Here is a 57,671-nt window from a genome sequence, read left to right on the forward strand (position 1 = left end):
TAGCCAAACAGTGATGGAAAAGAGCGGCAATAGCGAAGTGTCGAAAAGATAAGTGCGCGAATGCTACCCAAAAATGTGATTAAGTTCAAGGTTGAACCTAACTTTGAGTAATATATCTGTTAATTTTTATTCGATTAGTAGATATGAAAAAGGCTGCTTTAATAAGCAGCCTTTGATTCTATTTACTTGCGATTATCTATCAGTAATCACTAGTAGTTTGGCTTAGTCATCGCCGCGCCAGCCTTGTTCGACGCTGCCTGACTGCCTGCACCTTTCGATACAAAACGTTCAGTGCGGAACGGAGCTGCAATCACTTCAATCTCTTTGATCTCTTGAGGACCAGGAGCTTTAGTCATTGGTGAACTGGCTTGCTTCTTAGCAACTGCTGCCTTTGGTGCCGCTTTAGGAGCTTCTGCTTTTACGACAGGTGCTTCTTCAACTTTTGCACTTTCAGCTTTAGGAGCTTCAACTGCTTTTGTTGGTTCAACCACAGCAGTTTCAACAACTGGTGCTTCAACTACGACTTCTTCTGCTTTCACAGTTTCAACCGGAGCTTCAACTTTTTGTGCTTCAACAACTGGTGCTTCTGCAACTACAGCAGGAGTCTCAGTTACTTGAGCTTCAACAGCAGCATCTTCACGGCGGATGATAACTTTACCCATTGCAAGTTCAGGACATGCGAAACCGCCTGCCATTACTACTGTGCTTTGTGGTGCCGTCTCGAGAGCAACATTCTGATCTTGAACAGATGTTTGAGCTTCAGCTGCTACTTGAACTTCAGTCACTTCAGGTTTTGCCTGCTTGTGGTGAGGTTTTGGAATGAAGCGAGGCATCACTTTACCCATAGCCATCTCAGGAGAAGCTACACCACCTTTACGTAGGCGGAATGGGTTAGGGCGACGATCACGACCGCGACGACGACGCTGACCACTTGCACGTAGGTGACGTGGAGAACGACGGTTACGACGTTGTTTCGGCTCTTCCTGTTCAGTTTGCTCTGCATTCGCTTGAGTTGCTTCTACTTGTTCCGCAACTTTTTGCTCTTGAGCTACTGACTGTTCTTTTGAAACAGATAGTTCTTTAGCAACAACTTGCTCTTTTGAAGCGTTATCTTCAGCTTGAGCTTGTTGGTCTTTAACGCGAACTTGCTTGTTCAGTTTACGACGCTGACGACGCTCTTTAATCTTAGCTGCTTTCGCTTCAGGCTTAGCCTTAGGCGCTTCCGGTTTTCCAGCTTGTGCTTCTGCCGCTAGCTGTAGACCTTCTTCTGCTAATTTAGATGGAGCTTGCTCTTCGCGTTGCTTCTGCTCATCACGTGGCTTGTTGCGACGGTCTTGCTTTGGCTTACGAGGCTGACGAGTTTGCTGTGGAGCTGTTTCTTTTTGCTCTTCAGGCTTCTCATCACGAGCTGGCTTACGACGGCGTTTGTTGTCGCGGTTTTCGTTACGATTATCACCACGTTCGCCACGTTGGTTACGACGACGGTTATCGTTACGATCACGGCGTTGACGGTTGCCGTTGTTGCGATTGTTCTTAGGTTTTTCTTCTTCTTTCTTCTCTTCTTCTTTCTTCTCTTCTTGAGTTGAAGAGCCGAATAAGAAGCTACCGATAGCTTTGAAGAAACGACCAATTAGACCTGGTTCTTGAGTCGCTGCTGGCTCAGCTTTCTTCTCTTCTACAGCTTTAGGTGCTGGAGCAGGAGTTGGTGCTGATTGAGCAGGAGCTGCAAAGCCTTTCAGAGCAGGTTCTTCGATCTTCTTAGGACGAATAGTCTGTTCAGCTGGCTCTTTGCTTTCCGCTTCTTTTAGAGCTTCTAGCTTGTTCGGCAGCAAGTAAGACAGTAGATCGAACTCTTCACCTTCACGAACACGGATAACCTCAAAATGCGGCGTTTCCATGTCTGAGTTAGGAACAACAGTGATCTTAACTTCTTGGTTCTTCTCGATGTGGTTTACTGAGCGACGTTTTTCGTTCAGAAGGTAAGAAGCGATTGGCACAGGCACAACTGCAAGTACTTGCGCTGTGTTGTCTTTCAGAGCTTCTTCTTCGATCAAACGTAGAACAGACAGTGCTAGAGATTCGTTATCACGAACAACACCAGTACCTGTACAACGAGGACAAATGTGGTGGCTTGCTTCTGCTAGTGATGGGCTCAAACGTTGACGAGACATCTCTAGAAGACCAAAGCGAGAAATACGACCAATCTGAACACGTGCGCGATCTAAACGAACGGCATCACGTAGACGGCTTTCTACTTCACGTTGGTGGCGAACCGGAGTCATATCGATGAAGTCGATTACAACAAGACCACCTAGGTCACGTAGACGTAATTGACGTGCAATTTCATCGGCAGCTTCTAGGTTAGTATTAAGTGCTGTTTCTTCAATATCGCCGCCCTTTGTTGCACGAGCAGAGTTGATATCGATAGAAGTCAGTGCTTCTGTTGGGTCGATTACGATAGAACCACCAGATGGAAGGCGAACTTCACGTTGGAAAGCAGATTCGATCTGGCTTTCAATCTGGTAATGGCTGAATAGTGGTACTTCACCATCGTATTTCTTAACGCGATTCATGAAATCTGGGCGTATTAATTGAATGTGCGCTTGTGCACGTTCAAAAATAGTATTGCTGTCGATTAGAATCTCGCCAATATCACGACGTAGGTAGTCACGAATCGCACGAACGATAACGTTACTCTCTTGGTGAATTAGGAAAGGAGCCGCATTTGAATCAGAAGCTTGCTTGATAGCGCCCCAGTGATTCAATAGAACATTCAGGTCCCACTCTAGCTCTTCTGCACTTTTACCAACACCCGCTGTACGCACGATTAGGCCCATACCTTGAGGAAGCTCAAGAGTGCTTAATGCTGCTTTCAGTTGAGTGCGTTCATCACCTTCGATACGACGAGAAATACCGCCAGCACGAGGGTTATTAGGCATAAGAACTAAGTAACTACCAGCCAAAGAGATGAAAGTTGTCAGTGCAGCACCTTTGCTACCACGTTCTTCTTTCTCTACTTGCACGATTACTTCTTGGCCTTCTTTTAGCACTTCTTTAATGCTAGGACGGCCTTGGTATGTATAACCTTCAGGGAAGTATTCGCGGGCAATTTCTTTAAGAGGGAGGAAACCGTGACGTTCTGCTCCGTAATCAACGAATGCCGCTTCTAGGCTTGGTTCAATACGGGTAATACGTCCTTTGTAGATATTCGCTTTCTTTGACTCGTGACCTGGACTTTCGATATCTAGATCGAACAGTCGCTGGCCATCAACCAAAGCGACACGCAACTCTTCTTTTTGAGTTGCGTTAATTAACATTCTTTTCATTTAGAAATTCTCATTGTCTTTTCTTATTTTCATCATTGTTCTTATCGCTTTATTTCGTTTCTCATGGTGCCAGATCCCATGGCTTTATCGGTGCAGCCTCCCGGCTGGAGAGGGATGCTCTGGGGCACGTCAGTCATCATAGGGAGTTAGCCTATGATCCGCGATGTGGCGGTGAATACTCAACATGAGCGTACGTGAGTAGAGCGATAAGGAACTCAGTTGACCGTGTCTTACGCCGATTGCAGCACTGTCTAATCTGAGTTATCTACTCATTTACTTGCTTATGAATGGTTAGCTGTTTAAATAATAGTCAAACCACTAATAGCAGCTGTGAACTATAGCAGCGGTCGGTAAACACAGCAATCTGCTTTGTCGGAATGCTGTAAAAAAAACAGTTTTTGTTTGGGTTTTGATAGCTCTAACTCACTGTCTATAAATAATTTATCAATTGATATTTTAATTTGCAGGAATCTTGGTGCTTTTTTGTTCGAAGAATCAAAGAAATATAGAACTTCATTGAGCATTTGAGGATAGATCGGCAGGGATTATGAATAAATAAGTTCGGAATAGAGCTAAGAAAATCTCAATTATCAAAAGTGACAGTGATACAATAGCCCAATGAGCGAAATTAGAACCCAAGTCCAATTCGTCGACATTGACGAAGATATGGCTGGTCAGCGTATTGATAACTTCTTACGCAACCAATTAAAAAACATCCCGAAAAGCATGATTTACCGAATCGTGCGTAAAGGCGAAGTCCGCGTTAACAAAAAACGTATCAAGGCTGAGTACAAACTAAAAGCTGGCGATTTAGTTCGTATCCCTCCGGTTACTATTGAAGAGAAAACAGAAGAGAACGTGCCAAGCACGAAACTCAACAAGGTCTCAGAATTAGAACAGTGCATCATTTATGAAGATGATCACATGCTGATTCTAAACAAACCTTCGGGTACTGCCGTTCATGGTGGCAGTGGGCTGAAGTTTGGCGCAATCGAAGCATTGCGTGCACTTCGTCCTGATGCTCGTTTTCTAGAGTTAGTGCATCGTATCGATAGAGATACATCTGGTATTCTGCTTGTTGCTAAGAAGCGCTCGGCGCTAAGACACCTTCAAGCACAGTTCCGTGAAAAAACGGTTCAAAAATATTACTTCGCTCTAGTCATGGGCGAATGGAAGAACAGCTGTAAGGTTGTTAACGCTCCATTATTGAAAAATGAAGTGAACAGTATTGTTCGCGTGAACCCGAACGGTAAAGCCTCTGAGACGCGTTTTCGAGTTTTAGAAAAATTCAAAGATGCGACGTTAGTTCAAGCAAGTCCAATTACGGGGCGTACACACCAAATCCGTGTACATACTCAATATACTGGCCACCCAATTGCTTGGGATGATCGCTACGGTGATCGTCGTTTTGATGCTTACACGGGTAAGGTTGGTCTGGATCGTTTGTTCCTACACGCAGCAAACATTAAGTTCACGCACCCAGGTAGTGAAGAGAAGATGGATATCTCGGCGCCAATGGAAAGAAGGCTAGAGAAAGCCCTAACTGGTTTACGTAAGCTTTAAGAAGATACGAGATACGAGATACGAAGGCATAGAGTGCCTCTAAATTTGTTCTTCAGTATCCATAAATGAGAAAGGTTGACGAATATCGTCAACCTTTTTTGTTTTCATCTGTTGTTGAAGATCCCCAAGTCGCTCGTTCCTCGCTCTTGAGGATGACGACTTTTTAAAATCACGTTCTATATCATTAGCTGGTTAGATAAAATTGCGTGTTCCGTCATTCCCTAGACTGACGAAGGAAGGAGTAGGGAATCTCTAACAAAGAGAGCGTATCCGTTACAGCACATTCATTCCTTGCGCTTCTAACATATCGACCAGATCGATCAGCGGTAAGCCGATCAAAGTATTCGGGTCTTTTCCTTCCATCTGTTTAAACAACGCGATACCTAATCCTTCACACATAAAACTGCCCGCGCAGTAATAAGGTTGTTCCTTCTCAACATAAGAGATGATCTGCTGTTCGGTTAAATCACGGAAATGCACAATGAAGGTGTCGAGACGCGTGTCAGCTTTGTTGGTCTCGCTGTTCCAAACAGAAAGGCCAGTATAGAAAGTGATGCTCTTACCGCTTTGGCGCGATAACTGCTCAATTGCTTTTTCTCGAGTATGAGGCTTACCTATGATCTCTCCATCAATAACACAAACCTGATCAGAACCAATGACCAAGCTTGGTTGTTGTACCATGCACGACTTAGCTTTGGCCTCGGCAAGGCGCATCACTAACTGTTGAGGTGTCTCTTCTGGAAGCGGCGTTTCATCGCAGTCTGGCTTGGCTGTAATGAAGCTTAACTGTAGTTTTTTGAGGATCTCTTGCCTAAATGGTGATGTAGAGGCTAAAACTAGTTGGTAATTTCTCATTTTAATTTACAATTCAAGGAAGCATTTATCTCAGGATAACGTAACTTGTCCTGCTATTCATAATGCTCTGAATAGGAAAGGCAGGAAAGTACATTTTTTTTGCCATTTCCTTTGACTAAACATGATTTGGAAGATAAGATTCGCGCCCTATGCAAAAGGAAAAAATACCGCGTACAGTTGATCCGGCAAGAACGGCTCAAAAACGACTCGATGTGAATGGTATCATTCAGGTCAGTCTTTTAAAGCGTTTAACCGAAGCAACTGAAGGCGTAAAACGTGACGCGCAAGTCTCAATGTCATTTGGGCTTGATGAACAACGATTAGTCGTTATCTCTGGTAAAGCTAACGTCGAAGTCGATTTAGAGTGTCAACGTTGTAATGAGGTTTTCGCACATGAGTGCGATGTCCAATTTACTTATACTCCTGTTTACAGTGAGAAAAGTGAAGAGGAAGCACCGGAAGAGTACGATTTGGTAGATCTGAACGAGTACGGTGAGTTAGACCTGATTCAATTAGTTGAAGACGAGTTCATCCTTGGATTGCCACAAATAGCAATGCACGACGATGCGGACTGTAGCGTTAACTCAAATAATTTGGTATTTGGTGAACTTCCTGAAGAAATTGAGGAAGATAAAAAGCCGAATCCATTTGATGTTTTAAAAAGCTTAAAGAAGTAATTGCTTCTTTAAGAATTTACATAGGAGTAGGGTCAATGGCCGTACAAAAGAGCAAGAAATCACGTTCAATGCGTGGCATGCGTCGTTCACACGATGCACTAACTACAGCTGCACTTTCTGTAGACGCAACTTCAGGTGAAACTCACCTACGTCACAACGTGACTGCCGAAGGTTTCTACCGCGGCAAAAAGGTTATCAACAAGTAAGGTTGACCTTTGCAAAATCTAACCGTTGCGCTTGATGCAATGGGCGGGGACTTCGGTCCTCGTGTAACAGTGCCTGCCGCCGTGCAGGCACTGTCGTATTTCCCAGAGCTAAAAGTCATTCTCATAGGTGATCGAAACGCGATCACATCTCAATTATCTTCATTAGGTCGAATGCCTGATTCTCGTTTGAGTATCCAGCATTGTGATCGAGTTATTTCCAATTCTGAAAAACCTTCACTAGCCTTACGTAATAGTCAGGGTAGCTCTATGCGTGCCGCTATCGATCTAGTTGCCGAATCACAGGCTGATGCTTGTGTGAGTGGTGGTAACACTGGCGCACTGATGGCTTTATCCCGTTTCCGACTCAAGCTCCTCCCCGGTATTGATAGACCTGCATTGGTTTCAGCTTTGCCTACCGCATCAGGGAATCGCACATGGATGCTTGATTTAGGGGCAAACGTGTCTAGTGACGCGGATTCACTCTTTCAGTTTGCTGTCATGGGCAGTGCATTAGCGGAACAACATTTAGGTCGCGCTCCACGTGTCGCTATCTTGAATATCGGTGCAGAAGAAATCAAAGGTAATGACCTTGTAAAACGATGCGCTGAAATGTTGTCGAACACTCAGTCTGTGAACTTCATAGGCTATATTGAAGGTAATCAATTACTTCAAGATGCTGCTGATGTCGTCGTATGTGATGGTTTTGTGGGCAATGTCTGCTTAAAAACGTGCGAAGGTACAGCTCAGCTCTTTATTGATAAGCTAAAAACGCGCATGATGGCTTCAACAATAAAGGGTTGGATAGCCAGAATGTTGTTTTCTGAGCTATTTACTGAATTAAAAACCTTGAACCCCGACCAGTATAACGGCGCAAGTTTGTTAGGATTGCGCGGCATTGTCATTAAAAGTCATGGAAGTGCTGATGTGTCTGCAGTCGTCAACGCGATTGGTGAAGCAGTACACGAGGTCAAACGACAAGTCCCCAGCCGCATTAGCGATCGTTTGGAAGCGGTTTTACTCGAGAGGCATTATTAGTCTTCATGTATAGCAAAATTTTAGGTACTGGCAGCTACTTGCCATCTCAGGTGCGTACAAACGCAGACTTAGAGAAAATGGTAGAGACTAGCGATGAGTGGATTGTTGCTAGAACAGGTATTAAAGAGCGTCGCATTTCAGCGGAAAACGAAACCGTTGCTGATATGGCGTTTTACGCTGCTGAAAATGCCATTGAAATGGCAGGTATCGACAAAGAAGATATTGATTTAATCATCGTTGCGACAACCAGCAGTAGCCACACATTCCCGTCTTCGGCATGTCAGGTACAAGGTAAGCTTGGTATTAAAGGCTGCCCTGCGTTTGATTTGGCTGCAGCGTGTTCTGGTTTTGTTTACGCACTGTCTGTTGCTGATCAACACATCAAGACTGGCATGTGTAAGAACGTTTTGGTAATTGGTGCGGATGCACTGTCAAAAACCTGTGATCCGACTGACCGCTCTACTATCATCCTATTTGGTGATGCAGCAGGGGCGGTGGTTGTAGGCGCAAGCGAAGAGCCAGGTATTTTGTCTACTCACATTTACTCTGACGGTAAATACGGTGAGCTTCTAAGCCTAGAAGTACCAGAGCGCGGCGGTGATGCAGACAAATGGTTGCACATGGCGGGCAACGAAGTATTTAAAGTGGCGGTAACTCAGCTTTCTAAGCTAGTTAAAGACACATTAGCTGCGAATAATATGGATAAGTCAGAGCTTGATTGGTTAGTTCCACACCAAGCGAACTACCGTATTATCTCGGCAACGGCTAAAAAGCTGACGATGTCGCTTGATCAAGTAGTTATTACCCTTGATAAGCACGGCAACACTTCAGCAGCGACCGTACCAACGGCCCTTGATGAGGCTGTTCGCGACGGGCGAATTAAACGTGGTCAAACGCTTCTTCTTGAAGCCTTTGGTGGCGGCTTCACTTGGGGTTCTGCGTTAGTTAAATTCTAACCTCAAGCGATAATCAACAAACAAGGCACATAACTTATGTGCCTTATTCAATTTTTTGCTTTGCTTAAAGGATAATTACAATGAGCAAGTTTGCTATCGTATTCCCAGGCCAAGGCTCTCAAGCTATCGGTATGCTTGCTGACCTAGGCGAACAGTATGATGTTGTTAAACAAACATTTGCTGAAGCTTCAGAAGCACTTGGTTACGATCTATGGGCATTGGTTCAAGATGGTCCAGTAGAAAATCTAAATGAAACTTTTCGTACTCAACCGGCTCTACTAACAGCGTCTGTTGCAATTTGGCGTGTATGGCAAGAGCTTGGTCTAGAGCAACCTGTAAACTTAGCAGGTCACAGCCTAGGCGAATACTCTGCACTCGTATGTGCGGGCGTTATCGACTTTAAAGAAGCGATCAAGCTGGTTGAACTACGTGGCCAACTGATGCAAGAAGCGGTTCCTGCTGGTGTTGGTGCAATGTACGCAATCATTGGTCTAGACGATGAAGCGATTGCTAAAGCGTGTGAAGAAGCTGCGCAAGACGAAGTTGTGTCTCCAGTTAACTTTAACTCTCCTGGCCAAGTTGTTATCGCGGGTAACAAAGCGGCAGTAGAGCGTGCAGGTGCGCTTTGTAAAGAAGCGGGCGCTAAGCGTGCACTTCCGTTACCTGTTTCTGTGCCGTCTCACTGTGCACTGATGAAGCCAGCAGCAGACAAGCTAGCAGTGGCTCTAGAAGCTCTAGAGTTCAACACGCCAGCATTGCCTGTTATCAATAACGTTGATGTTATTGCTGAAACAGACCCTGCAAAAATTAAAGACGCACTTGTTCGTCAGCTATACAGTCCAGTTCGTTGGACTGAAGGTGTACAAGCGATGAATGAACAAGGTGTCGAGAAGCTACTTGAATTAGGCCCTGGTAAAGTTCTTACTGGTCTAACAAAACGAATCGTAAAAACTATGACAGCTGCTGCAGTTAATGACACTGCATCACTAGAAGCTGCTAAGTAATAACCACTTAATAGAGAAGTTATGATGAATTTAGAAGGCAAAGTTGCACTAGTTACAGGCGCAAGCCGTGGCATCGGTCGTGCAATCGCTGAACTTTTAGTTGAGCGTGGTGCTAAAGTTATCGGTACTGCTACATCTGAAGGCGGCGCTGCTGCAATCAGCGAGTACCTTGGTGAGAACGGTAAAGGTCTTGCTCTTAATGTAACGGATACTGACTCAATTGCTGCTACACTGAAAACCATCAACGATGAATTCGGTGCGATTGACATTCTAGTTAACAACGCAGGTATCACTCGTGATAACCTACTTATGCGTATGAAAGACGACGAATGGAATGACATCATCGACACTAACCTAACGCCTATCTTCCGCATGTCTAAAGCTGTATTGCGTGGCATGATGAAGAAGCGTCAAGGTCGTATCGTAAACGTTGGTTCTGTAGTAGGTACTATGGGTAACGCTGGTCAAGCTAACTACGCAGCTGCAAAAGCTGGCGTAATTGGTTTTACTAAATCAATGGCTCGTGAAGTTGCGTCTCGTGGCGTTACAGTGAACACTGTAGCTCCTGGTTTCATCGAAACTGACATGACTAAAGCGCTAAATGATGACCAACGTGCAGCAACTTTGGCGAATGTACCAGCAGGTCGACTAGGTGACCCTCGCGAAATCGCTGAAGCTGTGGTATTTTTGGCGTCACCTGCGGCAGCTTATATCACAGGTGAAACACTTCACGTCAATGGCGGTATGTACATGGTGTAAATTATGTGCAACATTTGTGCATGATTTAAGTCAAGATCATACGTAATTTCGGTTAAAATCGTGAAAATTGTGGTTTGACCAGAAAAGTTGACCTTGCAACTTTCAATAGATTGAATAAACTACGGAAAACATCGCATAAAGCGAACTCTGTAAAGGAAAAGAAAAAATGAGCAACCTCGAAGAACGCGTAAAGAAAATCATTGTTGAACAGCTAGGTGTAGACGAAGCTGAAGTTAAAAACGAAGCTTCTTTCGTTGATGACCTAGGTGCAGATTCTCTAGACACAGTTGAGCTAGTAATGGCTCTAGAAGAAGAATTCGACACTGAAATCCCAGATGAAGAAGCTGAGAAAATTACTACTGTTCAAGCAGCTATCGATTACGTAACTAGCGCTCAGTAATAATCTCTCCCAGGCGGTCACCTCGACCGCCTGTGTTTTATCTAACTCATCTATCCTCATCTTAAATCACCTCAATCCCCGGAGTGTAAAATCGTGTCCAAGCGTCGTGTAGTTGTCACTGGCATGGGTATGTTGTCACCGGTAGGCAACACTGTAGAATCTTCTTGGAAAGCCCTGCTAGCTGGTCAAAGTGGTATCGTTAATATCGAGCACTTTGATGCAACCAATTTCTCAACTCGTTTTGCAGGTCTAGTTAAAGACTTTAACTGCGAAGAGTATATGACTAAAAAAGATGCTCGTAAGATGGACTTGTTCATCCAGTACGGCGTCGCAGCAGGTATTCAAGCTTTAGATGATTCAGCCCTAACTATTACTGAAGAAAACGCTCCACGTGTGGGTGTTGCTATCGGTTCTGGTATTGGTGGTCTTGGTTTGATCGAAGCCGGTCACCAAGCTCTAACTGAAAAAGGCCCTCGTAAGATCAGCCCGTTCTTCGTACCGTCGACGATCGTGAATATGATTGCTGGTCACATGTCTATCATGCGTGGCCTACGCGGTCCAAACATCGCGATTTCTACTGCATGTACGACTGGCCTACATAACATTGGTCACGCGGCTCGTATGATTGCATACGGCGATGCAGACGCAATGCTAGCGGGTGGTGCTGAAAAAGCATCTACACCACTAGGTATGGGCGGTTTTGGTGCGGCTAAAGCACTGTCTACTCGTAACGATGAGCCTCAAAAAGCTTCTCGTCCATGGGACAAAGGCCGTGATGGTTTCGTTCTTGGTGACGGTGCCGGCATGATGGTTCTTGAAGAGTACGAACATGCAAAAGCGCGTGGCGCTAAGATTTACTGTGAGCTAGTTGGCTTCGGTATGTCGGGTGATGCTTACCACATGACATCTCCAAGTGAAGATGGCTCTGGTGGCGCACTAGCGATGGAAGCGGCTATGCGTGATGCTGGCATTACTGGTGAACAAATCGGTTATGTTAACGCACACGGTACGTCGACTCCTGCGGGTGACGTAGCGGAAGTTAAGGGCATTAAGCGTGCTCTTGGCGAAGCAGGCAGCAAGCAAGTATTGGTTTCTTCTACGAAATCAATGACTGGTCACCTTCTAGGTGCTGCAGGTTCTGCTGAAGCTATCATCACGGCTATGTCTCTGGTTGACCAAATTGTTCCACCAACAATCAACCTAGATGATCCTGAAGAAGGCTTAGATATTGACTTAGTACCTCACACTGCGCGTGAAGTTAGCAACATGGAATATGCTGCATGTAACTCATTCGGTTTCGGTGGTACAAACGGCTGTTTGATCTTCAAAAAGATTTAATCATCTTATTAAAGACATAAACACTCGTAGATAGTCACAATTAGACTTGTTTTTAAACGGCTTGATGCTTTAGCATTGAGCCGTTTCTTTTTATGGGGAAAAACATGTTTTGGGTTGATGGAGAAAGCCAGCAAACTGTCGATATATTGGATCGCTCATTTCAGTACGGAGACGGCTGTTTTACAACCATGCTTGTAAAAGGTGGCCAGATTCAACATTTTCACGATCATCAGCATCGTGTAGATGAATGCCTGAAAGCGCTACGCATTTCTGCTCTTGATTGGGATGTTGTTAGTCCTTGGCTCGATACTGCGCTTCAACACATCCAACATAACGCTCTTCATGGCACAAAGAACCTTTCTGGCTCAAAGAAGTTCCATAACGCAAACAAACCTCATAATGAAAAAGCAGGGATTAAGCTGCACGTTAGCCGTGGAGCGGGTGGGCGTGGCTACAGCACCAAGAATATCGCTAAACCTACGGTCACCATCAGTACTTTTGATTTCCCAAGCCATTATTCAGCGTTGCAAGATTCTGGTGTTGAACTCGGTGTTTGCCATCAAGCGCTAGGTTTGAGCCCACTACTTGCTGGCCATAAGCATAATAATCGTCTTGAGCAGATTTTGATGAAAGACGAAATGGACCAAACCAATGAAGTGGATGGTGTGGTTCTTGATATTTCAGGCAATGTGATTGAAACCACAATGGCCAACCTGTTTTGGCGCAAAGGTCAGGCGATATACACACCTCAACTCACTCAAAGTGGTGTAGCAGGGGTTATGCGTAAGCAAGTGTTAACCGCGCTGAATCAAGCTGAACTTTCCGTTACAATTAGTGACTACTGCTTATCTCAACTCATGCAAGCTGATGAGGTTTTCATGACCAACTCCATTTTAGGGGTTGCCCCAGTTACCCGTATTAGTGATACCCAATTTAACATTGGAACCGTTACTCGTAGCCTTCAAGGACAACTAAACTCGTGATCAAAAAGTTATTTATTTTTATTATCTTGTGCTTAATCGCAGCTGGTGCTGCTGGTTTTTATGTTTACAACCAAGCACAAGATAACCTGAAACAAGTTATTCAATTAGAAAAACCACAAGTCGTGACTGTTGCTTCAGGTAGCAGCTTTAACCGCGTTCTAGCCCAGTTGATTAACGAGGGGCTTTTTGAGGCTTCTCCTTACGAGAAGTTAATTCGTAAATTACACCCTGAGCTTGTAGACGTAAAAGCGGGGACTTTCCTGCTTGAACCGGGTTTAACATTAGAGCAGGCACTACAAGTGCTTGTTGAGGGCAAAGAGCACCAATTCACTATTACCTTCGTTGAAGGCAGTCGCTTTGATGAATGGCTTGTCCAGCTAAAAGACAACGAATTCATTCAACAGACGTTGGACGGTGTTTCTGAAAAAGAGATCGCTGAAAAGTTGGGTATTGAAAACGAGAAGCTAGAAGGTCTTTTCTTAGCAGAAACGTATCATTACACCTACGGCACCACTGATTTAGATTTGTTGAAGCGCGCGCATCGCGACCTAATGAGCGTGGTGAATGAAGAGTGGGAAAATCGAGCGGATAAGCTTCCTCTGAAATCGCCATACGAAGCGTTAATTCTTGCGTCTATCATTGAGAAAGAGACCGCTGTTGCGTCAGAACGTGAGCGTGTCTCTTCTGTCTTTATAAACCGCTTAAACAAAAGAATGCGTCTTCAAACAGACCCGACGGTTATCTACGGCATGGGTGACAGCTACGATGGCAATATCCGTAAAAAAGACTTACGCACGCCAACGCCATACAACACCTATACAATGAGTGGCTTGCCACCGACACCTATCGCTATGGCAGGCAAAGCGTCTATCAACGCGGCGTTGAATCCAGAGAAAAGTAACTACTTGTATTTCGTTGCGAGTGGAACAGGTGGTCACGTATTTTCAAAGAGTTTGACTGAGCACAACCGTGCAGTACGAGCTTACTTAAAACAATTAAGAAAAAACAGATAAAGAAATAATTATGAATCAGTCGAAATTTATCGTGGTTGAAGGCCTTGAAGGCGCTGGCAAAAGTACAGCGATCAATGCCATCGTTGAGACATTAAAAGCATCGGGTGTTGAGGATATTGTTAATACTCGCGAGCCGGGTGGTACTGTCTTAGCTGAAAAGATGCGTTCATTGGTTAAAGAAGAGCACGAAGGTGAGAAGCTTCAAGACATGACTGAGTTGCTGCTGATGTACGCAGCACGTGTTCAATTAGTAGAAAACGTTATCAAGCCCGCACTAGACAGTGGTCAATGGGTATTGGGTGATCGTCATGATATGTCTTCACAGGCATACCAAGGTGGTGGTCGCCAGATCGCACGCACTACTATGGAATCACTGAAAGCAACCACGCTAGGCGGCTTTAAACCCGATCTAACGCTATATTTGGACCTAGACCCTAGAGTAGGGCTAGAGCGTGCTAGAGGTCGTGGTGAGCTAGATAGAATTGAAAAGATGGATATCTCGTTTTTTGACCGTACGCGTGAGCGCTATCTAGAAATTGCAGAACAAGATGATTCTGTACTTGTGATTAACGCGCAGCAAGAAATTGAGCAAGTAGCCGCTGATATTAAAGTCGCGCTAACTGCTTGGCTCGATAAACAGTAGGTAGTCATGGCTGAAGTGTATTCTTGGCTCACACCGGTATGGAGTGAGTGGAAAAAAAGTCTCGATGCGGAGCGTTTTCCTAACTCTGTGATTGTTAATGCGCCGGAAGGGCTTGGCGTTGATGCGTTGATTAGCCAACTTACCGACGCATTGATGTGTACGAACTATGAAAGCGAGTCGTGCGGGTTTTGCCACAGCTGTGAATTAATGAAGTCGGGCAATCATCCTGATTTTCATGTGATTTCACCAGAGAAAGAAGGTAAGTCGATCACGGTTGATCAAGTGCGTGCCAGTAACCGCTGGGCTCAAGAGTCTTCTCAGTTAGGTGGTTTGCGCGTTATCTTGCTTAACCCTGCTGAAGCAATGAACGAATCGGCTTCTAACGCACTACTGAAAACTCTGGAAGAGCCATCAAGTAAGTGCATCTTCATTCTTTCTACTCGTAACAGTAACCGTTTGATGCCGACTATCATTAGCCGTTGCCAACAATTTAATGTGGTAAGCCCACAGTTGGAGGTGGGGTCTGCTTGGTTAGATGGTGAAGTTGGTAAGGCTGTCCCACAATATATTTTAGCGCTTAATGACAACGCGCCTTTAAAAGCGAAGGCGATGTTCGAGCAGGGTGGAGTAGAGGCTTCGACCAAAGCGCTCGATGGCTTTGTTAATGTCATCAAGGGCACTCAACCTGGCATGCTAAAATTCTCGACAGAGCTTAGCAAAGACCCTTTGATTCAATTGGGTTGGCTATGGCACTTATTGTCTGACGTACAGAAGCTGCATTTTGGCTTGTCGAATCAGGCTATCACTCCTAGCGCGAAAGCACTGGTTGAGGTGATGTCTTATCAAAGTGCTTACGCAGCATCGAATAAACTGCTGATATTGATTGAGCAGTTAAAGCAACACCCTGGGCTCAATACGGAGCTACTCATAATGAATTGGCTGATAGCCACTTGCGAGGAAACATGTTCGTAGATTCCCACTGTCATTTAGACAAACTGGATTATCAAGATTTACACACAAGCGTAGAAGACGTTGTGAACAAAGCGAAGGCAGCAAACGTAGACCAGCTGTTGTCTGTTGGTGTGACACTGAATTCGTTTGAAAATATGCTCGAGATGATCTCGCCGTTTGATAACGTTAAAGCCTCTTGTGGCGTTCACCCTCTCGATGTTGAAAGTGATTTCTGTCTAGAGACAATGCGTGAGTACGCGAGTAACCCTAAAGTGGTGGCGATTGGTGAGACAGGTTTAGATTATCACTATCAACCAGAGACTGCAGAGCTACAACAGCTACGATTTAAGCAGCATGTTGAATTGGCCGTTGAGCTTAATAAACCTTTGATCATCCACACTCGTAACGCACGTGAAGACACATTGGCTATTTTACGTGATGGCGGAGCTGAGATGTGTGGTGGTGTTATTCATTGCTTTACTGAAGATCAAGCGTTCGCTGAAGCGGCAATGGAGTTAGGTTTTTATATCTCAATTTCAGGTATTGTGACCTTCAAACAAGCTACAGAACTCAAAGAAGTTGTTAGGAAGCTTCCTCTCGATAGGCTATTGATCGAGACAGATTCTCCATATTTAGCGCCAATTCCATATCGTGGCAAGCAGAATCAGCCTGCATATGTCGTAGAAGTTGCCGCCTATATTGCACAATTGAAAGGCTTGTCAATGAAAGAGGTTGCTGAACAAACGACCAAAAATTACCAGAAACTTTTTTTGCGATAAAAATCTAACTAAGCAAATAAAAGGGAGCGAAAGCTCCCTTTTTGTGTTTTTGATCACCAAAAATGCGTTTTTTTTTAATGTTTACGAATTATGTTGAACTTGAGAGCGCTAATTATAACATTTGTAATTTTGTTACTAAAAATAACATTAACTCCTATTTTATTTACCCAGTAAAATAATAGGGCTCTTGAAAAATATCCATGTATTTCAATGAATTAAGCAGTTGTAAAGCATTGCATTTTCTAGATTTGACATGTGATCCAAGACGTGTTTTGAAACTAAATTTCGTAAGTGACTAGAAAGTTAGTTCCCCATCAATATATATTTAGCGGCAGAAAATATAATGCAATACATGGTTACATTTTCGCAGGGTGCTAACATATAGGCTACGGGGGTGTGCCGTTAGAACCCATATAATTATTTTATCTTTATCAGGAGCATAAACATGTTTAAGAACCTTTTTGCTAGCCTGCAGAAAGTTGGTAAGTCTCTGATGCTTCCAGTATCAGTTTTACCAGTTGCGGGTATTTTGCTAGGTGTCGGTGCAGCAGATCTTCCTTTCATTCCAGAAATCGTTTCAAACTTAATGGAACAAGCTGGTGGTTCAGTATTTGGTCAAATGGCACTACTGTTCGCAGTAGGTGTTGCACTTGGCTTTACTAACAACGATGGTGTGGCTGGTCTAGCTGCTATCGTTGGTTACGGCATCATGACTGCTACACTTGGCGTAATGGCTGGTGTAATGGGCGTTGATAAAATCGATACTGGTGTACTAGGTGGTATCCTAGTCGGTGGTGTTGCTGCTTGGGCATTCAACCGTTTCTTCCGTATTCAACTACCAGAGTACCTTGGCTTCTTCGCTGGTAAGCGTGCTGTGCCAATCATCACAGGTTTCTCTGCGATTGGTCTAGCAATCCTACTATCTGTAGTATGGCCACCAGTTGGCGGCGCTATCTCTGCGTTCTCTGATTGGGCTGCTCACCAAAACCCACAAGTGGCGTTTGGTATCTACGGTATCGTTGAGCGTTCTCTAATTCCATTTGGTCTTCACCACGTTTGGAACGTACCTTTCTTCTTTGAAGCTGGTACTTGTGTAAACGCTGCTGGCGAAACTCAAAACGGTGTTCTTACTTGTTACCTAGTTGCTGATGACGCATCTCGTGCAGCGGGCAATGGCTTCGGTCAGCTAGCTGGTGGTTACATGTTCAAGATGTTCGGTCTACCTGCTGCTGCAATCGCGATTGCACACTCAGCTAAGCCTGAAAACCGCGCTAAAGTAATGGGCATCATGGCTTCTGCTGCGTTGACTTCATTCCTAACGGGTATCACTGAACCAATCGAATTCTCATTCCTATTCGTTGCTCCTGTTCTGTACGCAATCCACGCTCTACTAGCTGGTTCTGCTTACGTTCTTGCGAACACTCTAGGTTTTGTACACGGTACATCTTTCTCACACGGTCTAATCGACTTCCTAGTTCTATCTGGCAACGCGTCTAAGATGGGTCTAATGGTTGTATGTGGTATTGCTTACGCTGCAATCTACTACATCGTATTCCGCACTGTGATTAAAGCTCTAGACCTTAAAACTCCAGGCCGTGAAGACGAGACTGAAGAAGAGTCAGTTGCGACTGGTTCTGAACTTGCTGGTGAGCTAGTTGCTGCATTCGGTGGCAAAGCGAACATCACAGGTCTTGACGCTTGTATTACTCGTCTACGTGTTGCAGTAGCTGATACAGCTCTTGTTGACCAAGACAAACTGAAGAAACTAGGCGCTGCAGGTGTTGTTGTAGTTGCTGGTGGCGTACAAGCTATCTTCGGTACTAAGTCTGACAACCTTAAGACAGACATGGATGAGTGGATCCGTAACAACGGTTAATTCACTGATTCAATAAATTGAAAGGAGGCCGAAAGGCCTCCTTTTTTATTTTCAGCTCTATGAAAGACCTATTATGCTTTAATCTCCATTAACTCAGATACTTATCATTCAACTCGATCAGTTGATGGTTGCTCTTAAATTTTTCGTGTCTTTTATCTTTTACCTAGCGATGACACCTTTCGTTATTATTCCAGTAAACTACCGCTTTTAAACACAGTCTGAGAATATTATGAAACATCGTTACTTGATCGGCCTTATGTGCTGCAGCGGAGCCCCGTTTGCTCACGCTTCTGAAGCTCCAGCTTTGGAAGTTGGACTTGCCATTGACCAAGACCTGAGTGTCGTTGTGGAATTTGATCAGAAATACCGTGCTACGATTGGTAATGACGGCGCTGCATTTGACTACATTTGGAAGCGTGGTCAGTTCGAGACTGAAGCTCCATTGAGTTGGTACGTCGGTGCTGGTGCTTGGGCTGAATGGAATGACGACTTTGGCTTACGCTTGCCGTTAGGCGTAAAAGTGAACTTCTACGAAGGTTGGAATGCTTACGCACAAGTGCACCCTGAGCTCGATATGTATAAAGGTGTTGAGTTGCAAGTAGGTGGCGCTTTAGGTGTTACCTATAAGTTCTAACCTGAACTAAAACCGTTTTAATAATGAAAAAACCAGCACTTAGCTGGTTTTTTCATTTGGGCCGATCTTAAATTTTTGCTTCATTGAGCCGCCTAGAAAGTAAAACTGAGTCCGATATTGGCTTGGAATTGGTTCATCCAGTCGGTATCAAAGCGAATAATGCACTCTTGTCCATTGCTTGGGATGTTACACACGCCAGTTGTGTCGTTATCCACGACGGTACCTAACCAACGTACTTGTGTGTTCAACGCTAATCGATCACTAAATTTGTACTCTAAGCCACCAAAGATTGAGGTGGAGAATCCATACTTGTCTTTCGCCCAGTCAACATCAACGTAAGAAGCCCCAAGACCTAACCCTAGATAACCCGACAACACGGGGGAGGCCGGGTAGTAGATGCTACTTTGAAAGTGTAGGTATTGGATGGAGGAGCTTAGGTTGAGTGTTTCTAATTCCGAGCTCTGATTGGAATAGAAGAAGCCGATGCGTCCTTTTTCAAGTGGCGTTTCAATTGCAAAGGTGTAGTTTTCAGAGCCTTTCATGTCATAGGTTTTACCGTCCTGGTCTTCGACACTGCCACCGCCGGTATAACCCACCATCGGAGTAATGATGATCTCCGGCGAAGCATGTGCGCTTGAAACGGAGAGAAACGCAATCAGTGCCATCATATTTGCTTTGTTATTCATGAGTATATCCTTATCCATACACTTACTAATTGTGATGGTTACATCAATATTGTGCGACTAATTTCGACGATTCTTGAAGATACTTCACACACCTGATAGTACTTAAATAGAGACTCGACAAATTAATAATAAGCCAGAGGTGTCTATGGACCATAATCTGAAAAATGCCCTACAAATAACAGCGTTTATCTACACAGTCATTCTTTCATTTGGCTTTATTGCGATTGGTAGTTAATACCTTCCAATTCGAGGCTGAGTTTTTATACTCAGGGAATAATGAATAGTGGGATTATAACCAATCTTGATACAGCAATAGACTTAGACTATTACGCTAAGTTTATTGCTGGAAAAACAGCACTGGTCGCTCAAGGTGGCGGACAGAGAAGTATTTTTACTTCTGGAGTGCTGGATGCCTTTCTTCTTTCTAATTTTGACCCCTTCGACGAATTTTTTGGCACCTCAGCAGGCGCTCTTAATTTATGTGCTTATCTGTGCCGCGATAAAGGCCTTGGTCGTTCTTTCGTTCTCGACCTCACTACTGCACCGGAGTTCTTTAATCTCTTTTCCTATATACGCCACAGAAAGAACCTTGGATTAGAGTGGGCCTTAGAACAAATCATGGCTTATCCATACAAACTCGATCTGGATTTGGGACGACAAACGCTAGGTGATCGCCACTTCTATGCGGCTGTAACGGATTCTAAAGATCTGCGAGATCACTACTTTCCGTTATTGGGCGAAGATTGGTATAAGGTGATGATTGCGACCTGCGCCATTCCTCGTTTGTACAATGATGAAATTTATATTGGTGACAGTGCTTATGTGGACGGTGGCGTATCAGCATGCATACCGGTCCAAGAAGCATGGCGCAGGCAAGCTCGTTCCATTGTTGTGATTCGTACTGAGCCCGTGCTAGAGGATGAAGATGTGGATTTAGCTGAAGCTCAGGTGACTAAGTCTTCAATTAAAGCACCTAAACCGATATCTGCCGAAGAATTGGAATGGTTCCGCGAATCTTTTGACAGTGTTCAAGGTCATTGGCAACAGAAAGTGGAACAGTGGAAAAACGACTGGGCCTCTTTCTTCCAACAACAAATTATGCGCTCAAAAGAGCAGAAGCGTGACCGTGGGCATTTGGACCTGCTGAACGGTGGTCGCTGGCTATTTGGAGCGGATGACATTTATCGTTTGAGTCATTTAATTGGGGATAAGTTTGATTCAGGCTTAGCTGATATGTTGATGGTGCATTACCAAACTTATTCATTAACTCAGGACTTTTTGAATTCGCCACCGGACGATGCGTTTGTGGTGCAAATAGCGCCAAGTCAGCCGCTAAAATCGAGTTCATTAATGAGTGACAAAGAAGATCTGTTGCACGATTACGAATTGGGCTTAGAAGCCGGTTACCGATTTGTAGAAACCTACACTTCAACGGAAAACGCTCGCAATTCACACATGCCACAGTTGGCCACCATTGCTGCTGACAAGTAGTACTCAATCTTGATGAGTTAGCATACCGCGAGTTAGCCGTGTCATTAACGAAGAATGTTCTGAAATGAAAAAGGGTTATTGAACGTGGTTCGATAACCCTTTTTTGCTTTTGAGACTAGGCAAATCGTTTCGCCTTACGGCCACACACTAAGTGACAGGCAAGATTCTCATACAGTTGGTTGAGCCTGCTACATCCATGATATCACCTTGAGTGACGATCACTAGGTCGCCAAACTTAAGGTGTCCTTTCTCCTTCAGGCAAGTGAGTGTTGATAGCGCAATATCAAAGCTGTCTTTGGCTTCTGTCTCAAAGTAAATAGGTGTAACACCTCGGTACAAGGTACAGCGATTGAGCGTTCCTTCGTTACGAGACAGCGCGTAGATAGGCATGTCAGCACTTAAGCGAGACATCATCAACGCAGTACGGCCAGATTCGGTGAGAGTGACTACACCTTTAATGCCTTCCATATGGTTTGCCGAATAGATGGTTGCCATAGAAACGGTTTCTTCAGCGGTAACAAAGGTGCGGTCAATACGGTAATTCGATTGGTTAACCCCCGCCATCTTCTCAGCTCCAATACACACTTCTGCCATCGATTTTACGGTTTCGACTGGGTAATCACCGGCAGCAGTTTCACCGGAAAGCATGACTGCGTCGGTGCCATCGAGTACTGCATTGGCAACGTCCATCACTTCGGCACGAGTGGGCATTGGCGCAGAAATCATTGATTCCATCATTTGAGTTGCGGTGATCACCGTTCGGTTAAGCGCTCTGGCACGGCGTATAAGCTGTTTTTGTACACCGACCAACTCAGGGTCACCAATTTCCACTCCGAGGTCACCACGAGCCACCATGACCACATCTGAGGCCATTATGATGTCATCCATGTTCTCAACAGTGGCGACTGTCTCTGCTCGCTCCACTTTTGCGACGAGGTGAGCTTCTAAGCCGGCTTCTCGTGCAAGCTGACGAGCGTAGTGCATGTCTTCACCATTACGAGGGAAAGACACCGCTAGGTAATCCACTTTGATTTGTGCGGCGGTGACGATGTCGCGTTTGTCTTTTTCTGTTAGCGCTTCTGCGGAAAGGCCGCCGCCTTTTTTGTTGATGCCTTTGTTATTTGAGAGTGGGCCGCCAATGATAACTTCGGTGTGAACACGGCAACCTTCGACCTTGGTTACTTTGAGTTGAACACGACCATCGTCAAGCAACAAGATATCGCCGGCGGATACGTCGTTAGGCAGTTCTTTGTAATCAAGGCCAACGGCTTCTTGATTGCCTTCGCCTAAACCTAGGCTGCTATCGAGAGTGAACAGGTCGCCTACGGCAAGTTGGATTTTGCCATCTTTGAATGTCGACACACGAATCTTGGGACCTTGTAAGTCTCCGAGAATGGCGATTTGAGTGCCGTGTCTTTTTGCTATTGCTCTGACTTTTTCTGCGCGTTGTATATGGTCGTCGCTGGTGCCGTGAGAGAAGTTCATACGGACGATATTGGCACCTGCTTTGATGATTTCTTCAAGCACGTTACCTTTATCTGTTGAAGGGCCTAGCGTTGTGACGATTTTCGTTTTTCTTAATTCGGCTGTCATGAATACTCCTAGAGTGAGACCAAGTAATCTTTTACAAGACTGAATTAAGTATATGCATTAATTGATAATTTATTGGGAGCTAGGAAGATATTTCTGTATTTACTGATATTTATTGTATTTAGCACTCAAGCGCGATGTTTTTTTATGAAAATTAAGTCTCGATTTATCGATGTGGGTGTTAATTTTCCTCGAACAATTTGACTCGATACACAAAGATTCATGTATATACGTGATACTGGTCACGGCGATATACCAAGTGACTTCACAATTACTTCGCAAAGTAAAAAAATTACCTCGTTGATGATTTCTGGAGCGTAAAATGTACATGGCTCAACCGGGCCATATTGATCATATCAAACAGGTCAATGCTGGTCGTGTATATAAACTAATTGACCTTAAAGGTCCTATTTCTCGTATCGATCTGTCCAAGCAAAGTGAGTTGGCTCCGGCGAGTATTACTAAAATTACCCGTGAACTCATTGAAGCTCACCTTATTCACGAAACCACGGTTCAAGAAGCCACGACTCGTGGACGTCCTGCTGTCGGTCTACAAACCAATAACGAAGGTTGGCAATTTTTGTCGATGCGTCTTGGTCGCGGATACTTGACGATCGCGCTCCATGAATTGGGCGGCGACGTGCTTATCGATACCAAAATTGATATTCACGAACGTGATCAAGATGATGTGCTGGCGCGTCTTCTTCATGAAATCGATGAGTTCTTCCAAACCTATGCTGAGCAACTCGACAGGGTGACGAGTATCGCTATCACACTGCCAGGCCTTGTGAATTCAGAGCAGGGTATTGTGTTGCAAATGCCGCACTACAACGTTGAAAATTTAGCGTTAGGGCCGGAGATCTACAAAGAAACCGGTCTGCCAGTTTTTATTGCCAATGATACCCGAGCATGGGCATTAGCAGAGAAGCTGTTTGGTAACTCACAAGATAACGACAACTCTGTTCTTATCTCTATTCACCACGGTTTAGGTGCCGGGATCATTCTCGATGGTCGCGTTCTGCAAGGGCGTCACGGTAATATCGGTGAACTGGGTCATATCCAGATCGATAAAGAGGGTAAGCTTTGTCATTGTGGTAACCGAGGCTGTTTAGAAACGGTGGCGAGTTCTCAAGCGATCCGTGAGCAAGTCAAAGAGCGACTGGCAAATGGTGAAGAATCAACGCTAACTGTGTTTGAAGACGTCACTATTGAACAGATCTGCGCTGCCGCTGCTGATGGTGATCCATTGGCTGTCGAAGTGATTGAGCAGTTAGGCCGTTATCTAGGCTCTGCGATTGCGATTGTGATTAACCTATTCAACCCAGAGAAAATCTTGGTGGGTGGTGTTATCAATCAGGCGAAGAGCGTGTTATACCCAGCGATTCAAAAGTGCATCGAAGAGCAGAGCCTATCGGTTTACCATAAAGACTTAGAGCTGGTGGAATCTCGTTTTTATAAGCAGGCAACCATGCCAGGTGCTGCTCTCATCAAGCAGGCTTTATATGATGGTCAACTGCTAATGAAAGTTATTGAAGGCTAACTCTTTTTCTCTTCTTTAAGCCTTACCCCGAACCTTTCCATGTACTTAAGCTTTGTATAACATCATTTGTTGTACTTAGTTTAAGCATTCTGTGCATTAGCGCTTTGCTTTAACCTATTGAAGTAGGCTATTGTAGCCACAGTTATTATTTGTCACTAAGGTGTTGTATGTCTGGCGTTTTAAATTCGGTTGATCAGAGAACCAAGCTAGTCGGTGAAAACCGTCTGGAACTCTTATTATTCAGCTTAAATAGTCGTCAACTATTTGCGATTAACGTATTTAAAGTGAAAGAAGTCCTAAAAGTGCCAGTACTTACTCGCTTACCGGGCTCTCACCACCATATTACGGGTGTTGCTTCTCTACGTGGTGAATCGGTACCTGTGATTGATCTGCGAAGTGCCATTGGCTTTCCGCCATCTCGTGCGGAATCTCAAGAGAGTAACCTGATCATTACTGAATACAACCGAACCGTACAAGGTTTCTTGGTTGGGCAAGTTCGTAATATCGTCAATACGACATGGACAGAAATCCAGCCGCCGCCAAAGACAACAGGCCGCGCAAACTACCTAACCGCTATCACGCATATTCAAGAAGAAGAGCAGCACAAGATCGTCGAGATCATCGATGTTGAGAAAGTGTTGGCTGAGATCATTGATTACGATGTATCGATCTCTGAAGGTGTGTTAGATCAGCAGTTAGCTCAGGAAATGATAGGACGTAACGTGCTTATCGTTGATGACTCTTCAACAGCGCGTAATCAAATCAAAGGCACCTTGTCGCAGCTTGGGTTGAATATTATTGAGTGTTGTGATGGCTTAGAAGCACTGACCTTACTTAAGGGCTGGTGTGATGAAGGCAAAGACATCAATCAAGAAATATTGTTGATGATCACCGATGCTGAAATGCCTGAAATGGACGGCTATAAACTGACACACGAAGTACGTACTGACCCTAGAATGCATGATCTGTTCATTACGCTAAATACTTCATTAAGTGGAAGTTTTAATGAGGCGATGGTGGAGAAAGTAGGGTGTAACCGCTTTATTTCTAAGTTCCAACCAGATTTGCTGGTTGAGGTAACTCAAGAGCGTATGCGTCAGATCCTGTAATTTATACCGACATGCAGTTTGTTTTGAGTGAACTTATAGAAAACGTTTGCTATTATTGATGCGGCATATTTCTCGTAACAAAATATGCTCAATTACTCACGTAACTTTTCACACACAATCTAAGGTAGTTCCTTTTAATGATATGGTTAACGTCTAAAGTCGTTATGACTTTGAGCTTATTACTATATAGGGAATTTAAGAAAAGACGTACGGAAGCTGACGTTGAGGTGTAACTCAACAATTTGAAATGAAGGGAAGCAGATGCTTCCCTTTTTCGTTTCTAGCGTTTCTAGCGTTTCTGGTAGGGCGATTGAATCGTTAATGAAAATCTCGTGATTTGGTTTTCAAACCAACAATTTCATCGGTAATATCGATAAGTTTCCCCGCGATAACATGCACGACCTCTCCTTCTTTTTCTAATATCCCTTGTACTTTTAACGCCTTGGCTGTGAGGTAGGCTTGCTGTTGAGCGCGCGCGGTTGCTCCCCATACCACGACATTAATATTACCAGTGCTATCTTCTAGTGTGACAAAGGTGACACCTGCCGCGGTTCCGGGAGATTGTTTTCCTGTGACTAATCCGACAACGGTGACCATCGATTTGTGTCTTTGTTGTATTAAATCTTTCATGTGTGTGAATCGACCTAATCGTCCCGCTTCAGCGAGCAAAGTGATTGGATGCTTGTTCAGTGAAACTCCGACACTGGTGAAGTCTTCGAGTAGATCTTGCATTTCGTTGGGCTTGTGCAGTGTGTGTTCGCCATGCTCATCCTCAGTATCGTCATAGACCTGGCTAAACAGAGGTAGATCAGACGCGGAATCCATTATCGCCCAGCGAGTTTGGAAGCGGTCTCCAGAGACGTTATGTAGCGCATTGGCCGATGCCAGTAGCTCGATATCTTTCTTATTCATCGATAACTGTTTCACCTGGCTAGGGTGGCGATAACCGGATGGTGGACGATTGGCGATCACGCTTTGAATCCCATGCTCGCTGAACCCTTTGATTTGTCGCAGCCCTAAGCGAATCGCTAGACCATTCTGATGAGAGACAACCGTGTGGTCGTTTTGAGAAGCGTTCACACATACCGGAAGTATCACCACATTATGTCGCTGTGCATCTTGTACCAACTGTGATGGGCTATAAAAGCCCATGGGTTGGCTGTTCAACAAAGAAGCGTAGAAACATTCAGGGTAGTAGCATTTCAACCAAGCTGAGCAATACGCTAACACCGCAAACGAAGCCGAGTGGCTTTCCGGAAATCCGTACTCGCCGAAGCCGCATATCTGTTTAAAGATCTGTTCGGCAAACTCTGTCTCATAGCCGCGCTTTTGCATTCCCTCGATGAGTTTGTTTTTAAACTTAAAGACGTTGCCATTTTTCTTCCAAGCGGCCATTGCGCGTCTGAGTTGATCTGCTTCACCACCAGTGAACCCTGCAGCCACCATCGCGAGTTTAATCACTTGCTCTTGGAAGATAGGTACACCTAAGGTGCGCGACAGTACTGATTCCACGTCTTTAGATGGATAACTGATTGGCTCAATGCCATCTCGACGCTTGAGAAATGGATGCACCATATCGCCCTGAATAGGACCTGGGCGTACGATAGCGATTTGAATCACCAAGTCGTAATAAGTTCTCGGTTTAAGCCTTGGCAGCATGCTCATTTGCGCGCGAGACTCAATTTGGAATATCCCGACCGTGTCTGCTCGCTGAATCATGCCGTAAACCTGAGGGTCGTCTTTAAGGCGAGTGATCTCAGCAATAGTCAGTGATCGCCCGTGAATGCGTTTGATCAGGTCGAAACATTTACGAATCGCAGACAGCATACCCAACGCGAGCACATCCACTTTTAGTAGCCTCAAGGTTTCAAGATCATCTTTATCCCATTGAATAATGGTGCGATCGTGCATAGCAGCGTTCTCGACAGGAACCAATTCATACAAGGGCCCAGAAGAGATCACAAAGCCGCCCACATGCTGAGACAGATGACGTGGGAAGCCGATGATCTCATTGACTAAGTGGATAAACTGTTGCCCTTTCAAAGAATCAGGTTGTAGCCCCAATTGAGTTAACTGAGCTTGCCAACCTAGGTTTTTGTCCCTGCGATTGGTATTCTTGATGAAGTAGTCGAGCTGAGTTTCTTGTAGTCCCAATGCTTTACCGACATCTCTGACCGCACTTTTGAAGCGATAAGAGATGACAGTTGCAGCAAGTGCAGCCCGTTCTCTGCCGTATTTCTGGTAGATGTATTGGATGACTTCTTCACGGCGTTCGTGTTCAAAATCGACATCAATATCAGGCGGCTCATCACGCTCTTTACTGATGAAGCGTTCGAACAGTACTGAGATCTGCCTTGGGTCAACAGAGGTGATTTCTAGGCAGTAACAGACTACAGAATTGGCCGCTGAACCTCGACCTTGATAAAGAATGCCTTGGCTTTTGGCAAACATGACGATGTCGTGAATGGTGAGAAAGAAGAAAGGGTAGTCAAGCTCACCAATCAGCCCGAGTTCTTTATCTATGATTTGTTGAATGTCATTAGGCACACCTTGTGGAAAGCGAGCCTGTTTCCCTTTCTCGACCAACATGCGCAGATAACTCATGGGTGTCTCACCCTGAGGAATCAGTTCACTTGGGTATTCGTAGCGTAGGCTACCTAAATCAAATTCACACAGCTCAGAAATTCGGTTGCTCTCTTCCAGCCACTCAGCTTTGAATATATGAGAGAGCTTATTGATGCTTCGTAAACAGCGCTCGGCATTCGCCAACAGATGGCTTCCCACTTCGGTTATTGGCTTTTGGTATTTAATCGCAGTGAGTGAGTGCTGTAAGGGCAGGCGGTTAGCATTGTGCATCAACACGCCACCGCAAGCTGTAATAGGCAGTTGGTGATGTTGTGACAGAACAACGCAGTAATCAATGTACTGTTGATCGGTCTGTTTCAGGTGTCGTTGTAAGCCAATCCATAACCGACCTGAGTGGTGCTGAGAAAGCCACTGTCCCCAATGTGCGTCTTCATTTTTTTGTTGAGGCAACCACAGGATGAAGCAGTGCTTAGCCGACATGATATCCCACTCAGAGAGCTGATAATGTCCCTTGCTGCTACGACGTCTAGCGTTGGTAATAATACGGCACAGTTCGGCATAGGCTTGTCTATTTGGACATAACAAGACAACTTGGCACTCTTCATTTAACCAAAACATGCTTCCGACAATCTGCTTGAGCGACAGTTTGTGTTGCTTGATTGCAGAGTGAACCTTAACGATACCCGCGACCGAGCACTCATCAGTGACCGCGAGTGCTTTGTAACGTAAAAAGTCGGCTTGTAAAACCAGCTCTTCCGCGTGCGAAGCTCCCTCAAGAAAGGAGTAATTACTTTGGCAGAAAAGTTCTGAGTATTGCTGAGACATAACGTAATCTCACTTAATCATTGTGAGTAAACATGATTGAAAAAGGGGCGTTTAAATGGAACAAGTGGTAAGAACGGCTTACCAAACTGCCTTACTAACTGAACAAACCGTGCAAGAACCACTGTTTATCGGGTGTTCTGTATACCCATAGCCATCGACCGTTCTCACTGTGAGCAATAAAGTAGTCACGAACGATTTTCTCGCCATCCCACCAGCCAGAAACAATGCGTTCAGGGCCTTGAGATAAAGTGACGCTTTCGGTTAGTGCTTCGGGCTCCGGCAGCAAAATACTGGGCCTGAGTCGTTGTTGATTGACGCTGAGATCTGTGGTTTGTTGCTCGCACTCTGAGGGAGTTTTACTCTTTGACACAGATTTACTCAGTGTTGGGATCGAGTACTGATTGGCTTTTTCTGGCCTTGGGTCATGCTGTATTTTCGGTGTTTGAATACTGGCCTGCCCAAGCTTCGCTTGTAACAGTGAAAGCAGGTCTAGCGCAGCAAGTGTTCCGGTATTGCCATCAAAAAGATCATGGTAGGCCATTTGAGGCTCACCATGACGAGTTAACGAGAGAGTGAGCCCTTGAACCGGCGCTGTGAGCTTTAGTGATTCTAAAGTTAGATGGGTAAGGTTCGCCCATTTTCCAGCAAGGTAATCACCTTGTGCCGAATAAAAAGAGACAGGGTGGTCGTCTTTATCTCTTAGGTGCAAAGTCAGTGTTAACTCGAAAGCCACTCGGTCGCGTAGCTTCAAAAAACACTCGAGTTGATTTAGTAATTTCAGTAACGGCTTTTCAATGAACAGAATATTTTCAATATCAAACAACAGCTCCAGATATTGTTGGAAATTCTCTGGCGGGTGATAAAAATCAATCGGGTGCTTGAACTGTCCATTAAGACGACCAACATAATTGACCAAGTCGATGTCAAAGCGACGCGCGACCTCTTGCAAAGGCAGCTTTAATAGGTCTTCAACGATATTGATACCGACACGGTTCAGGCGTTCAACTTGCTTGGTCGGTAGTTCACTGGAACTCAATGCTTGCTGATTGACCCAAGCTTTCATTTGCTCAACATTGTTTGTTGCTTGGTTGATCGCTTGCTTACCCAAAAGGGTCGCAGCAAGCGGCGAGTAACCTGTGGCAAAACTGAACTTAATGTTGAGGGCTGCAATATGGTTTTTGAGTTCATGCCAGTAGTTATCTAACCCGTCGTAAAGTGACAGCATGTTAGAGGCTTTAATCAATAAACCATTAGGTGGCAATAGTGCCATGTCGGAAGTGACTAGATAAGCCCATTGAGCGATCTCTTTGAGCTTACTTTTCTCCAGTTCAATACTGTAAGGGTGGACGTGTAAATTGTGACACAGCGCCGCCGCAGAGCCTAAGCCCATACCAAGCGAAATTCCCGATTGCAGCGCAGCTGGATTAGCTTGCAGCACACGATGATCTTTTTCATCCACGATGATAATAGGTTGTTCGCGTGAGTCTTCGCTCGAACCCAATTCATTAGAGTTAAACAAGGTATCCAGCTGCAGAGATGGAAAGTGAATATAAAGCCACAACATACGCTAGCCTTGCTTCGCAATAGGAAAAGCCAGCACAGTGTTACCAGACAAAGTGCGGTCTGAACTGTCTTCATAAACGACTTTCTCTGTGAGTAACGGCCAGTTGTGTGTCATGTCTAGAATAAAGCTGCCATATGACCAACTGCCTTTTCTTTTTGTTACCTCTACCTTCAATCCTTGGGCGTGAGAAGACAGCTTCATGCTCAAAGAAACGGGTAGGGATAGTTGATTATGGCTGGTGGCTTTAAAGTGAAACTGCAGGCACTTACCGGTTTCACTGGCTGCTTGTAAGCGCTTGGTTTGGTGGATTTCTAGATCGGCTCCCCATAGCAATACAGAGTGACAAGCGCCGCTTTTGAGGCACTGCTCAGCCGCCCACAACGCATCGAGTTCGCGTTGCGGCTGGATAATGAGAATGTTCTCTAATTCAATGCCTTGGCTGCTAAAAAACTCGGCACAAATCTTCCCTGGCGGGTTAATGAATATGGCCAGTTTTTGCGAGTTTTTCTGAGCTAAATAGGGCGTAAGAAGGCGAAGTTCACCGATCCCTTGCTGTGATTCAACTTCAATAACGCCGTGTGTCGGAAAGCCACCATCAAGCTGTTTATCCAATTGCGGATAGCCTGTAGAAGTGGTACTTCCTAGCGTTGTTGATTGTAGCCCTTTCCAGATTAGCTGGCGGTCTTGTAAGTTTTTTATGAGTTCATGCATAATTAAATACCTGTATATTTATACAGTATATTTAACAATGAAAAAGATGCAAAGCAAAATGATGAAAATCAGAGGAACTAAGTTTTAGGTGCTTGATTTAGATACAAAAAAAGCCGCTATTAAAGCGACTTTTTACGATTGGTTATAATATCAACTACTTAGGTTGAGCATCGATACATTGGCCATTAATGTCCGTCACACTTGGGTTCATTAAGTGTAGGTACAGCGGTATGATGTCGAGTGGCGTTTTTAGCTTATTCGCATCTTCTCCAGGGTACGCTTTTGCACGCATACGTGTTTGAGTGCCACCTGGGTTGATTGCGTTAACACGGATATTTGTGTCTTCAAGCTCGTCCGCTAGGATTTGCATCATACCTTCGGTAGCAAACTTAGAAATTGCGTAAGTGCCCCAGAATGCACGGCCAGAGTGACCAACCGTTGAAGAGGTAAATACGATACGACCCGCTTCTGCTTTCTTAAGTGCAGGCAGTAGTGCTTGAGTCATCAAGAACTCAGACTTCACATTGATCTGCATAACATCATCAAAGGTTTCTTCATCAATCTGCTCAAACGGGCTCAGAGTACCGAGAACGCCAGCGTTATGAAGTAGGCCATCTAAACGACCGAACTGTGACTCAATGGTTTCAGCCATATCAATGTAGTTCTGCTTTGTCGCGCCTTTTAGATCCAATGGGATGATCGCAGGCTGTGGGTAACCAGCACTTTCGATTTCATCGTAAATGAATTCAAGGTTTTTAACATTGCGGCCTAACAGAATGACAGTTGCACCATGTTGAGCGAAGCTTAGTGCTGCTTGGCGACCAATGCCAGCACCGGCACCTGTAACCAAAATTACTTTATCTTTGAGGGCATCTGTAGAGATTGGGTAATCCACTGTGCTTATCCTTCTTTCTTTTATTATGTTCGTCATTCCATTGATGTTTAATCACACAGATAACCGCAGGAATGATGAGAAATTCTTGGTAATCGTGACAAGATGGTTACAATACACTAATTCATACAATAGGGGATATGACATTGGAATTTTTGTTGGACTACGGCTTGTTTTTAGCCAAGATTGCGACCGTTGTAATCGCCATCATCGCAATTTTAGTGATTGCTAAATCTGTGGGTGGGAAATCAAACGCAATTAAAGGTGAGCTGGAAATCACGAACCTATCTGAACACCATAAACAGACGATTGAACAACTAGAGCACCATCTACACGATGATGCTTTCATCAAAGCCCGTGATAAAGCAGAAAAGAAAGCGGAAAAAGAGAAAGTAAAATCACGCGGTAAAGAAGTGAAGAAAGCTGCGAAAGAGGGTGAGCTTGATAGCAAGCGTGAACCACATCTATTCGTTCTTGATTTTAACGGCAGCATTGATGCGAAAGAAGTGGCTTCATTACGTGAAGAGGTAACGGCGGTTCTGGCTGTTGCTCGTGAAGGCGATGAAGTATTACTTAAACTTGAATCTGGCGGTGGCATGGTTCACGGCTATGGTTTGGCGTCTTCTCAACTTGATCGTATCAAAGCAGCAGGTCTGCCTCTGACTATCTCGGTAGACAAAGTGGCGGCAAGCGGCGGTTACATGATGGCATGTATTGCAGACAAAATTGTGTCAGCGCCTTTCGCTATCGTTGGCTCTATTGGTGTGATCGCTCAACTGCCAAACTTTAACAAACTGCTTAAGAAGCATGATATTGAGTTTGAACAGCTAACAGCAGGTGAGTACAAGCGCACACTGACTATGTTTGGTGAGAACAGCGATAAAGCACGTGAGAAGTTTAAAGAAGAGCTAGAAGAGACACATGGTCTATTCAAAGACTTCATTCGCGACCATCGTCCAGCACTTGATCTTGATAAAGTGGCGACGGGTGAACACTGGTTTGGTACGCAAGCTCATGAACTTGGGCTGGTGGATGAGCTCCGCACTTCTGATGATTTAGTTGTTGAAGCATGCAAAGACAAGACAGTGCTAGCGATTCACTATGTACAGAAGAAAAAGCTGTCAGACAAGCTCGCAGGCGTGGCAGGTAAATCTGCCGACAGCGTGCTGATGAAGCTGATTGAACGCGGTCAAAAACCGATTGTTTAAGCTTATTGAGTTCTAGTTCTAAGCTGAGTGCCTTACGTTCATTTACAGACGTTTGAGCTTTAAAAAGAAAGCGCATAAGTCATCAGACTTATGCGCTTTTTTATTGCTCCACTTCCGAGCGGGTGACCACTATGTTGTAGGGGGAGCGGAGTTTTATACCAATCATTTATTTACTGTGATTGATATTAAATCTTGGCTCCATAATCATTACGTTTTGGGCAAGTCGTCAGAATCTCTCTGTGTCCAGTGTCTTTGAGTTCTTCCAAAATCACATCAAAGCCCCATAAGCGATAGAGATGCTTCATCACTTCATCGTAGCCTTTGTCAAGCGGGATACGGTCATGAGGCACATACTGTAGTGTCATTGAACGATCACCACGAACATCGACGTTAAACACCTGAATATTAGGTTCAAGATTACTTAGGTTGTATTGAGCCGCAAGCTTTTCACGAATCAGGCGATAGCCCGGGTCATCATGAATAGCACTTACCTCAATGGTGTTTTTACGGTCGTCGTCGAGCACTGAGAACAGCTTAAAGTCTCGAATGATCTTTGGAGAAAGGTATTGGCTGATAAAGCTCTCATCTTTGAAATTGTGCATCGCAAAATGCACCGCTTCTAACCAATCACTTCCGGCCAGGTCTGGGAACCACTCTCGGTCTTCATCGGTTGGCTCTTCACAGATGCGTCGTATGTCTCTAAACATCGCGAAGCCGAGTGCGTAAGGGTTTATCCCGCTGAAGTAAGGGCTATTGTAAGCAGGTTGTGCGACCACACTAGTATGGCTGTGCAGGAACTCTAAGATGAACTTGTCACTCACCAAACCTTCGTCGTAAAGGTGGTTGAGAATGGTGTAGTGCCAGAAGGTAGCCCAACCTTCATTCATCACTTGTGTTTGTTTCTGAGGATAGAAGTATTGGCTCACCTTGCGAACAATACGAACACACTCACGCTGCCAAGGTTCAAGTAGTGGTGCATTCTTCTCGATAAAGTAGAGAATGTTCTCTTGAGGTTCGCTAGGAAAGCGGACTTTGGTCTCTTTTTCCTTGTCTTGATTTTTTGGCACAGTTCTCCATAGCTCGTTGACTTGAGATTGCAGATAAGCCTCTCGCTCTTCCTGCCTTGCGGTTTCTTCGGCAATGGAAATCTTCTCAGGACGTTTGTATCGGTCTACGCCGTAATTCATTAATGCATGGCAAGAATCAAGGAGTTGCTCGACCTCAGCGACGCCATACTTCTCTTCACAACCACTGATGTACTTCTTAGCGAACAGTAAGTAATCGATGATAGAACTAGCGTCTGTCCAGGTCTGGAACAGGTAGTTGCCTTTAAAGAAAGAGTTGTGGCCGTAACAAGCGTGTGCCATTACCAGTGCCTGCATCGTGACCGTGTTCTCTTCCATCAGATAAGCGATACAAGGGTCTGAATTGATCACAATTTCGTATGCCAAGCCCATCTGACCATGCTTATAGTTTTGCTCGGTTTGAATGAATTTCTTACCAAATGACCAGTGGTTGTAATTGATAGGCATACCAATGCTTGAGTATGCATCCATCATCTGCTCTGAAGTGATCACTTCAATTTGGTTCTGGTAAGTATCTAAACGGTAATGCTGCGCCACACGCTTAATTTCGACGTGATATTGTTCCAAGAGATTGAATGTCCAATCTGGACCATCAGGCAGCATCTTGTTGTTTTTCTTTTTTGCAGCTTTGTCTTTCTCTGCAACGTTTGATTTCGCTGTCATGGCAAACTCCCTTACGCTGTCTCTTTCTGGAACAGTTCTCTAAACACAGGAAAAATATCATCCACCGTTTTAATGTTTTTCATTGCGAAGTTGTCGAAGCTTGCTTCTAACTTCTCATACTCGTGCCAAAGCGTTTGGTGAGAGCGGCGTGTGATTTCGATGTAAGAGTAATACTGACAAGTTGGCAGAAGCGTATTCACCAATAGCTCTTTACAACGAGGCGAGTCATCAGCCCAGTTATCGCCATCAGAAGCTTGTGCCGCATAGATGTTCCACTCGTTAGCTGGGTAGCGATCTGCAACAATTTCTTTCATTAGTTTCAATGCACTAGAAACGATGGTGCCGCCGGTCTCTTGCGAGTAGAAGAATTCATGCTCGTCGACTTCTTTTGCCTGAGTATGGTGACGAATAAACACCACATCGACATTCTCATAGGTGCGATTGAGGAATAAGTAAAGCAGTACGTAGAAGCGTTTTGCAATGTCCTTGGTGGCTTGATCCATAGATCCGGACACATCCATCAAACAGAACATCACGGCTTGGCTAGATGGAATAGGGCGCTTCTCATAGTTTTTAAAACGTAAGTCGAAGGTATCAATGAATGGAACGTTTTCAATTTTTTTGCGTAGCTCGGCAATCTCTTCTTTTAAGCGACTCTCTTCGAAGGGTTGTGCCGGTTCCGTCATTTTAACTTGGTCAAGTTGCTCCATCAGTAGGTGAAGCTCGCGCTTTTTACCTGCTGTCATCGCGGTTCTACGAGCTAGAGATTGCTGAAGTGAACGAACGATAGCGATGTTGGATGGAATCCCCGCGCTTTGATAACCAGAGCGGTGTGTTTTCCATTCGGTGATTTTATTGACCTGATTCTTCTCTAGATTAGGTAGAGCTAAATCTTCAAAGAGAATATCAAGATACTCATCTTTTGAAATTTGGAAGGTAAATTCATCTTGGCCTTCGCCATCAGGGCTTGCGTCACCTTGGCCTGAGCCACCACCTTGCCCGCCCCCTTTGGGACGTTCGATTTTATCGCCAGTGATGAACTGGTCATTACCTGGGTGAACGCGTTCTCTTACGCCGCCTTGACCTTGGTGAAAGCTTGGCTCTTTGATGTCTTTATGGGGAATAGTGACGTCTTCACCAGTTTCAGTATTGGTGATTGAGCGTCGGTTAACTGCATCGGCCACAGATTCTTTGATTTGCTCTTTATGGCGTCGTAAGAAACGCTGTCTATTCACAGCACTCTTATTCTTGCCATTGAGCCTCCGATCGATAAATTGTGCCATAAGAACTCCCTCTCAGCTGATGTCACGATCCTACTTTTTATTAGGGTATAAGAGTTATTAGGATATAAGAGTTATTGCTTTGTACGAGCTGCTCACTTAAGCAGCTCAATACAGTTTGGTTATGAGGATTTACGAACTCTTAGGTACCACTCGGATAGCAGTCTCACTTGTTTCTCGGTGTAGCCTTTTTCCATCATACGAGCAACGAAGTCGTCGTGTTTTTTCTGATCATCCGTTGAGGTCTTAGCGTTGAATGAGATAACAGGAAGTAGCTCTTCTGTGTTAGAGAACATTTTCTTCTCAATCACAGTGCGCAGTTTCTCGTAGCTCGTCCACACAGGGTTTTGACCGTTATTGTTGGCTTTGGCACGAAGCACAAAGTTCACAATCTCATTTCGGAAGTCTTTAGGGTTGCTGATACCGGCTGTTTTCTCTATTTTCTCAAGTTCACCATTCAGAGAAGCGCGGTCAAATAGCTGGCCTGTTTCTGGATCGCGGTACTCTTGGTCTTGAATCCAGAAGTCTGCGTAGGTCACGTAGCGGTCGAAGATATTTTGACCGTACTCAGAGTAAGACTCTAGGTAAGCGGTTTGAATCTCTTTACCGATGAACTCTACGTAGCGTGGTACTAGGTATCCTTTCAAGAACTCTAGATACTTCTCGGCGGTTTCTTGAGGGAACTGCTCACGTTCGATTTGTTGCTCAATAACGTAGAACAGGTGCACTGGGTTAGCGGCCACTTCGGCTTGGTCGAAGTTAAACACGCGAGACAGGATCTTAAAGGCGAAACGTGTTGATAGCCCAGACATACCTTCGTCAACGCCAGCATAGTCTCGGTACTCTTGGTAGCTCTTCGCTTTTGGATCTGTGTCTTTTAGAGTCTCACCATCGTAAACCCGCATTTTTGAGAACAGAGAAGAGTTTTCAGGCTCTTTCAGTCTCGATAGGATGCTGAATTGCGATAGAAGGTCGAGCGTGCTTGGTGAACAAGGGGCTTTGGATAGCTCACTGTGTTCAAGCAGCTTCTTATAGATCTTAACTTCTTCAGAGACTCGTAGACAGTAAGGGACTTTTACAATGTACACACGGTCAAGGAAGGCTTCGTTGTTTTTGTTGTTACGGAAGGTCTGCCACTCAGATTCGTTCGAGTGAGCCAGAATCATACCGTCAAATGGCAGTGCAGAAAGCCCTTCGGTACCGTTGAAGTTACCTTCTTGTGTTGCCGTTAGTAGTGGGTGTAATACCTTGATTGGCGCTTTAAACATCTCCACGAATTCCATCACACCTTGGTTGGCTTTACATAGCGCACCAGAGTAGCTGTAGGCATCAGGATCATCTTGAGAGAAGTGCTCAAGTTTACGAATATCCACTTTACCAACCAGAGACGAAATATCTTGGTTGTTTTCATCACCAGGCTCTGTTTTAGCGATCGCAACTTGATCGAGAATAGAAGGGCGTAGTTTGATGACTTTGAATTTGGAAATATCACCGCCAAAATCGTGCAGACGTTTTGCAGCCCACGGAGACATAATTGAGCGAAGATAGCGTTTCTCAATGCCATATTCGTTCTTCAATAAGTCACCGTCTTCGTTGACATCGAATAGACAGAATGGGTGATCGTTTACTGGGCTTCGTTCACCGTCAGCAGACAATACATAGATTGGTAGTTTCTGCATCAGGGCTTTGAGTTTTTCAGCAAGAGAAGATTTACCACCGCCCACAGGGCCAAGTAGGTAAAGGATTTGTTTGCGTTCTTCTAAACCTTGTGCTGCATGTTTTAAGTAAGACACAATCTGTTCAATCGCATCTTCCATGCCGTAGAAATCTTTAAATTCGCTGTAGCGTGAGATGACACGGTTCGAGAAAATACGACTCAGTTGAGGGTCTTGAGCGGTGTCAATGACCTCAGGTTCGCCAATGGCTAGTAATAAGCGCTCGGCAGCATTCGCGTAAGCACTTTTATCGTCTTTACACAGCGCTAAGAACTCTTGCAATGTCAGCTCTTCTTCCTTGGCTGCTTCATAACGTGATTGATAGTGGTCAAAAATACTCATAGTCACATTCCCCTTGTTAACCAGTCAAAACTGACGAGCGATTGAAAAATAGGCTCTCCCTACATTTTAAGGTTAGACCCGCTTCGACAATTTTGCTTAACAATTATGTATTTATTTACAATTTTGTGTGTGAAAAACGTAGCGAGCTCAATAGGCAACTTGAGGCGTGTAGAATCAAATTATTTTACATTCGAGGGGATCTAGCCGTTTGTTTTGTGATTTTAGGTCGCTTAATAATACTCACACTGGATTTATGTGTATTAGATGTATAACTGGGCTCTATTGATTTTCCGGAACGAAGTACCATATAATGCGCGGCGTTATCAAAAATTGCTCAATAAATAGGTAGATGTAGTGAAGAACAATGGGTTAAAAATAGTGGCTATCAGTGCTGCGTTACTGGCTTCGACAGCAACACATGCAAAAATCTCGCAGTGGTCACTCGGCGTTGCTGCCTCTTATTCTCCTGCTGTTTACAAAGACACTCCGTCAAACCGTGCCGTGATCCCTATGATTGGTTATGAAGGTGAGCACTTCTTTATGCGTGGTTTCAGTGCAGGCTATCGCTTATTACCTGCAGGTTCACCGCAAAATATTGTGTTTCGAGCCGTTTATGATTCAAGAGCATTAAAGCCGGGTGACTCTGATAACGTTGATATTCAAAAGTTGGATGAACGTGATGCCTCTGTATTGGGTGGTATCAGTTATCAAGTGATTACTCTGGTTGGGATGTTTGAAGCGACAGCAGGTTCGGACTTAGGTTTTAAGCATAACGGTATTTACGCAGAAGCGGCATGGCGCCTACCTATTCGCCGAAATGGTTGGGCGATTACTCCTTCTATTGGTTACGCCTATAACAGTGAGCGTTTGAACAATCACTTATATGGTGTGAGTTCAGCTGAAGCGGCAAGAACAAACCTCAATGAATTCGACGCAGACTGGGATGGCCAGTACTTTATTGGTTTAGGTGGTTACTTGCATGTGACGCCAAATATCCGAGTGACGGGTGGCGTTCGTTATACCAATCTAGAAGGGAATATTGAGAACAGCCCAATACTTGAAAGTGGTATCAACATGGCTGCAAACGTCGGTGTTGCTTACGTTTTCTAGTTACTTTGGTTTTCTCTTTGTATACGAATATTAAAAAAGGGTTACTCGTGATGAGTAACCCTTTTTTGAAATTTTTTAAGCCAGCTGAGGCTTATCTTTTGATGCATTAAGCACTGAAGATTTGAGATAGCTCTGTCGCACATAGGTGGTACTGACGAGGGCAGTTGCGCCATGTTGTTAGCATGCGACGGTATTTGTCTAGCATTGGCATTTGGCTATTGAAGTGGTGATCCGCTTTGTCGAACTGAGGGTAAAGACCTTCAGAATCTACAAGGAAACGCACGTAATGTACGATCTGTGCTTCAGAAGCGATATCAAAACCTAAGAACTGTAGGCGACGTTGGTCTACTTCAGCACGTTCTTGCTCTGCAAGCATTTTGTTTGACTCTTGCATTGCATGATACATCTCCATGATGTCGATAATTTCGCGACATTCTGCTTCAGTCAAACAACCAAACTCTTTGTTAAGCTCACGCATTTGGAGTTCGTAACCGCGTTCTACAATCGTTTGTAGGCGTTGATATTTAGCGGAGTTCTCAGGATCCATTTGAGACATTAGGTAGTATTGATTTGATAGAATTAGACGCTGAGCATTGGTCATTTCCATGGGAGGAGCCTCACTAAAAAACTAAATGTTGTATTCTTTTGTTGCAGTAAGAGTAACAGCATTCCTACGAGTGGAAACATGATCTCAACACGGATTTAATATGATTTTTTGAATTGATAAACAAAAGTTGTAAAGAAAAGTGAAAGGGTTGTTTGGCTCGAAAAGAAAACGCCCCAATCGAAATTGAGGCGTTTGAAATCGCTATGGACGTAAGTCTAGATTAGTATTTTACGTTTGAATGGTACTGGCTTAGAACCTCAACAATCTCGTCCATTTTTTCTTTGCTTGGTGGGTTTGTTCCTTCAAGCGGGTAGTCAAAACCAAGCGCTTCCCATTTATGAGCACCAAGCTTGTGGTACGGAAGCAGTTCTACTTTCTCGATGTTATCCATATCTTTGATGAATTCACCTAGAAGATGAGCATCTTCAGGCGTATCGGTGTAGCCAGGAACAATCACATAGCGAATCCAAGTTTTCTTACCGATTTTGTGCAAGTAGCGCGCAAAATCCAGAGTACGTCGGTTTGATACTCCAATGAAATCGTGGTGAATTTCATCTCGCATGTGTTTAAGATCTAGCATTACTAGATCAGAGGCTTCTAGTACTTCATCGACCACTTCAGTGTGCTTACGAATGTAGCCATTAGTATCAAGACAAGTGTGAATGCCTTCAGCTTGAGCTGCGCGGAAAAAGTCACGAACAAACTCAGGTTGTAGCATCGCTTCACCACCAGAACAGGTGATACCACCGCCCGATGCTTTCATAAAATGACGGTATGATTTTGCTTCGTTGATGATCTCTTCGACCGTTACTTCCTTTCCGTCATGAAGATCCCATGTATCACGGTTATGACAGTACATACAACGCATTAAGCAGCCTTGAAGAAACACAATAAAGCGGATACCAGGGCCATCGACAGTACCACAAGATTCGAATGAGTGAATGCGACCAGTTGTAGACATGAGCTATTCTCGTAGAGGAATTTATACCCTTTATTTTATTACAAAAACGGTACATAAAATAGGGTCAAATGGTAACGAGGTCTTTAAAAATAAAGGCAATCACCCGTTAAGATGATTGCCTTTATTAAACTTGGAAAGTAAAGGACGAAAGCTCTTACTGGTGGCTAGAAGAAAGCAAACATTGTGATACCGCCAGTGGTGTACACTGACTCTTTTGCTTCTTCGTAATCTGGTGTTTTTGCTGTTAGTGCGAAAGAGGCACCAACGTATCGGTTATACCAAGCGACACCCAATACAGCAGTCGCTTGAATATTCTCTAAAGTCACATCGTAGATAGCGGGATCTTCGTTGTTTTTATGAGCGTACTCATCAACACCTGAGCGATCGCCTTCAATTGTTAGGTCGTTGAATCGGTAACGACCTTCAAGGCCTGCATAGGTAAACCAACCAGCGTTTGATGCGCCGATCATGCCAGGTTTGAATGGGTTTTCTGTGGTGATGTTGGCTGCACCAAAGTTACCGCCCAAGTCAGTACCCCAACGGAACATAAAACCAGTCGAGATATCACTTCTAAAGTTACCCACGTTGATTTCTGAAACGTTAGAGATTTCGTAGTCAGTATTCGCTAGAGCTTGATTACGCATTAAGTTGAAATGGCTTAGGTAGCCAACGCTTCCCGCCCACTCATCATCAACTTGATATTCCCAGCCCATAGGCTCATCTGATTTTGTGATTGAGTGAACCAGCTTTTGAGCATCTTCTGAAAGTGCACGCTCACCAGTCGTACCAAACGTGATGTTAAAACGCTGAGCTTGTTGTGGATTTAAGCTGATGTAGTTGAATTCGGTGTGTAGGTAACCTGCATACGGGCGATCATTGGCAGATGGTGTTTCCAATTCAATATCTGAAGGCGTATACATTTTGTGGCCAATGGTGATTTCCCACTTATCTAGAGAGCTTGCGCCCCAGTAAGAAAGGCTCAGTGGTTTTACCCAGTTGTATGGTGTAATACTTGATGATGTGTAACCCAGAAATAAGCCGTTGGTATAGTCTTGGTCGACACCAAAAATACCATCGTTATCTAAAGCGAAAGTTAACGTAGAACGATCAGATGCCAAAGATGAAAAAGAAAGGAGAATCAGGGGTAAACAACGCAGGTATTTCATGGAGCAGTTACTCTTAAATTATGAACCGAGATATTACCGTAATTTGACAGGATTTGTGGAAAAAAAGTGAATGGCAGGGTGCTTTTTTGCTCAATCTAACACTTCGAGGGATGGGTTAAGCTTGTGCGATTTACAACGGATATAAAAAAGCCCCGCACATTGGCGAGGCTAATATTATTTACTGTCTATTAAGCAGTGAGCTTATAGAGACTCAGTAAATGTACGTGCGATTACGTCAGCTTGTTGCTCTGCAGTTAGAGAGTTAAAGCGAACAGCGTAACCAGATACACGGATTGTTAGCTGAGGGTACTTCTCAGGGTGCTTAACTGCGTCTTCAAGAGTTTCGCGGTTAAGAACGTTAACGTTAAGGTGTTGACCACCTTCAATGCCAGCTTCGTGGTGGAAGTAACCATCCATTAGGCCTGCAAGGTTAGCACGTTGGCTGTCTTGTTCTTTACCTAGTGCGTTTGGCACGATAGAGAACGTGTAAGAGATACCATCTTGTGCATCAGCAAACGGTAGTTTACCTACAGACGTTAGTGAAGCTACTGCGCCTTTCTCATCACGACCGTGCATTGGGTTAGCACCAGGAGCGAAAGGAGCGCCAGCACGACGACCGTCTGGAGTGTTACCTGTTTTCTTACCGTAAACCACGTTAGACGTGATAGTAAGAACTGACTGTGTAGGGATTGAATCACGGTAAGTCTTAAGCTTACGGATCTTGTTCATGAACGTAGAAACTAGTTCACAAGCAATGTCATCTACACGAGAGTCGTTGTTACCGTATTTAGGGTAATCGCCTTCGATTTCGAAGTCAGTTGCGATGCCATCTTCGTCGCGGATTGGTTTAACAGTCGCGAATTTGATTGCAGACAGTGAGTCAGCTGCAACAGATAGACCAGCAATACCACAAGCCATAGTACGACGAACGTCACGGTCATGAAGAGCCATTAGAGAAGCTTCGTAGCTGTACTTGTCGTGCATGTAGTGAATGCTGTTTAGTGCAGTCACGTATTGCTTAGCTAACCAGTCCATGAAGTGATCTAGACGGTCCATTACTTTATCGTAATCAAGAACAGCGTCAGTCATTGGAGCTTCTTTAGGACCAACTTGCATCTTAAGTTTTTCGTCCACACCGCCGTTGATTGCGTAAAGCATTGTTTTCGCAAGGTTAGCACGAGCACCGAAGAACTGCATTTGCTTACCAACGATCATTGGAGATACACAACAAGCGATAGCGTAATCATCAGACTCAAGGTCAGGACGCATTAGGTCATCATTTTCGTACTGGATAGAAGAAGTATCGATAGATACCTTCGCACAGAAACGCTTGAAGCCGTCAGGTAGTTGCTCAGACCAAAGAACAGTGATGTTTGGCTCTGGAGAAGGCCCCATAGTGTATAGAGAGTTTAGGAAACGGAAGTTCGAACGCGTTACTAGCGTACGACCGTCGATACCCATACCACCCATAGATTCTGTTGCCCAGATTGGGTCGCCAGAGAATAGCTCATCGTACTCAGGAGTACGTAGGAAACGAACCATACGCAGCTTCATTACGAAGTGGTCGATCATTTCTTGTGCTTGGTCTTCTGTGATTTTGCCAGCAGCGATATCACGCTCGATGTAGATGTCTAGGAAAGTCGAAGTACGACCTAGAGACATTGCAGCACCGTTTTGAGATTTAACAGCAGCTAGGTAGCCGAAGTAAGTCCACTGGATAGCTTCTTGAGCAGTTTGAGCTGGCTCAGAGATATCGAAACCGTATTTCTCAGCCATTTGCTTGATTTGACCTAGAGCACGATGTTGCTCAGAGATCTCTTCACGCAATTGCATTGTTGCAGAAAGATCTTCGCCGTTCTCGAAACGCTCTTGTAGAGAAGCGAATTGAGCAGCTTTGTCTTTCATTAGGAAATCAATACCGTAAAGTGCAACACGACGGTAGTCACCAATGATACGACCACGGCCGTATGCATCAGGAAGACCAGTCAGAACACCAGACTTACGACATTTTAGGATATCAGGAGTGTAGATATCGAAAACGCCAGCATTGTGTGTTTTGCGGTATTCTGAGTAGATTTTTGAAACCATTGGGTCAAGAGTTTCACCGTATGCTTTACAAGAACCTTCAACCATACGTACACCACCGTTAGGGATGATTGCACGTTTTAGTGGCTTCTCAGTTTGTAGACCAACGATAGTCTCAAGATCTTTCTCAATGTAACCTGCATCGTGAGCAGTAATGGTAGAGATAACAGAAGTATCGAAATCTACAGGTGCTTTAGTTGCGTTTTCCTGTTTGATACCTTCCATTACCGAAGACCAAAGCTTGTTAGTTGCTTCAGTACCCTCAGAAACTAGGAAAGACTCGTCGCCTTCATACGGCGTGTAGTTCTTTTGAATGAAATCACGAACGTTTACTTCGCTTTGCCACTCACCTGCAGCAAAATCTTCCCAAGCTTTAGCAAATTGCTCTGCCATGACATACCTACCTTTTTAGTAGAAAAAATACGTACATTAACACTGTTGAGCCAGCGCCCCTCGTAAGGGTAGTACACTCTTATTAATAACAATATATATGAGCATATAAGCGTCATATGGTTATATATATTGTCACTACTTTTTATATGTTGTCTTTACTCTATGAATTCAAGACTACGCTAAAAAATTCCTGCAAACCTTAAACTAAATCAATAAATGCCAAAAAAAGTTGAAAAAATTTGAGTGACAGGGGTTGCCACCCAAACTTTTTTTTAATCTGATTACTACTTTTGTGTAGTAACGACCATTATAGCCAAGCTTTTAGACCATATTGGCTTTCTAGCATACCAACTGCAAGCATTGCTACTAGACAGATAACTAAAACACCAACTGGGATAACAATCTTGTCTACAAATGATAGACGCTTCGCACGCTCTTTATCACCAATTAGGCCGTTGTTATCAAGAAGCATAGTCAGTGCCCATGCTAGTACTGGGTTAACAACCGCAGAACCGAAGATACAGATACCAGCCGCTTGAGAATCTTTTGAATCCTTAACCATTTGCATACCCGCTTCAAGTAGAGGTAGAGATACACCTACAAGTAGCGCGACACGCATCACTGGTGGCCATACCGCAACGTCCATTGGGAAGCCAAGAATCGCAACAATAATACATAGAGAACCAAGCAAGATTGCGCCGCCAGGAATTGGACGTTTCGCGATAGCTGCTGGGATCATGTAAGTACCCCAAGAAGAAGTGATGTTACCACCACCAACCGCAGTACCCACCATTTGACGAACAGAACACATAGTCATTGTGTCATCTACGTCCATAAGAACTTTTTCAGACTTTTTAGGGTAGTTCAGCTCTTGGAAGATACGGTGACCTAGGAAGTCAGGTGACCACATCGCTACTGCAAGAATTGCGAATGGTAGAGAAGCGATGAAGTGTTCGACGTTTGGCAAGCCAAGCATCCAACCTTCAGAAGTAGAACCCCACCAGTAAACTGGGTTTAGGTTTGGAATGCCCATTTCAGTTTCGAATACGATGTCGAAGCCAGCGCCTAATACTAATGCAATAGCAAGGCCTGTGAATGCACACACTGGGATAGCCAACCAACGCTTGTTCACTTTTGCTAAGAAAGCGTAGATAGCAATAGTAATAGCAAGAACAATTAAACCAACGTAACCCATACTGCCCGCTTCAACAGTAGAAGATTGAAGACCAACCGCCCATGTTTGAATTGAGTTAATTTGGCTCATGGTGCCCGTTAGGCCTAAGAAAATGAGCAAGCCACCAGCGGTACCTTCCGAAGTTAGGTTAACCAGCTTGGAGCCGCCTTTTAGGAAACTTAGGATTAGACCGAAGACACCAATAAGAATTGCCAATGCAAGAGGGTGAGCACCAGCTAAAGCAATGGTACCGATAAGAGGAATCATTGGGCCGTGGTTACCGGCAAGGTTTGCTTTAGGGTTAAAGAAACCAGAAGCAAGGATACAGAACAGCAGTGCAGGGATAAGCATTTCTACACGAGCGACTTCAATCGCAAACTCTTTACCTAAGTTTACGTGATCCCAAGCTTGAGTTAGGCCATCAGCCCAAGACATCATTACTGCTGAGTACATCGCGATGATACCAATGGTACCAGCAAGTGCAGGAACAAGGTCTTCAAGTTCAAAGCGGAAGTCACGACCAGGAAGGTTTAAACCGAAGCGGCGAGGCTTCATGATTTGAAGCTCATGATCTAGATAATCTGAGCGGCTCTCAAATTCAGAAGCAGGGCGGTGTAGCTCTTTATAGCTTTTCTCTTCTACTTCAGAGTTCGCATTGTTCACAACGTCTGACATAGATTCCTCATATTTTTATGTTAGTAATTCTAAAATTGAATTCTATAAGTTCGCGTAATTGCGTTATTTCTTAGTTATAACTCATTAACATTATGTTGCACGGTCTTGATGTGCTTTATGCAGCTAAGTTAAAAGAAATGTTTGGCATTTTTAATGCCTTATTCTTTGCTGAGGAGTCTAACAAGCTTACCCTTTAGGGTGATTGATCTTGATCACTTTATGAGTGTATGTGAAAGAAAGCTACAAAACGCAGCGATTCATTAACTTTCCATTGATGAATCGTGTAATTAGTTTTCACAAATTGACGTTTTCTTATCTTCTCCGAGCCTTTACCGCTATGGCATTGGCTGAATGCTTTATGTTTACTGAGTTATCTCACTATTACTCGCTTGCCCACGCTCTGAGTAAAATACATTACAATGTAATAACCTTAAAATAATTGTGCATTATGGTGAGGATGGTGTGCTGAATGTTCGCGCTATATTTTGTGGGTCGCGATGTTTCTAAGTTCACAAAACCTGTTTTTCTTGTGAGACATCAAGCTACGAGAATCTCATTTTGGTTAACTTTATTTAAACAATGTAAGGGGTGTAATTACAGCTTATTGATAGAACTCATTCATTAAATTGAGGTGAAAACGCTACCTTTTGCATAATAAGTCAGAGTGAATCGCTATTTATTCCAATTTATTAGGTTAATAATTTGTTGCATGTTTTTTCGTGTGGTGCTAGTTTGTATCGCATGAAAAGGTCGGAGTACCTTGCATTTTCACAAACTTGGGAGAGAAAGCGCATGAAAGATGTACCAGCGCTGGACATAAAGGATCTACACAAAACGTTTGGTCAAAATGAAGTTTTAAAAGGAATTTCACTTTCTGCGCATAAAGGCGATGTTGTATCGATTATCGGATCTTCAGGGTCGGGTAAAAGTACTTTCCTTAGATGTATCAACCTTTTAGAGACACCAACCGCAGGCGAAATTTGGGTTAATGGCGAATTAATTCAAATGAAAAACAACCGCCAAGGTGTATCTGTTCCTGCTAATGAAAAACAAGTACAGCGAATCCGTTCTCGCTTAGCGATGGTTTTTCAAGGCTTCAATCTTTGGTCTCACCTGACCGTTCTCGAAAATGTTATCGAAGCGCCTGTTCACGTCTTAGGTGTACCTAAAGCTCAAGCGATTGAAAATGCAGAACTACTACTTAAAAAAGTAGGCCTGTATGAGCGTAAAGATTACTACCCAGGTCATTTATCAGGTGGGCAACAACAACGTGCGGCAATTGCTCGAGCGTTAGCGGTTGATCCTGAGGTGATGCTGTTTGATGAACCAACATCAGCACTTGACCCTGAGTTAGTAGGGGAAGTACTTGGTGTAATGCGTGATCTAGCAGAAGAAGGAAGAACCATGCTTGTGGTAACACATGAAATGGCTTTTGCTCGTGACGTATCAAACCATGTGATGTTCCTGCATCAAGGCTTAGTGGAAGAACAGGGCGATCCAGCTAAACTGTTTACTGAGCCTGAATCTGAGCGATTACAACAATTTATCTCATCGATTTACTAATCAGAATTGAAATGCTGTTGCTAAGGTAAATGGCGACAGTGTTAACAATGAAACACAACAAGTAAGTTAATAAGTAACAACAAACACAATATTAAAATTAGCAAAACATAAAAACCTAAATCACAGGAGTAGGGATATGAAAAAGTGGTTATTAGTCGCGGCACTTGCTGCAACTGCTGCAACGGGCGTAGCTCAAGCAAAAGAATGGAAAACAGTACGTTTCGGTATTGAAGGTGCTTACCCTCCATTTAGCTGGACAGAAGCTGACGGTTCACTAAAAGGCTTCGATGTCGATATGGCTAACGCACTTTGTACTGAAATGCAGGTGAAGTGTAAGATCGTTGCACAAGACTGGGATGGCATTATCCCTTCTCTACTTGCTCGTAAATATGATGCGATCATCGCGGCAATGTCGATCACGGAAGAGCGTAAGAAAAAGATCGATTTCACTGGCAAATACGCACTTATCCCAAACAAGTTCATTGCTAAAAAAGGTGCAGGTCTTAACTTCGATGATCTAAGCGGTCAAAAAATTGCGGTTCAACGTGCAACAACTCACGATAAATATCTAACAGACAACTACGGTGACACAGTAGAAATCGTTCGTTACGGTTCATTCGATGAAGCTTACCTTGATCTAGCTAACGGTCGTGTTGCTGCTGTACTGGGTGATGCATCTGCTCTAGAAGAAGGCGTACTAAACAAAGCTGGTGGTGAAGCTTACGAGTTTGTTGGTCCATCACTAACAGATCCTAAGTGGTTCGGTGAAGGTTTTGGTATTGCTCTACGTAAGCAAGACAAAGATCTGACTAAGCAATTAGATGCTGCAATCCTTTCACTACGTGAGAAAGGCATCTACCAAGATATCGCTGCTAAATACTTCAACTACGACGTATACGGTCAGTAATTTCTAGCGTCACTTCTTAAGGGAGAGGTTCTCCTCTCCCTGTCTTACCAACTTTTTCGCAGTTCTGTTGGAATTCATTATGTTTGATTTACAAGGATATGAAGCTTCGATCCTGAAAGGGGCGGTGCTTACAATCGAAGTTGCCTTGCTGTCGCTAATTTTAGCTATGGTTCTTGGTATGCTAGGTGCCTTAGCAAAACTAGCGCCTTATCGTTGGGCTCGTGCTATTGCAACCCTCTATACAACTGTTATTCGAGGCATTCCTGATCTCGTCTTGATGATGCTGATTTTCTTTGGTGGACAAATCCTTTTAAACAACAGTTTGTATTCCATCAATGAGTGGCTCAATGAGTGGTTCACCTCAAGTGATCCTAACCACGAATGGACCTCTTACTTACCAGATTATATTGATGTCAGCCCATTCATTGCTGGTGTCTTAACCATTGGCTTCATCTTTGGCGCTTACATGGCTGAAACCTTCCGTGGTGCAATCATGGCTGTTGATAGCGGTGAAATGGAAGCCGCAAAGGCCTATGGCATGGGACCCGTTTTAGCGTTTCGTCGTATTCTATTACCGCAAATGATTCGTCACGCACTGCCGGGCTTTGGTAATAACTGGTTGGTTCTGCTTAAGACGACTGCGTTGGTTTCGATTATCGGCCTAGAAGACATGGTCCGCGTTAGCGCATTAGCGGCAGGTTCAACCAAAATGCCATTTACCTTCTACATGACGGTGGCGCTGATCTTCTTATTCTTCACCAGTGTTTCGACAGGCTTACTTAAGTTGGTTGAACGTAAATTCAGTATCCACGCGAGGTAGTTATGGACTTTTCATTGATAATTGAAAGCCTGCCGATTTACCTTGGTGGTTTATGGACAACGGCTTGGATGGTTTGTGTCGCTTTGGTCATTGGCTTATTCGTAGCCATACCGTTAGCTATCGCTCGTAACAGTCCAAATATGATGATTAATGCTCCAGCTTGGTCGTTCATCTATTTCTTCCGTGGCACACCATTATTGGTTCAGCTGTACCTGATTTACTACGGTATGGATCAGTTTTTCCCAGTGAAAGACACATTGTGGGAAAACGCATGGTTCTGTGCTTTAGTGGCATTCATTCTTAACACGTCAGCTTATACTGCAGAGATCATTCGTGGTGCGATCAACGGGTTACCGAAAGGTGAAGTTGAAGCGGCAAAAGCGTATGGAATGAGTACACCGAAGACTTACCGTCGTATCATTTTACCAAGTGCTTTACGTCGCGCACTGCCAGCTTACAGTAATGAAGTCATCTTCATGCTTCACGGCTCTGCGGTAGCAGGTATCGTAACCATTATGGATCTAACTGGTGCAGCTCGTTTGGTTAACTCACGTTATTACGCTCCATTCGAGTCTTTCCTGACTGCAGGTCTGTTCTACATGGCGCTCACGTTTATCATCATCGCGATTTTTAAATTCGCAGAGAAGCGTTTTCTTGCTTACCTAAGGCCTCTTAGCTAATCGCACCCTGTACAAATCATATTAATAAAACGGCGCTTCTATAGCGCCGTTTTTTGTATCGAAAAGGTAACACAGTCATGGTTTGGGCAGAGACTCGTCAATACGAACTGTAGATTTTTAAAAACAGTTAACTTGCTTCAAATTGCGTTCACGCATTCATAAGAATAATTGCTTTAGACTTAACTATAGATAGACTCGGAAAAATTTTGTTCTTGTACGGAATGATGATGAAAAAGAGTAACTTACTAGCGAACTTGGTTCTTTGTGTTATCACGTTATCACTTTTAGGATGCGGAGGTGGTAGTGGCGGTGAAAGTGCCCAAACTGGTTCTGGAGGTTCTGGAGGTTCTGGAGGAGGAGGTAATGACGGTGATGGAAGCGGTGAGCCAGATATAAACCCAATTCCGCAAACCGCTGTTCAAAAAGCCTTGTCGACTGGTAATGCTTCTTATGTTGATAATTCCTTGGAGTTTATTGAGGCAAGCCAAGCATTAGTTGCTCAATACAACGAGGACTACAATCATATTAAGCAAGCTTTATCCCAAAACTCTGAAGGGGAACCTCTACGTAATCTTCATTGGGATCCAACACATGACACGGCAATTATCTTACCTACCTATGGCTTTAACGATGTCATCTTAAAAACCAATAAAGCGATGCAAGATGGCTATGCCAACCAAGAGCTTGTCATTGGTATTGCGGGTTATACGTCAGACGACAACCGCTATGCAGCATTAGCAAGTAACCCGTTTCGAACTAAGCAGCGCTTTCCTGATTCTGTCAACGAAGAGATGGATACTTGGTTGAAGAACTTAGTTAGGTGGACTTCTAGTACTGACTCGCCACAAAATGTTGTGTTAGCTCAGCTTGATCAGTCTCATTATTTTCCTGATGATCAAGCAACACGAAACTGGTTAACCGACAATGTTAATGCTTCTATGGTTATCAACGCTGACAATACTTGTGATGGTAGTAAATTAAGTCAATGTATTGAAGCCAATAACCCTGACTTGCTAGTTTTGTCTCAAAAGTTAAATGATGGTGATGACATTGAAGATGTGATTTCAGGGTTACGTTTGGCGTTCAGCAAAAATATTCCAGTGTTATATCTACATCTTGATGGCGGTCTGACGGACTTAGGTAATGCCTTGTTTGCTGAAATGCACATGACCTACGTTGGTGATAACTATTGGCGCAAGCTTGGCCTGTCTAATTGGGATTCTACACAGCTCATTAATCAGGTGCCGGATAACATTGTTCAACAACAAGCGCTTTTACAGAGACTGAAAGATGATAGTTTTACCGTTGACTTGACTACCTGCGATGACAAATCTTGCCCTGATGAATCCAATATGGATGAAGAGTTCTATACTGCAGCAAACAGTATTCGTTCGCACTTAACATCACTTGATAGTAACAAAGTTGACCTATTTTCAACCGATGATTACGAATATGAAAAGTTGTTACTGTTACTTGCGGATCGCTATCGCCAAGACGTTCAGTATCCAATGGGTAAGGGCGTGACAGAGAGAATTGATTTTCTTCGCTCTTATTACAGTGATTACGCGACCTACAACAGTCGCGTGTATAACGCGGCGCAACCAAGTCTAGGCAATTTCAGTACCAAGAGTTTTGAAAACGTACCGCTCGTCACCAAAACAATTGCCTTTGAGTCCAAGAGACACTTTCGATCAGCTGGAGTGTACGCATTGCCAGGTGAGACGATTAAGGTGACTCGCTTAGACAGTAACGAAGTGGCTACGTCTATTGCATTTAATACATTGCGTAGTGGCGCGACACACGAGTTTTCAGGCAATGACGGTTACGCTCGGCCGAAATTTTTAACCTCGGTAACTTATCCAGTGAAACCAGGCGAGACGATTTATCTCACTTCAGCCTATGGTGGAACATTACAGGTTCATTTTGATACCAATGATATCGATGTGGAGTTGCGTTTTGAAAATGTTGCTCAACACCCGGTTTGGCGAAGTGAGGCGGACAACGATAGTTTTGTGGCACAACTTGAAGAAGAAAAGTTTGACTGGGCAGAACTGGTAACACCTGGATTTGAAGTCCACTCTAAACTAGACAAAATGAAAGAGTCTATCAGTGCTGCTGATTGGGCTCAGCCTCATGATATGGCTCTTGCCACAGAGCGTTATGTACATAACTTTCCTCATGCACTTGCAGGCTTTAAAGGGCCGGGTATTGATGAAATTGCTGAAATACACCAATACGGGGAAGACAAGGGCTGGGAAATTGCAACCATTGACATTGTAAAGCATATGAATGCAGACCAAGCTAACTGTGGCTATGGTTGTTCAGGAAACCCGTATGATGCCTATTGGTCGTTTCATCCATTAGGGCATGGTGATCTTCACGAGTTAGGGCATGGTTTAGAGCGTGGTCGATTTAGGTTTAGCGGCTGGGATGGGCACTCTACAACGAACTACTATTCGTATTTTAGTAAATCAAAATATTATAAAGACACCGGAAAAGTATCGTCTTGCCAAGGCTTAGATTTTAAAGGGCAGTATGAACTTTTGCAGCAGAGCCGAGCTCAATCTGACCCAAATGCTTTTATGGCAGCTCAGAATCAAACCGGTTGGAGCTGGGGAGCGAGAGTCTTCATTCAAATGATGATGTTAACTGAGCAGCAAGGTGTATTGAGTTCTGGTTGGCATTTGCTAGGGCGTTTACACTTGATTGAGCGTGAGTTTAATCGTTTAAAGTCGAGTGACGAGTTGTGGGTTGCAAATAGGCAAACCATTGGCTTTGACAGCTATTCAAGAGAGGAAGCAAATCAGATCACGAACGACGATTGGCTGTTGGTTGCGCTGAGTTATGTCAACGAGCGGGATATGCGGAATTATCTAGATATGTGGGGCTTTAGTTTTACGGATAAAGCAAAACAACAAGTAGTGACACTGAATTTGCCACTAATGCCACTAACGTACTTCGCGAGCTCAAACCAAGGTTATTGTGTCGATGAGTTTGCCACAGCACCTATTAGTATCGACGGGACAACCCCTTGGCAATCAACTAATCTAAAAAGTAAATAGGGAGCATGAGCTCCCTATTTTCTACTTAAACGTCGACCAAATTGGTGCGTGGTCAGATGGCTTTTCAATGCCACGTAGTTCGTAGTCGATGCCTGCTTCAGTACACTTATCAGCAAGTTTCTGAGTTGCTAGGACTACATCAATACGTAGACCGCGGTTGTCTACGAAACCTTTTGAACGGTAATCAAACCACGAGTATTGATCATTCACTTCAGGGTGCAGTAGACGGAAGCTATCCACAAAACCCCAATCCATTAGAGTTTTTAGCCATTCGCGTTCTTCAGGTTGGAAAGAGCACTTACCGGTTTTCAACCAACGTTTTGCATTAGGTTCACCAATGCCGATGTCTGCGTCGATAGGGCTGATATTAATGTCGCCCATCACGATCACTTGTTCATCTTTGTTGTGGTGATCGTTTAGGTAAGTCATCAAGTCTTTGTAGAACTCGCGCTTGTACGGGTATTTGGTTTCATGTTTGATGTTATCCCCTTGAGGGAAGTAACCATTTAGTACGGTAACCTTTTCACCGTTTTCATCTTCAAACGTCGCCATGATCATACGCTTTTGATGGTCTTCATTGTCGGTTGGAAAACCTTTCTGAACTGAGATTGGCTCTTGCTTACACAGCATAGCCACACCGTAATGCGCTTTTTGGCCGTGAAAGTAAACCTTGTAGCCCATTGCTTCAACATCAGCAATAGGGAAGGCTTCATCGTGTACTTTTATCTCTTGCAGACCAATTACGTCCGGTTGGTGTTTGTCGATAACAGCTTGCAGTTGATGAAGGCGGGCTCTCAGGCCGTTGATGTTGAAGCTAATTACTTTCATTTGTTTTTATACCTCTCGTAAACCTTTGTCACTGCGAGTTTTCAAAGATTTTTTGATTTGGTGGATTTCATGGTTCATCGTATTTAACCATGCTTAGTAATTTCTGTCGCCATTTTGTCGAGACTAAATGGCGACGTTAAATTGTGTGAATACCTACAGTTACGCTGAGTCTACAGAGTTTTTAGTAAGTCTAAAAAGAAGGCGTATTCAAGAGCATCTTCTTTTAATCGCTTAAATCGACCAGAAGCGCCACCGTGGCCGGCTTCCATATCGGTTTTGAACACCAGTACATTGTTGTCTGTTTTCATTTCACGCAGTTTCGCCACCCATTTCATTGGCTCAAAGTACTGTACCTGTGAATCATGTAGGCCTGTTGTCACCAACATGTTTGGGTAGTTTTGTACCTTAATGTTGTCGTACGGTGAGTAACTCAGCATGTAGTCATAGTAGGTTTTATTGTTAGGGTTGCCCCATTCGTCGTATTCGTTAGTCGTAAGAGGGATCGACTCATCAAGCATGGTTGTTACCACATCGACAAACGGAACATGTGCTCCAATGCCTCTATATAATTCAGGAGCTTGGTTGATGATCGCTCCCATAAGTAGACCGCCTGCCGAACCGCCCACCGCAAATACTTTGTCTTTAGCGCCATAACCTTCTTCAACTAGGCCTTTAGTTACATCGATAAAGTCATTGAACGTGTTTTGCTTGGTCAGCTTTTTGCCGTCTTCATACCAAGGGCGCCCTAGCATTTCTGAACCGCGGATGTGAGCGATCGCAAAAACGAAGCCTCTATCAAGCAGGCTGAGACGAGTCGAGCTGAAGGTCGGTTCAATGGTTGAACCGTAAGATCCGTAGCCGTATTGGTAAATTGGGTTAGTGCCGTCTTTCTTGAACAAACCTTTGCGATAGACCAAAGAAACAGGTACTAGCTTACCATCGCGAGCCGTCACCATGATTCGCTCTGATTGGTAGTTATCCGCTTCGAAATCACCTAATACTGGTGTTTGCTTCTTGATTTCAGACTCACCTGTACTTAGGTCGAAATCATAGTAAGTTCCAGGCGTAGTCAAGCTGCTGTAATAGATTCGAACTTTTGAGTTATCTAACTCATAGTTACTCGTTAAGTAAGCGGCAAAAGCGGTGTCGTTAAATTTAAGTGGGAACTCTTTACCTGTTGAGAGTTGGCGAACCGTGACTTTAGACAAGCCATCCGCACGTTGCTCGTAAACAAGATGGTCATCAAACAACTCGAAATCAACAAGCTGAGTGTTATCGTCTGCTGTAATGACATCGACCCATTTTGAGCGGTCATGCATCTCTTCGGCTGCGACTTTCATTAAACGAAAGTTGACCGCTTGGTAGTTGGTATAAATGTAATACCAATCACTCAATTTAGCGATGCTGTACTCTATGCCTGTCTCTTTTGGGTAAAAAGCTTCGGCTTTAGCCTTTGGGTTGTTGGCATCTATGACTGAAACACCACTGGTTTCTGTGCTCGAGTGCCAAATGTAGACCTGTTCACCATCTTTGCTTTTACTCAAAGAGGTGTAGTAAGCGCTGTCGGTTTCTTCGTAGATTAACTCATCGCTTGTTTGAGGTGTGCCTAATACATGGCGGTAGACTTGGTAACCCAGCAGCGTTTGTGGATCTTTCTTGATGTAGTAGAAGGCTTGGTTATCGTTTTGCCACGCGATAGCACTCGAAGCACCTTCAATTTCATCTTTTAGGTATTCACCAGTGGTGAGGTCTTTGATCTTGATGGTGTAAATGCGGCGGCTCAGCGTATCTTCGCCATAGGCCAACAAGTTTTCGTCTGGGCTGATCGTTAAGCCACCAATACTGAAGAATTCATGTTCTTTTGCTAGTTCGTTAACGTCTAAGATGACTTGCTTGTCTGTGCCTAAAAAGTCTTTTTCACGCAAGTGAACTGGGTATTCGTTGTCACCTGTAACTTTATTCGAGTAGTAGTAGCTGCCTTTGCGCACCGGTACCGAATAGTCGTCTTTCGCGATTCGACCTTTTATCTCTTCAAATAACTGTTTTTGTGTTGATTCTGTATGCTTCAGCACGGTCTCTGCGTACTGGTTCTCTTGTTCAAGATGTTGCAAGATCTCTGGATCTTGGCGTTCATCATCACGCATCCAGTAGTAATTATCGATTCGAGTATCACCATGAATCGTCATTGCATGAGGGACTTTCTTAGCAACAGGAGCTTGTGTCTGCTGAGCGACGAGTTGCGATGGAGAGTAGTGTTTCATGGTTGTTATTCCTTGATTGCTGCATCCGGCGACAAGCGCGGCCGATACGGCTAATGTGGTTAAAGCGAAACGCATCTGTAGATCCTTAGTGTGCACCTTACTCGTTTTAATGCCAGCATCCTTTAGTTAGTGGTTAGTTTTCTTCCAGTGATGTTATTTATAATTGGATTCTGGATATGCACTTTCAACGTAAGTGTCTGTTATTGTTTTCAAAAAATCAAAGTAATGTTAAATGAAATTTAGGAAGGCGTGAGGTGAGGGAAAACGGGCAACAAAAAAGGGACACACTTATCAGTATGTCCCTTTTCTTCGTTTGGGCTGGATTCGAGCTTTACTTTAGATAGCCAATGGCATTTCGTTTGAGTGGTCAGGCTTGCGATTGACCCAACGTAAACCAAGCATCACGATAAATGACATAGCAATCATCAGGCAACCGAGCGGCAGTTGATCTTGAGCTGGGAAGAACGATGCCAATAGTGTTGCGATACCAGCACCTAGGTTCTGCATACCCCCTAAGATCGCGCCTCCTGTACCTGCGTGGTATGGGAATGGCGAAAGTGCTCCCGTTGTTGCTGTTGGGAATAAGATACCAGCGCCCAAGAAGTAAATGGTTGCACCGCCAATCAAAGTTAATGCTGTTGTTTGACCAAACAGACCCGGTATCAGCACCATGGCTGAACCGACTAAGATCGACACTAGGCCAATATTCAGTGCGCGACGTTCAGAGCGACGTTGTGCGATGTAACTCGATAGACCAGCACCCACTAAGTAACCCGGAATAGGCAAAACAAACAACAAGCTGACTGTGGTTGCAGGTAAGCCCAGTACGCCACCAAGTAATACACCAGCCGCGGCTTCAAATACTGCGACCCCCGCGAATGTTGCTACTAGAACTAGTAGGAAACCTTGGAAGCGTTTGTCAGACAGAACGAATTTGTAGCTGTTTACAACAGACTCATTTTTGCGTCGTTCTTTTGGCAGAGTTTCCATCATGCTCGTCATCATGGTGATCACAACCGCGATACCAAACAGCGCGAGGAACAAGTAGCTAGAACGCCAACCGAAAGCTTCTGTTAAGTAACCGCCCAAAACAG

46 protein-coding genes (1 of these 46 only partly in view) are annotated in these 57,671 nt (G+C 44.2%); 27 read left to right on the top strand and 19 right to left on the bottom strand.

Features of this window, described 5'->3' with window-relative positions:
• Window positions 1–209: 209 nt before the first annotated feature.
• Window positions 210–3,326: a ribonuclease E gene (gene rne, locus BCV39_RS21445; RefSeq protein WP_102432557.1), complete on the bottom strand. Its 3,117-nt coding sequence runs from the start codon at window positions 3,324–3,326 to the stop codon at window positions 210–212.
• Window positions 3,327–3,944: 618 nt separating this feature from the next.
• Here rne and rluC point away from each other — a divergent pair.
• The gene (gene rluC, locus BCV39_RS21450; protein WP_102432556.1) at window positions 3,945–4,889 is read left to right on the top strand and encodes a 23S rRNA pseudouridine(955/2504/2580) synthase RluC; all 945 of its coding nucleotides are present in this window, start codon (window positions 3,945–3,947) and stop codon (window positions 4,887–4,889) included.
• A gap of 273 nt (window positions 4,890–5,162) precedes the next feature.
• Here the strand turns inward: rluC and BCV39_RS21455 are convergent, their stop codons facing one another.
• Entirely contained in the window at window positions 5,163–5,744 is a 582-nt protein-coding gene (locus tag BCV39_RS21455) for a nucleoside triphosphate pyrophosphatase (RefSeq protein WP_102432555.1), read from the bottom strand.
• A gap of 149 nt (window positions 5,745–5,893) precedes the next feature.
• Between BCV39_RS21455 and yceD the strand changes: the two genes are divergently transcribed.
• The 15 genes from yceD to BCV39_RS21530 all read left to right on the top strand — a co-directional run bounded on the left by yceD (window position 5,894) and on the right by BCV39_RS21530 (window position 18,998).
• Window positions 5,894–6,421 carry a 23S rRNA accumulation protein YceD gene (gene yceD, locus BCV39_RS21460; protein ID WP_046222705.1) on the top strand — a complete coding sequence of 176 codons (528 nt, stop codon included), beginning with the start codon at window positions 5,894–5,896 and terminating at the stop codon, window positions 6,419–6,421.
• A gap of 35 nt (window positions 6,422–6,456) precedes the next feature.
• Window positions 6,457–6,627: a 50S ribosomal protein L32 gene (rpmF, locus tag BCV39_RS21465; protein WP_004737376.1), complete on the top strand. Its 171-nt coding sequence runs from the start codon at window positions 6,457–6,459 to the stop codon at window positions 6,625–6,627.
• Window positions 6,628–6,636: 9 nt separating this feature from the next.
• Window positions 6,637–7,662 carry a phosphate acyltransferase PlsX gene (gene plsX, locus BCV39_RS21470; protein ID WP_017062152.1) on the top strand — a complete coding sequence of 342 codons (1,026 nt, stop codon included), beginning with the start codon at window positions 6,637–6,639 and terminating at the stop codon, window positions 7,660–7,662.
• 5 nt (window positions 7,663–7,667) lie between these two features.
• Entirely contained in the window at window positions 7,668–8,618 is a 951-nt protein-coding gene (locus BCV39_RS21475; RefSeq protein ID WP_010437276.1) for a beta-ketoacyl-ACP synthase III, read from the top strand.
• Window positions 8,619–8,698: 80 nt separating this feature from the next.
• Window positions 8,699–9,622, top strand: a complete 924-nt coding sequence (gene fabD, locus BCV39_RS21480; RefSeq protein ID WP_017630537.1) for an ACP S-malonyltransferase — start codon at window positions 8,699–8,701, stop codon at window positions 9,620–9,622.
• Between the two features lie 24 nt (window positions 9,623–9,646).
• Window positions 9,647–10,381: a 3-oxoacyl-ACP reductase FabG gene (fabG, locus tag BCV39_RS21485; RefSeq protein ID WP_029235138.1), complete on the top strand. Its 735-nt coding sequence runs from the start codon at window positions 9,647–9,649 to the stop codon at window positions 10,379–10,381.
• Window positions 10,382–10,547: 166 nt separating this feature from the next.
• A complete protein-coding gene (gene acpP, locus BCV39_RS21490) occupies window positions 10,548–10,781 on the top strand; it encodes an acyl carrier protein (RefSeq protein ID WP_004737381.1) in 234 nt (77 codons plus the stop codon).
• 93 nt (window positions 10,782–10,874) lie between these two features.
• Entirely contained in the window at window positions 10,875–12,119 is a 1,245-nt protein-coding gene (gene fabF, locus BCV39_RS21495; protein WP_019821243.1) for a beta-ketoacyl-ACP synthase II, read from the top strand.
• A 104-nt stretch (window positions 12,120–12,223) separates the two neighbouring features.
• Window positions 12,224–13,102, top strand: coding sequence for an aminodeoxychorismate lyase (pabC, locus tag BCV39_RS21500; protein ID WP_102432554.1), 879 nt, complete (start codon window positions 12,224–12,226; stop codon window positions 13,100–13,102).
• Complete coding sequence (gene mltG, locus BCV39_RS21505) at window positions 13,099–14,115, top strand: endolytic transglycosylase MltG (protein WP_102432553.1); 1,017 nt, start codon at window positions 13,099–13,101, stop codon at window positions 14,113–14,115. The genes pabC and mltG overlap by 4 nt, the downstream gene beginning before the upstream one ends.
• 10 nt (window positions 14,116–14,125) lie before the next feature.
• On the top strand, window positions 14,126–14,758 hold the full coding sequence (gene tmk, locus BCV39_RS21510) for a dTMP kinase (RefSeq protein WP_048610583.1): 633 nt from the start codon (window positions 14,126–14,128) through the stop codon (window positions 14,756–14,758).
• A gap of 6 nt (window positions 14,759–14,764) precedes the next feature.
• Window positions 14,765–15,730, top strand: a complete 966-nt coding sequence (locus BCV39_RS21515; RefSeq protein ID WP_102432552.1) for a DNA polymerase III subunit delta' — start codon at window positions 14,765–14,767, stop codon at window positions 15,728–15,730.
• Window positions 15,721–16,488, top strand: a complete 768-nt coding sequence (locus BCV39_RS21520; protein ID WP_048662081.1) for a YchF/TatD family DNA exonuclease — start codon at window positions 15,721–15,723, stop codon at window positions 16,486–16,488. The genes BCV39_RS21515 and BCV39_RS21520 overlap by 10 nt, the downstream gene beginning before the upstream one ends.
• Before the next feature lie 445 nt (window positions 16,489–16,933).
• Window positions 16,934–18,364 carry a PTS glucose transporter subunit IIBC gene (gene ptsG / locus BCV39_RS21525; protein ID WP_017062145.1) on the top strand — a complete coding sequence of 477 codons (1,431 nt, stop codon included), beginning with the start codon at window positions 16,934–16,936 and terminating at the stop codon, window positions 18,362–18,364.
• Between the two features lie 229 nt (window positions 18,365–18,593).
• Complete coding sequence (locus BCV39_RS21530) at window positions 18,594–18,998, top strand: hypothetical protein (RefSeq protein ID WP_102432551.1); 405 nt, start codon at window positions 18,594–18,596, stop codon at window positions 18,996–18,998.
• 92 nt (window positions 18,999–19,090) lie between these two features.
• Here BCV39_RS21530 and BCV39_RS21535 read toward each other — a convergent pair whose 3' ends face one another.
• Window positions 19,091–19,684 carry an outer membrane beta-barrel domain protein gene (locus tag BCV39_RS21535; RefSeq protein ID WP_048659707.1) on the bottom strand — a complete coding sequence of 198 codons (594 nt, stop codon included), beginning with the start codon at window positions 19,682–19,684 and terminating at the stop codon, window positions 19,091–19,093.
• A 145-nt stretch (window positions 19,685–19,829) separates the two neighbouring features.
• On the opposite strand from BCV39_RS21535, the gene BCV39_RS21540 reads away from it, so the two are divergent.
• Window positions 19,830–19,919 carry a YnhF family membrane protein gene (locus BCV39_RS21540; RefSeq protein ID WP_102432550.1) on the top strand — a complete coding sequence of 30 codons (90 nt, stop codon included), beginning with the start codon at window positions 19,830–19,832 and terminating at the stop codon, window positions 19,917–19,919.
• A 41-nt stretch (window positions 19,920–19,960) separates the two neighbouring features.
• Complete coding sequence (locus BCV39_RS21545; RefSeq protein ID WP_102432549.1) at window positions 19,961–21,175, top strand: DUF6363 domain-containing protein; 1,215 nt, start codon at window positions 19,961–19,963, stop codon at window positions 21,173–21,175.
• 147 nt (window positions 21,176–21,322) lie between these two features.
• On the opposite strand, the gene pyk is transcribed toward BCV39_RS21545, so the two are convergent.
• Window positions 21,323–22,768: a pyruvate kinase gene (pyk, locus tag BCV39_RS21550; protein WP_048659705.1), complete on the bottom strand. Its 1,446-nt coding sequence runs from the start codon at window positions 22,766–22,768 to the stop codon at window positions 21,323–21,325.
• Between the two features lie 319 nt (window positions 22,769–23,087).
• On the opposite strand from pyk, the gene BCV39_RS21555 reads away from it, so the two are divergent.
• Together BCV39_RS21555 and BCV39_RS21560 are read left to right on the top strand one after the other, a co-directional pair.
• On the top strand, window positions 23,088–24,305 hold the full coding sequence (locus BCV39_RS21555; protein WP_048607464.1) for an ROK family protein: 1,218 nt from the start codon (window positions 23,088–23,090) through the stop codon (window positions 24,303–24,305).
• Between the two features lie 167 nt (window positions 24,306–24,472).
• On the top strand, window positions 24,473–25,414 hold the full coding sequence (locus BCV39_RS21560; protein WP_076656977.1) for a chemotaxis protein CheV: 942 nt from the start codon (window positions 24,473–24,475) through the stop codon (window positions 25,412–25,414).
• A gap of 318 nt (window positions 25,415–25,732) precedes the next feature.
• Here the strand turns inward: BCV39_RS21560 and BCV39_RS21565 are convergent, their stop codons facing one another.
• From BCV39_RS21565 to BCV39_RS21580, 4 genes are all read right to left on the bottom strand, one after another.
• The gene (locus tag BCV39_RS21565) at window positions 25,733–28,825 is read right to left on the bottom strand and encodes an error-prone DNA polymerase (RefSeq protein WP_102432548.1); all 3,093 of its coding nucleotides are present in this window, start codon (window positions 28,823–28,825) and stop codon (window positions 25,733–25,735) included.
• A gap of 94 nt (window positions 28,826–28,919) precedes the next feature.
• The gene (locus BCV39_RS21570) at window positions 28,920–30,389 is read right to left on the bottom strand and encodes a DNA polymerase Y family protein (RefSeq protein WP_102432547.1); all 1,470 of its coding nucleotides are present in this window, start codon (window positions 30,387–30,389) and stop codon (window positions 28,920–28,922) included.
• A gap of 3 nt (window positions 30,390–30,392) precedes the next feature.
• Window positions 30,393–31,100, bottom strand: a complete 708-nt coding sequence (gene imuA, locus BCV39_RS21575; protein WP_102432546.1) for a translesion DNA synthesis-associated protein ImuA — start codon at window positions 31,098–31,100, stop codon at window positions 30,393–30,395.
• 154 nt (window positions 31,101–31,254) lie between these two features.
• The gene (locus BCV39_RS21580) at window positions 31,255–31,995 is read right to left on the bottom strand and encodes a YciK family oxidoreductase (RefSeq protein ID WP_017629695.1); all 741 of its coding nucleotides are present in this window, start codon (window positions 31,993–31,995) and stop codon (window positions 31,255–31,257) included.
• A gap of 137 nt (window positions 31,996–32,132) precedes the next feature.
• Here BCV39_RS21580 and sohB point away from each other — a divergent pair, with 137 nt between their 5' ends.
• Complete coding sequence (gene sohB, locus BCV39_RS21585) at window positions 32,133–33,200, top strand: protease SohB (protein WP_055319739.1); 1,068 nt, start codon at window positions 32,133–32,135, stop codon at window positions 33,198–33,200.
• Window positions 33,201–33,385: 185 nt separating this feature from the next.
• Here sohB and BCV39_RS21590 read toward each other — a convergent pair whose 3' ends face one another.
• The 3 genes from BCV39_RS21590 to BCV39_RS21600 all read right to left on the bottom strand — a co-directional run bounded on the left by BCV39_RS21590 (window position 33,386) and on the right by BCV39_RS21600 (window position 38,285).
• The gene (locus BCV39_RS21590; RefSeq protein WP_102432545.1) at window positions 33,386–34,948 is read right to left on the bottom strand and encodes a SpoVR family protein; all 1,563 of its coding nucleotides are present in this window, start codon (window positions 34,946–34,948) and stop codon (window positions 33,386–33,388) included.
• 11 nt (window positions 34,949–34,959) lie between these two features.
• Window positions 34,960–36,231, bottom strand: coding sequence for a YeaH/YhbH family protein (locus tag BCV39_RS21595; RefSeq protein ID WP_102432544.1), 1,272 nt, complete (start codon window positions 36,229–36,231; stop codon window positions 34,960–34,962).
• A gap of 119 nt (window positions 36,232–36,350) precedes the next feature.
• The gene (locus tag BCV39_RS21600; RefSeq protein WP_048659697.1) at window positions 36,351–38,285 is read right to left on the bottom strand and encodes a PrkA family serine protein kinase; all 1,935 of its coding nucleotides are present in this window, start codon (window positions 38,283–38,285) and stop codon (window positions 36,351–36,353) included.
• A gap of 354 nt (window positions 38,286–38,639) precedes the next feature.
• Between BCV39_RS21600 and BCV39_RS21605 the strand changes: the two genes are divergently transcribed.
• Window positions 38,640–39,395: a MipA/OmpV family protein gene (locus BCV39_RS21605; protein ID WP_102432543.1), complete on the top strand. Its 756-nt coding sequence runs from the start codon at window positions 38,640–38,642 to the stop codon at window positions 39,393–39,395.
• 106 nt (window positions 39,396–39,501) lie between these two features.
• Here BCV39_RS21605 and BCV39_RS21610 read toward each other — a convergent pair whose 3' ends face one another.
• The 5 genes from BCV39_RS21610 to BCV39_RS21630 all read right to left on the bottom strand — a co-directional run bounded on the left by BCV39_RS21610 (window position 39,502) and on the right by BCV39_RS21630 (window position 46,456).
• On the bottom strand, window positions 39,502–40,002 hold the full coding sequence (locus tag BCV39_RS21610) for a YfbU family protein (RefSeq protein WP_017631241.1): 501 nt from the start codon (window positions 40,000–40,002) through the stop codon (window positions 39,502–39,504).
• Between the two features lie 220 nt (window positions 40,003–40,222).
• Window positions 40,223–40,963 carry a pyruvate formate lyase 1-activating protein gene (gene pflA / locus BCV39_RS21615; protein ID WP_102432542.1) on the bottom strand — a complete coding sequence of 247 codons (741 nt, stop codon included), beginning with the start codon at window positions 40,961–40,963 and terminating at the stop codon, window positions 40,223–40,225.
• Window positions 40,964–41,127: 164 nt separating this feature from the next.
• A complete protein-coding gene (locus tag BCV39_RS21620) occupies window positions 41,128–42,129 on the bottom strand; it encodes a lipid A-modifier LpxR family protein (RefSeq protein WP_102432541.1) in 1,002 nt (333 codons plus the stop codon).
• Window positions 42,130–42,330: 201 nt separating this feature from the next.
• Window positions 42,331–44,607, bottom strand: coding sequence for a formate C-acetyltransferase (gene pflB, locus BCV39_RS21625; RefSeq protein WP_055319744.1), 2,277 nt, complete (start codon window positions 44,605–44,607; stop codon window positions 42,331–42,333).
• Window positions 44,608–44,914: 307 nt separating this feature from the next.
• On the bottom strand, window positions 44,915–46,456 hold the full coding sequence (locus BCV39_RS21630; RefSeq protein WP_102432540.1) for a DUF3360 family protein: 1,542 nt from the start codon (window positions 46,454–46,456) through the stop codon (window positions 44,915–44,917).
• A gap of 792 nt (window positions 46,457–47,248) precedes the next feature.
• Between BCV39_RS21630 and BCV39_RS21635 the strand changes: the two genes are divergently transcribed.
• From BCV39_RS21635 to BCV39_RS21655, 5 genes are all read left to right on the top strand, one after another.
• On the top strand, window positions 47,249–48,019 hold the full coding sequence (locus BCV39_RS21635) for an ABC transporter ATP-binding protein (protein WP_004736532.1): 771 nt from the start codon (window positions 47,249–47,251) through the stop codon (window positions 48,017–48,019).
• Window positions 48,020–48,155: 136 nt separating this feature from the next.
• Window positions 48,156–48,926: an ABC transporter substrate-binding protein gene (locus BCV39_RS21640; protein ID WP_048659693.1), complete on the top strand. Its 771-nt coding sequence runs from the start codon at window positions 48,156–48,158 to the stop codon at window positions 48,924–48,926.
• A gap of 79 nt (window positions 48,927–49,005) precedes the next feature.
• On the top strand, window positions 49,006–49,746 hold the full coding sequence (locus BCV39_RS21645; RefSeq protein ID WP_048659692.1) for an ABC transporter permease: 741 nt from the start codon (window positions 49,006–49,008) through the stop codon (window positions 49,744–49,746).
• Between the two features lie 2 nt (window positions 49,747–49,748).
• A complete protein-coding gene (locus BCV39_RS21650; RefSeq protein WP_048664666.1) occupies window positions 49,749–50,426 on the top strand; it encodes an ABC transporter permease in 678 nt (225 codons plus the stop codon).
• A gap of 227 nt (window positions 50,427–50,653) precedes the next feature.
• Window positions 50,654–53,488, top strand: a complete 2,835-nt coding sequence (locus BCV39_RS21655) for an ImpA family metalloprotease (protein ID WP_102432539.1) — start codon at window positions 50,654–50,656, stop codon at window positions 53,486–53,488.
• A 21-nt stretch (window positions 53,489–53,509) separates the two neighbouring features.
• On the opposite strand, the gene xthA is transcribed toward BCV39_RS21655, so the two are convergent.
• The 3 genes from xthA to emrD form a co-directional block, all read right to left on the bottom strand.
• Window positions 53,510–54,316, bottom strand: a complete 807-nt coding sequence (xthA, locus tag BCV39_RS21660) for an exodeoxyribonuclease III (RefSeq protein WP_019824400.1) — start codon at window positions 54,314–54,316, stop codon at window positions 53,510–53,512.
• 170 nt (window positions 54,317–54,486) lie between these two features.
• Window positions 54,487–56,577 (bottom strand): S9 family peptidase, encoded by a 2,091-nt coding sequence (locus BCV39_RS21665; RefSeq protein WP_198591310.1) that lies wholly within the window; start codon window positions 56,575–56,577, stop codon window positions 54,487–54,489.
• A 336-nt stretch (window positions 56,578–56,913) separates the two neighbouring features.
• Window positions 56,914–57,671, bottom strand: the 3' portion of a protein-coding gene (gene emrD, locus BCV39_RS21670) for a multidrug efflux MFS transporter EmrD (RefSeq protein ID WP_102432537.1). It continues 448 nt past the right edge of the window; 758 of the gene's 1,206 nt are visible here — the last part of the coding sequence; its start codon lies beyond the right edge, outside the window; the stop codon is at window positions 56,914–56,916.

Origin of the sequence: Vibrio sp. 10N.286.55.E10, from assembly GCF_002872555.1 — a bacterium.
GTDB lineage: Bacteria > Pseudomonadota > Gammaproteobacteria > Enterobacterales > Vibrionaceae > Vibrio > Vibrio crassostreae.

Bases quoted from the DNA above. Each gene is read 5' to 3' on its own strand.
- BCV39_RS21645 (WP_048659692.1), top strand. From the start codon at position 49,006: ATGTTTGATTTACAAGGATATGAAGCTTCGATCCTGAAAGGGGCGGTG.
- pyk (WP_048659705.1), bottom strand. From the start codon at position 22,768: ATGACAGCCGAATTAAGAAAAACGAAAATCGTCACAACGCTAGGCCCT.
- pflA (WP_102432542.1), bottom strand. From the start codon at position 40,963: ATGTCTACAACTGGTCGCATTCACTCATTCGAATCTTGTGGTACTGTC.
- BCV39_RS21595 (WP_102432544.1), bottom strand. From the start codon at position 36,231: ATGGCACAATTTATCGATCGGAGGCTCAATGGCAAGAATAAGAGTGCT.
- imuA (WP_102432546.1), bottom strand. From the start codon at position 31,100: ATGCATGAACTCATAAAAAACTTACAAGACCGCCAGCTAATCTGGAAA.
- pabC (WP_102432554.1), top strand. From the start codon at position 12,224: ATGTTTTGGGTTGATGGAGAAAGCCAGCAAACTGTCGATATATTGGAT.
- rpmF (WP_004737376.1), top strand. From the start codon at position 6,457: ATGGCCGTACAAAAGAGCAAGAAATCACGTTCAATGCGTGGCATGCGT.
- BCV39_RS21590 (WP_102432545.1), bottom strand. From the start codon at position 34,948: ATGACAGCGAAATCAAACGTTGCAGAGAAAGACAAAGCTGCAAAAAAG.
- fabG (WP_029235138.1), top strand. From the start codon at position 9,647: ATGAATTTAGAAGGCAAAGTTGCACTAGTTACAGGCGCAAGCCGTGGC.
- BCV39_RS21610 (WP_017631241.1), bottom strand. From the start codon at position 40,002: ATGGAAATGACCAATGCTCAGCGTCTAATTCTATCAAATCAATACTAC.
- BCV39_RS21665 (WP_198591310.1), bottom strand. From the start codon at position 56,577: ATGAAACACTACTCTCCATCGCAACTCGTCGCTCAGCAGACACAAGCT.
- acpP (WP_004737381.1), top strand. From the start codon at position 10,548: ATGAGCAACCTCGAAGAACGCGTAAAGAAAATCATTGTTGAACAGCTA.
- BCV39_RS21455 (WP_102432555.1), bottom strand. From the start codon at position 5,744: ATGAGAAATTACCAACTAGTTTTAGCCTCTACATCACCATTTAGGCAA.
- BCV39_RS21475 (WP_010437276.1), top strand. From the start codon at position 7,668: ATGTATAGCAAAATTTTAGGTACTGGCAGCTACTTGCCATCTCAGGTG.
- yceD (WP_046222705.1), top strand. From the start codon at position 5,894: ATGCAAAAGGAAAAAATACCGCGTACAGTTGATCCGGCAAGAACGGCT.
- BCV39_RS21630 (WP_102432540.1), bottom strand. From the start codon at position 46,456: ATGTCAGACGTTGTGAACAATGCGAACTCTGAAGTAGAAGAGAAAAGC.
- BCV39_RS21540 (WP_102432550.1), top strand. From the start codon at position 19,830: ATGGACCATAATCTGAAAAATGCCCTACAAATAACAGCGTTTATCTAC.
- BCV39_RS21655 (WP_102432539.1), top strand. From the start codon at position 50,654: ATGAAAAAGAGTAACTTACTAGCGAACTTGGTTCTTTGTGTTATCACG.
- pflB (WP_055319744.1), bottom strand. From the start codon at position 44,607: ATGGCAGAGCAATTTGCTAAAGCTTGGGAAGATTTTGCTGCAGGTGAG.
- fabD (WP_017630537.1), top strand. From the start codon at position 8,699: ATGAGCAAGTTTGCTATCGTATTCCCAGGCCAAGGCTCTCAAGCTATC.
- rne (WP_102432557.1), bottom strand. From the start codon at position 3,326: ATGAAAAGAATGTTAATTAACGCAACTCAAAAAGAAGAGTTGCGTGTC.
- sohB (WP_055319739.1), top strand. From the start codon at position 32,133: ATGACATTGGAATTTTTGTTGGACTACGGCTTGTTTTTAGCCAAGATT.
- BCV39_RS21635 (WP_004736532.1), top strand. From the start codon at position 47,249: ATGAAAGATGTACCAGCGCTGGACATAAAGGATCTACACAAAACGTTT.
- BCV39_RS21570 (WP_102432547.1), bottom strand. From the start codon at position 30,389: ATGTTGTGGCTTTATATTCACTTTCCATCTCTGCAGCTGGATACCTTG.
- BCV39_RS21555 (WP_048607464.1), top strand. From the start codon at position 23,088: ATGTACATGGCTCAACCGGGCCATATTGATCATATCAAACAGGTCAAT.
- BCV39_RS21520 (WP_048662081.1), top strand. From the start codon at position 15,721: ATGTTCGTAGATTCCCACTGTCATTTAGACAAACTGGATTATCAAGAT.
- tmk (WP_048610583.1), top strand. From the start codon at position 14,126: ATGAATCAGTCGAAATTTATCGTGGTTGAAGGCCTTGAAGGCGCTGGC.
- BCV39_RS21515 (WP_102432552.1), top strand. From the start codon at position 14,765: ATGGCTGAAGTGTATTCTTGGCTCACACCGGTATGGAGTGAGTGGAAA.
- BCV39_RS21620 (WP_102432541.1), bottom strand. From the start codon at position 42,129: ATGAAATACCTGCGTTGTTTACCCCTGATTCTCCTTTCTTTTTCATCT.
- BCV39_RS21535 (WP_048659707.1), bottom strand. From the start codon at position 19,684: ATGAATAACAAAGCAAATATGATGGCACTGATTGCGTTTCTCTCCGTT.
- xthA (WP_019824400.1), bottom strand. From the start codon at position 54,316: ATGAAAGTAATTAGCTTCAACATCAACGGCCTGAGAGCCCGCCTTCAT.
- BCV39_RS21530 (WP_102432551.1), top strand. From the start codon at position 18,594: ATGAAACATCGTTACTTGATCGGCCTTATGTGCTGCAGCGGAGCCCCG.
- ptsG (WP_017062145.1), top strand. From the start codon at position 16,934: ATGTTTAAGAACCTTTTTGCTAGCCTGCAGAAAGTTGGTAAGTCTCTG.
- BCV39_RS21565 (WP_102432548.1), bottom strand. From the start codon at position 28,825: ATGTCTCAGCAATACTCAGAACTTTTCTGCCAAAGTAATTACTCCTTT.
- BCV39_RS21640 (WP_048659693.1), top strand. From the start codon at position 48,156: ATGAAAAAGTGGTTATTAGTCGCGGCACTTGCTGCAACTGCTGCAACG.
- BCV39_RS21650 (WP_048664666.1), top strand. From the start codon at position 49,749: ATGGACTTTTCATTGATAATTGAAAGCCTGCCGATTTACCTTGGTGGT.
- BCV39_RS21545 (WP_102432549.1), top strand. From the start codon at position 19,961: ATGAATAGTGGGATTATAACCAATCTTGATACAGCAATAGACTTAGAC.
- BCV39_RS21600 (WP_048659697.1), bottom strand. From the start codon at position 38,285: ATGAGTATTTTTGACCACTATCAATCACGTTATGAAGCAGCCAAGGAA.
- rluC (WP_102432556.1), top strand. From the start codon at position 3,945: ATGAGCGAAATTAGAACCCAAGTCCAATTCGTCGACATTGACGAAGAT.
- BCV39_RS21560 (WP_076656977.1), top strand. From the start codon at position 24,473: ATGTCTGGCGTTTTAAATTCGGTTGATCAGAGAACCAAGCTAGTCGGT.